This is a genomic window from Cupriavidus yeoncheonensis (assembly GCF_905397275.1).
Taxonomy (GTDB): domain Bacteria; phylum Pseudomonadota; class Gammaproteobacteria; order Burkholderiales; family Burkholderiaceae; genus Cupriavidus; species Cupriavidus yeoncheonensis.
This window is the reverse complement of sequence record NZ_CAJPUY010000020.1, coordinates 56,246-113,916: the sequence shown is the minus strand read 5'-3', so window position 1 is coordinate 113,916 and position 57,671 is coordinate 56,246. Positions and strand designations below refer to the sequence as shown.

Annotated in this window: 50 protein-coding genes (2 of these 50 running past the window's edge); 17 read left to right on the top strand and 33 right to left on the bottom strand. The window is 62.2% G+C overall.

The window, feature by feature from the left end; translation table 11 throughout:
* The 16 genes from KHO22_RS24590 to KHO22_RS32795 form a co-directional block, all read right to left on the bottom strand.
* A protein-coding gene (locus KHO22_RS24590; protein ID WP_211949789.1) for a GMC family oxidoreductase crosses the window boundary here: on the bottom strand, positions 1-571 show its 5' portion. Its footprint begins 1,106 nt before the window's first position; the window shows 571 of its 1,677 coding nt (coding positions 1-571); it begins with the start codon at positions 569-571; the stop codon falls past the left edge of the window.
* A 66-nt stretch (positions 572-637) separates the two neighbouring features.
* Complete coding sequence (locus KHO22_RS24585; protein WP_230427005.1) at positions 638-2,125, bottom strand: aldehyde dehydrogenase family protein; 1,488 nt, start codon at positions 2,123-2,125, stop codon at positions 638-640.
* A 227-nt stretch (positions 2,126-2,352) separates the two neighbouring features.
* The gene (locus KHO22_RS24580) at positions 2,353-3,300 is read right to left on the bottom strand and encodes a LysR substrate-binding domain-containing protein (protein WP_211949787.1); all 948 of its coding nucleotides are present in this window, start codon (positions 3,298-3,300) and stop codon (positions 2,353-2,355) included.
* A gap of 500 nt (positions 3,301-3,800) precedes the next feature.
* Positions 3,801-7,229 (bottom strand): adenylate/guanylate cyclase domain-containing protein, encoded by a 3,429-nt coding sequence (locus KHO22_RS24575; protein WP_211949786.1) that lies wholly within the window; start codon positions 7,227-7,229, stop codon positions 3,801-3,803.
* A gap of 252 nt (positions 7,230-7,481) precedes the next feature.
* The gene (locus KHO22_RS24570) at positions 7,482-8,570 is read right to left on the bottom strand and encodes a porin (protein ID WP_211949785.1); all 1,089 of its coding nucleotides are present in this window, start codon (positions 8,568-8,570) and stop codon (positions 7,482-7,484) included.
* A gap of 259 nt (positions 8,571-8,829) precedes the next feature.
* A complete protein-coding gene (locus tag KHO22_RS24565) occupies positions 8,830-9,666 on the bottom strand; it encodes an SDR family NAD(P)-dependent oxidoreductase (protein ID WP_211949784.1) in 837 nt (278 codons plus the stop codon).
* A gap of 39 nt (positions 9,667-9,705) precedes the next feature.
* Positions 9,706-10,689: a Bug family tripartite tricarboxylate transporter substrate binding protein gene (locus tag KHO22_RS24560; RefSeq protein ID WP_211949783.1), complete on the bottom strand. Its 984-nt coding sequence runs from the start codon at positions 10,687-10,689 to the stop codon at positions 9,706-9,708.
* An 81-nt stretch (positions 10,690-10,770) separates the two neighbouring features.
* Entirely contained in the window at positions 10,771-12,270 is a 1,500-nt protein-coding gene (locus KHO22_RS24555) for an aldehyde dehydrogenase family protein (RefSeq protein ID WP_211949782.1), read from the bottom strand.
* A 70-nt stretch (positions 12,271-12,340) separates the two neighbouring features.
* On the bottom strand, positions 12,341-13,315 hold the full coding sequence (locus KHO22_RS24550; RefSeq protein ID WP_211949781.1) for a Bug family tripartite tricarboxylate transporter substrate binding protein: 975 nt from the start codon (positions 13,313-13,315) through the stop codon (positions 12,341-12,343).
* Between the two features lie 62 nt (positions 13,316-13,377).
* Complete coding sequence (locus KHO22_RS24545) at positions 13,378-14,691, bottom strand: NAD-binding protein (RefSeq protein ID WP_230427004.1); 1,314 nt, start codon at positions 14,689-14,691, stop codon at positions 13,378-13,380.
* 68 nt (positions 14,692-14,759) lie between these two features.
* Positions 14,760-16,907 carry a 3-hydroxyacyl-CoA dehydrogenase NAD-binding domain-containing protein gene (locus KHO22_RS24540; RefSeq protein WP_230427003.1) on the bottom strand — a complete coding sequence of 716 codons (2,148 nt, stop codon included), beginning with the start codon at positions 16,905-16,907 and terminating at the stop codon, positions 14,760-14,762.
* A 230-nt stretch (positions 16,908-17,137) separates the two neighbouring features.
* The gene (locus KHO22_RS24535) at positions 17,138-18,760 is read right to left on the bottom strand and encodes a GMC family oxidoreductase (RefSeq protein ID WP_211949779.1); all 1,623 of its coding nucleotides are present in this window, start codon (positions 18,758-18,760) and stop codon (positions 17,138-17,140) included.
* Positions 18,761-18,948: 188 nt separating this feature from the next.
* Positions 18,949-20,154: a tricarballylate utilization 4Fe-4S protein TcuB gene (tcuB, locus tag KHO22_RS24530; protein ID WP_211949778.1), complete on the bottom strand. Its 1,206-nt coding sequence runs from the start codon at positions 20,152-20,154 to the stop codon at positions 18,949-18,951.
* The gene (gene tcuA / locus KHO22_RS24525; protein ID WP_211949777.1) at positions 20,141-21,550 is read right to left on the bottom strand and encodes an FAD-dependent tricarballylate dehydrogenase TcuA; all 1,410 of its coding nucleotides are present in this window, start codon (positions 21,548-21,550) and stop codon (positions 20,141-20,143) included. Before tcuA ends, tcuB begins: the two co-directional genes overlap by 14 nt.
* 46 nt (positions 21,551-21,596) lie before the next feature.
* Entirely contained in the window at positions 21,597-21,809 is a 213-nt protein-coding gene (locus KHO22_RS24520) for a hypothetical protein (RefSeq protein ID WP_211949776.1), read from the bottom strand.
* 66 nt (positions 21,810-21,875) lie between these two features.
* Entirely contained in the window at positions 21,876-22,097 is a 222-nt protein-coding gene (locus KHO22_RS32795; RefSeq protein WP_211949775.1) for a rubredoxin, read from the bottom strand.
* 233 nt (positions 22,098-22,330) lie between these two features.
* Here KHO22_RS32795 and KHO22_RS24510 point away from each other — a divergent pair, with 233 nt between their 5' ends.
* From KHO22_RS24510 to KHO22_RS24495, 4 genes are read left to right on the top strand one after another with little or no spacing between them, the layout of a single operon-like run.
* Positions 22,331-23,500 carry a thiolase domain-containing protein gene (locus KHO22_RS24510; RefSeq protein WP_211949774.1) on the top strand — a complete coding sequence of 390 codons (1,170 nt, stop codon included), beginning with the start codon at positions 22,331-22,333 and terminating at the stop codon, positions 23,498-23,500.
* Positions 23,501-23,505: 5 nt separating this feature from the next.
* A complete protein-coding gene (locus KHO22_RS24505) occupies positions 23,506-23,922 on the top strand; it encodes a Zn-ribbon domain-containing OB-fold protein (RefSeq protein ID WP_211949773.1) in 417 nt (138 codons plus the stop codon).
* 23 nt (positions 23,923-23,945) lie between these two features.
* Positions 23,946-25,115: a lactonase family protein gene (locus KHO22_RS24500; protein WP_211949772.1), complete on the top strand. Its 1,170-nt coding sequence runs from the start codon at positions 23,946-23,948 to the stop codon at positions 25,113-25,115.
* A 50-nt stretch (positions 25,116-25,165) separates the two neighbouring features.
* Entirely contained in the window at positions 25,166-25,942 is a 777-nt protein-coding gene (locus KHO22_RS24495) for an SDR family oxidoreductase (RefSeq protein ID WP_211949771.1), read from the top strand.
* A gap of 125 nt (positions 25,943-26,067) precedes the next feature.
* Here KHO22_RS24495 and KHO22_RS24490 read toward each other — a convergent pair whose 3' ends face one another.
* The 5 genes from KHO22_RS24490 to KHO22_RS24470 form a co-directional block, all read right to left on the bottom strand.
* Positions 26,068-26,802 (bottom strand): IclR family transcriptional regulator, encoded by a 735-nt coding sequence (locus KHO22_RS24490; protein WP_230427009.1) that lies wholly within the window; start codon positions 26,800-26,802, stop codon positions 26,068-26,070.
* A gap of 177 nt (positions 26,803-26,979) precedes the next feature.
* Positions 26,980-27,831 (bottom strand): enoyl-CoA hydratase/isomerase family protein, encoded by an 852-nt coding sequence (locus tag KHO22_RS24485; RefSeq protein WP_230427002.1) that lies wholly within the window; start codon positions 27,829-27,831, stop codon positions 26,980-26,982.
* Positions 27,782-28,525 (bottom strand): enoyl-CoA hydratase/isomerase family protein, encoded by a 744-nt coding sequence (locus KHO22_RS24480; RefSeq protein ID WP_211949769.1) that lies wholly within the window; start codon positions 28,523-28,525, stop codon positions 27,782-27,784. Before KHO22_RS24480 ends, KHO22_RS24485 begins: the two co-directional genes overlap by 50 nt.
* 26 nt (positions 28,526-28,551) lie before the next feature.
* Positions 28,552-29,604 carry a CDP-6-deoxy-delta-3,4-glucoseen reductase gene (locus KHO22_RS24475; RefSeq protein ID WP_211949768.1) on the bottom strand — a complete coding sequence of 351 codons (1,053 nt, stop codon included), beginning with the start codon at positions 29,602-29,604 and terminating at the stop codon, positions 28,552-28,554.
* Positions 29,601-31,799 carry an acetate--CoA ligase family protein gene (locus KHO22_RS24470; RefSeq protein WP_230427001.1) on the bottom strand — a complete coding sequence of 733 codons (2,199 nt, stop codon included), beginning with the start codon at positions 31,797-31,799 and terminating at the stop codon, positions 29,601-29,603. Before KHO22_RS24470 ends, KHO22_RS24475 begins: the two co-directional genes overlap by 4 nt.
* A gap of 283 nt (positions 31,800-32,082) precedes the next feature.
* Here KHO22_RS24470 and KHO22_RS24465 point away from each other — a divergent pair, with 283 nt between their 5' ends.
* The 6 genes from KHO22_RS24465 to KHO22_RS24440 all read left to right on the top strand — a co-directional run bounded on the left by KHO22_RS24465 (position 32,083) and on the right by KHO22_RS24440 (position 36,979).
* Entirely contained in the window at positions 32,083-32,850 is a 768-nt protein-coding gene (locus KHO22_RS24465; RefSeq protein WP_230427000.1) for a hypothetical protein, read from the top strand.
* A 264-nt stretch (positions 32,851-33,114) separates the two neighbouring features.
* On the top strand, positions 33,115-34,251 hold the full coding sequence (locus KHO22_RS24460) for an aldo/keto reductase (protein WP_211949820.1): 1,137 nt from the start codon (positions 33,115-33,117) through the stop codon (positions 34,249-34,251).
* 72 nt (positions 34,252-34,323) lie between these two features.
* Positions 34,324-35,091 (top strand): SDR family NAD(P)-dependent oxidoreductase, encoded by a 768-nt coding sequence (locus KHO22_RS24455; protein WP_211949767.1) that lies wholly within the window; start codon positions 34,324-34,326, stop codon positions 35,089-35,091.
* Between the two features lie 49 nt (positions 35,092-35,140).
* Positions 35,141-35,884, top strand: a complete 744-nt coding sequence (locus KHO22_RS24450) for an SDR family oxidoreductase (protein WP_211949766.1) — start codon at positions 35,141-35,143, stop codon at positions 35,882-35,884.
* A 10-nt stretch (positions 35,885-35,894) separates the two neighbouring features.
* On the top strand, positions 35,895-36,338 hold the full coding sequence (locus tag KHO22_RS24445; protein ID WP_211949765.1) for a hypothetical protein: 444 nt from the start codon (positions 35,895-35,897) through the stop codon (positions 36,336-36,338).
* 29 nt (positions 36,339-36,367) lie between these two features.
* Positions 36,368-36,979, top strand: coding sequence for an SMP-30/gluconolactonase/LRE family protein (locus KHO22_RS24440; protein ID WP_211949764.1), 612 nt, complete (start codon positions 36,368-36,370; stop codon positions 36,977-36,979).
* 149 nt (positions 36,980-37,128) lie between these two features.
* On the opposite strand, the gene KHO22_RS24435 is transcribed toward KHO22_RS24440, so the two are convergent.
* From KHO22_RS24435 to KHO22_RS24425, 3 genes are all read right to left on the bottom strand, one after another.
* Positions 37,129-38,244 carry a CapA family protein gene (locus KHO22_RS24435; protein WP_211949763.1) on the bottom strand — a complete coding sequence of 372 codons (1,116 nt, stop codon included), beginning with the start codon at positions 38,242-38,244 and terminating at the stop codon, positions 37,129-37,131.
* 140 nt (positions 38,245-38,384) lie between these two features.
* Positions 38,385-39,398, bottom strand: coding sequence for a Bug family tripartite tricarboxylate transporter substrate binding protein (locus KHO22_RS24430; RefSeq protein WP_230426999.1), 1,014 nt, complete (start codon positions 39,396-39,398; stop codon positions 38,385-38,387).
* Positions 39,399-39,507: 109 nt separating this feature from the next.
* Entirely contained in the window at positions 39,508-40,293 is a 786-nt protein-coding gene (locus KHO22_RS24425) for an SDR family NAD(P)-dependent oxidoreductase (RefSeq protein ID WP_230426998.1), read from the bottom strand.
* 198 nt (positions 40,294-40,491) lie between these two features.
* On the opposite strand from KHO22_RS24425, the gene KHO22_RS24420 reads away from it, so the two are divergent.
* Positions 40,492-40,794, top strand: a complete 303-nt coding sequence (locus KHO22_RS24420) for a YciI family protein (RefSeq protein ID WP_211949762.1) — start codon at positions 40,492-40,494, stop codon at positions 40,792-40,794.
* 105 nt (positions 40,795-40,899) lie between these two features.
* On the opposite strand, the gene KHO22_RS24415 is transcribed toward KHO22_RS24420, so the two are convergent.
* The 7 genes from KHO22_RS24415 to KHO22_RS24385 form a co-directional block, all read right to left on the bottom strand.
* Complete coding sequence (locus KHO22_RS24415; RefSeq protein WP_211949761.1) at positions 40,900-42,291, bottom strand: MmgE/PrpD family protein; 1,392 nt, start codon at positions 42,289-42,291, stop codon at positions 40,900-40,902.
* A gap of 51 nt (positions 42,292-42,342) precedes the next feature.
* Positions 42,343-43,329, bottom strand: coding sequence for a tripartite tricarboxylate transporter substrate binding protein (locus KHO22_RS24410; protein WP_211949760.1), 987 nt, complete (start codon positions 43,327-43,329; stop codon positions 42,343-42,345).
* Between the two features lie 19 nt (positions 43,330-43,348).
* On the bottom strand, positions 43,349-44,473 hold the full coding sequence (locus KHO22_RS24405; RefSeq protein WP_230426996.1) for an Ldh family oxidoreductase: 1,125 nt from the start codon (positions 44,471-44,473) through the stop codon (positions 43,349-43,351).
* Complete coding sequence (locus tag KHO22_RS24400; RefSeq protein WP_211949759.1) at positions 44,431-45,444, bottom strand: Bug family tripartite tricarboxylate transporter substrate binding protein; 1,014 nt, start codon at positions 45,442-45,444, stop codon at positions 44,431-44,433. Before KHO22_RS24400 ends, KHO22_RS24405 begins: the two co-directional genes overlap by 43 nt.
* A gap of 66 nt (positions 45,445-45,510) precedes the next feature.
* Complete coding sequence (locus tag KHO22_RS24395) at positions 45,511-45,756, bottom strand: hypothetical protein (protein ID WP_211949758.1); 246 nt, start codon at positions 45,754-45,756, stop codon at positions 45,511-45,513.
* An 87-nt stretch (positions 45,757-45,843) separates the two neighbouring features.
* Positions 45,844-47,265 (bottom strand): FAD-dependent oxidoreductase, encoded by a 1,422-nt coding sequence (locus KHO22_RS24390; protein WP_211949757.1) that lies wholly within the window; start codon positions 47,263-47,265, stop codon positions 45,844-45,846.
* Positions 47,266-47,563: 298 nt separating this feature from the next.
* Positions 47,564-48,475 (bottom strand): LysR family transcriptional regulator, encoded by a 912-nt coding sequence (locus tag KHO22_RS24385; protein ID WP_211949756.1) that lies wholly within the window; start codon positions 48,473-48,475, stop codon positions 47,564-47,566.
* Between the two features lie 207 nt (positions 48,476-48,682).
* On the opposite strand from KHO22_RS24385, the gene KHO22_RS24380 reads away from it, so the two are divergent.
* The 3 genes from KHO22_RS24380 to KHO22_RS24370 all read left to right on the top strand — a co-directional run bounded on the left by KHO22_RS24380 (position 48,683) and on the right by KHO22_RS24370 (position 53,262).
* Positions 48,683-50,266: an MFS transporter gene (locus tag KHO22_RS24380; protein ID WP_211949755.1), complete on the top strand. Its 1,584-nt coding sequence runs from the start codon at positions 48,683-48,685 to the stop codon at positions 50,264-50,266.
* 233 nt (positions 50,267-50,499) lie between these two features.
* Positions 50,500-50,970: a (2Fe-2S)-binding protein gene (locus tag KHO22_RS24375; RefSeq protein WP_211949754.1), complete on the top strand. Its 471-nt coding sequence runs from the start codon at positions 50,500-50,502 to the stop codon at positions 50,968-50,970.
* Complete coding sequence (locus KHO22_RS24370) at positions 50,971-53,262, top strand: xanthine dehydrogenase family protein molybdopterin-binding subunit (RefSeq protein ID WP_211949753.1); 2,292 nt, start codon at positions 50,971-50,973, stop codon at positions 53,260-53,262.
* A 35-nt stretch (positions 53,263-53,297) separates the two neighbouring features.
* On the opposite strand, the gene KHO22_RS24365 is transcribed toward KHO22_RS24370, so the two are convergent.
* Positions 53,298-54,251 (bottom strand): LysR family transcriptional regulator, encoded by a 954-nt coding sequence (locus tag KHO22_RS24365; protein WP_211949752.1) that lies wholly within the window; start codon positions 54,249-54,251, stop codon positions 53,298-53,300.
* Positions 54,252-54,392: 141 nt separating this feature from the next.
* Between KHO22_RS24365 and KHO22_RS24360 the strand changes: the two genes are divergently transcribed.
* The 3 genes from KHO22_RS24360 (at position 54,393) to KHO22_RS24350 (ending at position 57,573) form a co-directional block, all read left to right on the top strand.
* A complete protein-coding gene (locus tag KHO22_RS24360) occupies positions 54,393-54,962 on the top strand; it encodes a flavodoxin family protein (RefSeq protein WP_211949751.1) in 570 nt (189 codons plus the stop codon).
* Between the two features lie 93 nt (positions 54,963-55,055).
* A complete protein-coding gene (locus tag KHO22_RS24355) occupies positions 55,056-56,213 on the top strand; it encodes an iron-containing alcohol dehydrogenase (protein ID WP_211949750.1) in 1,158 nt (385 codons plus the stop codon).
* Between the two features lie 163 nt (positions 56,214-56,376).
* Entirely contained in the window at positions 56,377-57,573 is a 1,197-nt protein-coding gene (locus tag KHO22_RS24350; protein ID WP_211949749.1) for an arabinose transporter, read from the top strand.
* A 94-nt stretch (positions 57,574-57,667) separates the two neighbouring features.
* On the opposite strand, the gene KHO22_RS24345 is transcribed toward KHO22_RS24350, so the two are convergent.
* Positions 57,668-57,671: the final stretch of an aldehyde dehydrogenase family protein gene (locus KHO22_RS24345; protein WP_211949748.1), read on the bottom strand. The gene runs 1,418 nt beyond the window's last position; 4 of the gene's 1,422 nt are visible here — the last part of the coding sequence; its start codon lies off the right edge, out of view; its stop codon occupies positions 57,668-57,670.

The following is a 57,671-nucleotide window of genomic DNA, read 5'->3' as shown; positions in this document are numbered from 1 at the left end:
CGGTCAACTGTGCCATAGCGACGCCTTCCTGAGAGGCGCCACTGTAGTCGCTGTTGTAAGGAATGCCTACCGCCTGGGCCGATCGAATGAATAGGTCATAGAACGCGGACAGCTTTTTGCTCTGGCTGACTTTGACGGGCCCCGATCGCCCGCGGTATTCGTCTGAACCGATCTCGGTGCTCTCGATCTTCTTGAGGTAAGGCAGAACTTCCTTGAAGCTCCAGCCTTTGCAGCCGAGTTCGCTCCACGTATCGTAGTCGAGCCTCTGCCCCCGGTTATAAACCATGGCGTTGATCGAACTGCTACCGCCCAACATCTTTCCACGCGGGCAAGCGATGCGACGATTTCCATGCGTGGGATCCGCTTCCGACTCGTAACGCCAGTCGACCAGCGGGTTGTCAACCAGGAACACCACCCCAAGCGGCGGACGTGCCCATATGTACTTCCCTCCTTTGATGCCTGCCTCGAGACAGAGCACCGTGTATTTGCCATTCTCGCTGAGTCGGGTCGCCACTACGCCGCCGGACGAACCGGAGCCGACAACGATGAAGTCATAGGTGTTAGCCTGCATAGCGCTGCTGCTGTTCCATATCATGAATCAAAGACCGTGTATTTCCCCCTGGATCACGCAAACGCATTAGTCACCGTTGATGCAAACACTCTTCTCGTACAGAAATCCTTCCAGGTGTTGAGCGCCGCCTTTGATGCCATACCCGCTTTGCTTGACGCCACTGAAGCCAACGGCCGCATCGGCCAGTCCATAGCAATTGACCCACAGTTTCCCCGCCTTGATGCCATGGATCATCCTGGACATCGTGCTGACGTTGGTGGTCCACACAGCCCCGCCGAGGCCGTATTCGGTATCGTTGGCCAGTCGTAGCGCCTCTTCTGCCGTATCAAACGGGATCACCGATGCCACCGGCCCGAAGATCTCTTCGCGTGCGATGCGCATGTCATTGCGTACACTATCGAAGACGGTCGGGGTGACAAAGTAGCCTTCGGCAAGTTCGCCCGCGAGCCGATCGCCGCCAATCGCCAACCGCGCGCCGTCCTCCACTCCAATGGCCATATAGGTCATGACGCGGTCAAGTTGACGTTTGGAAACAAGCGGGCCAAGCTGAACGCCGGGCTCAAACGGATCACCGGTCTTGATCGATTTCGTGAAGTCGACAAGGCGCGAAACAAATTCCTCGTGAATGCTTCGTTGGACGAAGATCCTGGTTCCTGCAGAGCAGATCTGACCGGAATTATTGAAAACTCCCATCGCCGCTCCGGGGACCGCCTTGTCCAGATTGGCATCGGCAAACACGATATCGGGCGATTTCCCTCCCAATTCCAACTGGATTCTCTTCATGTTTCCAGCAGAAGCCTTGATGATCTCCCGACCTGTCACGGTGGAGCCGGTAAACGCTATCCGGTCGACCCCCGTATGCGCTGCCAAAGCGGCGCCTGCCTCGTGGCCATATCCCGTCACGACGTTGATCACCCCCGCCGGGACCCCTGCCTCGACCAGCAGTTCGGCCGTGCGCAGCGTGGTCAGTGAAGCGTCCTCGGCGGGCTTGATTATTGCAGTGCAGCCGGTTGCCAGTGCACCACCCATGATCCACCACATGCTGATCAAGGGTGCGTTCCATGGTGTAATGCCACCGATCACGCCGACGGGTGCCTTGAGCGTCAGCGTCGTGTAGTTGCCGGACAGAGAGTTCGGAATGGTCGAACCGGACCAACTCATGGCCTGGCTCGCGAAGTACATGATGGTCTTGATCAGGCCATCCTTCATTGCCTTCGTACGCGAAAGCGGTGCTCCCATGTCCAGCGTGTCGAGCAAGGCCAACTCATCGAAGTTCCTTTCGATGACATCGCAAACGCGCAGCATCAGTGCGTAGCGCTCATGCGGGGTAAACCGGCTCCATGGACCCTCAAATGCGCGACGCGCAGCGGCAACTGCCACATCGACGTCCTCCTGACGCCCCCGCGCAACGGTTGCCAGCACTCTGCCGGTTGCGGGGTTGAAGGTCTGAAGGCTCTCACCGGTCAACGATGGTCGCCACTGGCCGTCAATGTAATGCAGCTTCTCCGGGTTGGACAAGAAATCTGGGCGAATTGCGGATGATGTGGCGATCAAGAGTGTCTCCTTCATTTGGCTGGAAGTGGCATCGTGGCCCTGACACCTGCGGCGCGCTGATCGGCAAGGCCGGCACGGCAGCTTAGTGCGTGCAAGGATCTTAAGGACTGAGGCCGCCAAGGAGGAAATACTGTTTTGCTGCCGCCCTCATTGCGCCAGCTTATGGGGTGGGCGCCAGTGGCTCGCGAAGACGGCCGGCGAACGCGCCAAAAAGGGCCGACTCGGCCTCAGATAAGGGGTGACGGAAGGATTCTCGCCCCCTGCCAAATGCCGCTTCCGATTAACCGGTGCGCGACATGTGCGAGTTCGCTGTAAACGATCGAGGCACTCGCCGACAATTTCTGTGCGGGCAGCGAATATCCATAGTTCACGCGCGCGAGCGGCGCGTCGGAAATAGGGAGGCATCGCCACCCTTGCGGTGCACGGTGCACCTGCGTTGCGGCCATGGGCTGCACTGTGGCCCCGCCCCCTTCGGCCACATAACTCATCACGAGTTGGACGGAGTCAATTTCGGCAACGACGTCGACCGACAGATTCGCGCGCTCGATTTCGCTGGTAAAGCGGCGCCGGAGGTTGTGACTCGCTGACGACAGCACCATCGGCAGCGCTGCCGCTTCCGCAAGCGTCAGCGATGTCTGGTCCGGTGCAATCAGTTGGCTGTCCGCAGGCACCACCACGAACACGTCCTCTTCCAGGAGAGGCTCGAAAACCAGGTCACTGGCGGCCGTCTTGCTGAAGAGGACCGCGACATCCAGTTCATCGCGGCGCGCCCTCTCCTCGAGATGCTGAGGCAGTGCACCCACCACATTCAGGACGATGCCTGGATAGTTCTCCTTCATGTGCATCAGCAGCGGCAGGCCTAGCATGCAGGTGGTGGTTGGCGCGAGTCCGAGCGTAACGCGGCCTTTCACATTGGAGGTTTCCTGACGAGCGATCAGCACCGCCTCGTCCAGTTGACGCAACATTAGCTTGGCATGTCGATACAGGGCTGCGCCGTTCGGCGTCGGCACCACGCCCCGTGCAGACCGCACCAACAAAGGCTTGCCGACCTCGACTTCGAGCCGGGCGATCTGCTGGCTGAGGGCGGGCTGAGCTACGAAAAACTGGCGTGATGCCTTGGTCAGGCTACCACTCTCCACCACCTGGACGAAATACCGCAGTCCACGCACGTCCATCAACAACTCCGTAGGGCGACGTCAAGGGTCGCCGGAATCCTGGAATTTGACTTTCCGGGGCAATGCCTGCGCCACGATCCGATACTCCCGCGCGAGCCCCGGAACACGGTGAGTGTTCGCTTGGAGCGCACATGAAGGTACTCCATGGAATTCCGGAAACTATATATCAACTGTGATCGGCTGGACCACCCTCGAAATCCCTGCAACAGCACCAGTTGCTCGAACGCCTAGCAGAAACCTTTCATGTGCTAGCCGACTCCTCGGCAGATCACAAGCACCCTCCCCGTTCGTGCGCTGACTTCAGCATCGCTCTTCAAATCCGTCTTTTAGATCGATGCGATCTGGTGGTCAGCATACTTGCGCTGCAGAGCCTTCTGTTCCTTGGTTCGACGGTCATTAGGTACGGTGACAGGCAACGGTCGTCCACGCCGCTGCCTGGCTAGGGCAAGTCACAGACGGCCTAGCCGGATGTAAGCGCTCCCCTCTTGCACCCCGCGCATTCAGGACCATTCGCGCAATTGGGCCTCGGCGTCCAGCCAGTCACGAGTATCGAATCCCTCGGTAAAAGCACTGTGAACTCCGGCCAGCAAATAGCGGGCTTCGTCACGCTTGCCCTGGAGATCCCAAAGGCGCGCAAGGCTCAGCGCGCACCTCAACTCCGTCGAGCGCGCTCCTTGCTCGCGGGCGAGCGCCACCGCATTGCGCAGATCAGATTCCGCTTCACTGATCCTGATGGAGGGACAAGGGTCTTCTCTGCCTGCCATTTGCCATAACAGTTCCCCTCTCAGGCGAAGCAACGCGGGACTTTCGAACCGTTCTTCTGTTCTTTCCGCCAACGCCAACGCATGGCGCAGCACGCGAAGCGCGAATTCGAACTTCCCCACCTTGCCATAGGCGTCGGCAAGCAGCCCTAACAGCGACGGCCGCCCCAACGCGGATCTCGTCGCACGGTGAGCGCGGAGGCCGCGCCGCATTTGCGCAATGCCTTCTTCCTGCCTCCCAAGTCTCGCAAGCGCCCAGCCCCGCAGAGTCGTTCCCCAAGCTTCATAGAGCGGGAAACCGCGCTCGGCTGATATAGCGATCGCGGCGTCAGCGTACTCCAGCGACCTCTCGACTTCATCCCGGCGCCGATGGAGTTCGGCCGCGAAGATCAGGCTCAGCGCCAGGCCAAAGGGATCGGCCGCTGCCCGCGCCAGTTCCAGGGCCTCGTCGCAGCGATTCCGTGACTGATCCGGTAAGCCTAGATACCAAAGGATCCAACTCAAGGTGCTGCGTATATGGACAGCGGGATTCTTCACCAGGCGCAGCAAGTAGTCATAGGACTGCTGCCCAGGTTGGTGCAGTGTCAACGCCTGCTCCATGTGGTGACGTGCGGCGTCGATATCGCCCAGACGAAGCAGCGTAACGCCCAGAGCGCGATGCGCCTCAGCCAGTCGTTCCCCGTCGCCGGTGTCCTGCGCCAGGCCCAGCAGCCGTTCGGCAAGCGCGTGGGCCTGCTTTAGCTGCGCTCGCAGCAGGTAGTGAGACCACAGACCTGCGAGCGCGGAGAACAGCTCTGGCATTTCCTTCTCGCGTTCGCACAGGGTTAAGGCTTGGGTATAGGTTTCCTCGACCTCTGGCGATCCATGGCTGCGGGCGGCAATCCAGGCGGGACCCAAGGTCAGTAGCAGATGAATCATCTCGCTGGTTCGCGCGGGGGATTCCGGCAACGTCTTGAGTAGCTCAAGCGCTGCGCTGAGATGACGGATCCCTTCACGTTGAGCAGACCGCCGCAAGGCCTGCTCGCCCGCAAGCTGCAGATAGTGGATAGCCTTCGCGGTATTCCCGCTCTTGCTGTAGTGGTGGGCCAACTCGTTAAGGTAGTCCTCCAGCCGGCCTGGAAACAGCGACTCGATTGCCTCGGCGGCGCGTTCATGCAGCCTGCTTCGCTGACTATTCAGCAAAGAATTGGCGGCGACTTCCTGGATGAGCGCGTGCTTGAACGCATACTCGACTTCCGGATATGCAGGTCGCTCAAAGATGAACTCGCTACGCTGTAGATCGCCTAGAAGCAGCGGCAACTCCTGCTCTGACAACGCGGCAACATACCGGACCATGCTGAAAGAAAAGTCCTTGCCGATAATTGACAGAGTCTGCAACAGTGCCTTCTGCGCCTGCGACAGGCGGTCAATGCGCGCGGCAATGACGCCCTGGACGGTGGTCGGAATATGAAGTGACACGGCGGGCGTCGCAATCCGATAGCTGCCCGGCGCGCCAAGGATGGCACCTTCTTCTGCCAGTGTCCTGACCACTTCCTCCATAAAGAACGGATTGCCCTCAGTTTTGGCAAGGATGAGTTGCATCAAAGACCTCAGCTCGGAGTCAGCACCCAATAAGGTTGCAAGTAGTCCTTCTGCCTCCATTTGACCGAGCGGTTCCAGATGCAACTGGATATAGCGCTGGCACTTCCAGTCATGCGCGTATTCCTCCCGGTAATTGACCAGCAGCAGAATTCTTGAATCCGCTACATGCGCCGCCAGCTCATCAAGGAATGCTTCAGTTTCCCTGTCAAGCCATTGCAGGTCTTCGAACAGCAACACGACCGGCTGGCTCTGGCTCTCGCTTGCCAATAGACGAACGATCGCTTCAAAGGTGCGCTGGCGCCGGAGCCGGGGATCCATCGCGGACAACGTCGACCGCGGTTCACTGATACCGAGCAGATAGAGCAGATAGGGGAGTTGATCCTCCAGCTCGCGATCCAGTGTCAGCAATCTGCCCGTCACTTTTTCACGATACAAGCGCTCGTCGTCGGCGGCCGCGATCTGGAAGTAGTTCCTCAGCAGATCGATCAACGGGAGATAGGGAAATGCCTTGCCATGCGAAACCGAGAAAGTTTCCAACACCAGGCAACCCTGCCCCGCCCTGGCCTTGAACTCGTGGAATAAACGCGATTTTCCAACACCGGCCTCTCCTACCACCCCGACAATCCGTCCGCGCTTTGCGGCGGCCGAGGCCAGCGCAGACTGCAAACACTTCAGTTCACGCTCTCGTCCGACGAACCTCGTCAGACCGCGATACGCGGAAACCTGAAGTCGCGTGCGCAAAGTACCGGGCCCCAGCAGCTCATAGACTGGAAGCGGAGTCCGGATGCCCCTTACGTTGGTGGCGCCCAGGGCTTTGAAGTGGAAGTACCCCTCGGCAAGCCTATAAGTGGATTCACTGACGAGTACCGACGACGGCATCGCCATCCCTTCCATGCGAGACGCGATATGAATGGTATGGCCGACCGGGTCATAGTCGGTGTGCAGATCGTCCTTGGAAATGGAGCGCACCATGACCTCTCCGGTGTGGACGCCAACCCGGATCTGCAGCGGAACACCCTTCTCCAGACGAATCCTTCCACCATGGCTGCGCATCGCCTCCTGCATCCGCAATGCCGCATACAACGCCCGCAGCGGGTGGTCTTCGTGCGCGATCGGCGCACCGAACAGTGCCAGGATGCCATCACCGAGCGACTTGGCGACGTACCCCTCATAGTGGTGTACGGCTTCCATCATGATCGCCACGACCGGATCGATCAGTTCCCGGGCATCTTCCGGATCGAGGTCCTGAATCAGCGCGGTCGATCCAGCCATATCCGCGAACAGCGCGGTAATAGTCTTGCGCTCACCCGCATCGTGCGCGCGGGCCTCCATCGCGGCGCGCTCGGCCAGGATGCGCTCGGCCAGGTGCGCTGGCGTGTACAGCACCGGAGCGTTGACGCATGGAGCCGCACTGGATACGGGAAAACCGGCCGTAGTGGTTAAGGAAGCGCCACATGCACCACAAAACTTTGCGGTAGCTGCAGATTCGTAGCCGCAATTCGGACAGGTCTGGTCAAGAGTATGGCCACACTCTTCACAAAACCTTCCTCGCGCTGGGTTTTCAAACCCGCACTTTGTGCAGCGCATGGCACCCTCGGACAGCCGTCGGCTGCTAGCATTACAGGCGCAAAGCGCGTGCCTCGCAAGCCGATTATGAGCTGCATCCGCCGCCGTAAATCATGGCATCGGATCACGGCTTGTCCATGTGAGTCTGGCCATTCCCCGGCACCCACAGTCCTGGATCATCCGAAAAAGATGGCTGCGTCGAGATCGAACTCATCTGCGACGCAGCCGAAGCGCCGCGATGCGGCGGCACCATGGAGATTTAAAGCAGCCGGCTCAGAAGATGTGTCGCAAGGCGACCGAAGCGCCAAACTGGTTGTTGCCAGCCGAGACGGTCCCGAAGCCCGAGCCACCAGTGCCCAGGCCAAGGTTCGACCCGTTCCGGTTCTTGGTATAGCCCACTGCAAGATACGCACTGGTGCGCTTGGAGAACGCGTACGCCCCCGAGGCGACAAACATCCACGGGTCCGCGCTGGTGCCGGCGAAGTCCTGGTAGTATGCGGCGCCCGCGAGCGTCACGTTGCTGGTCGCCTGCCAGCGAGCACCTGCCCACCACAGGTTGGACCGCTGATTGGCAGTCGCCGGAGCTCCGGCCAGCAATGCCCCGTCTAACGCTTTGGCCCACCTGTAGCCGGCATAGAGCGTCGCATTGCCAATGGCGAAATTACCTCCGACGGTAGCGCGCCGCGTGGTCGCGTCGGGCCGTGCCGAAACCGTACCGGTGTTGATCTCGTCGTACGCCGCTGCAACGCTCCAGTTGGCGCCGTTGTATGCGGCGCTGCCGGAATACTCCCTTCCGATCTTGGCGCTTCCCGGTATCTCGCTGCCCCCGGTGACCGTGCTGTCTGCGCCGAAGCTATAGAAGAGCTGCGTTTCCGTCGGGCCGAATTTGCCGACGTACTTGATCGCATTGTCAGCGCGGCTAGCGAAAGCGGCATCCTGAGCCAGGATCGAGTACTTCGTTGCGATGAGCATGGGATCGATCGTCCCGGAGATCCAATAGAAGGGTGTAGTCTGCCGCCCAAGCGTCACCACGCCCCAGCGGCCATCAAGGCCGACATAGGCGGAACGGCCAAACAAGCGCCCGCCTTGCGTAGACTTGCCAGTATCGGACTCAAAGCCGCTTTCCAGCACGAATACTCCCTTGAGGCCATTGCCAAGGTCTTCGGTACCGCGCAAGCCCCAACGGGAGGCCGCCAGGTTGGCGGGTGTCATGCGCACGAGATCATGCCCGCCGCCCGGCTGGTTGTTGACATACTCGATGCCACTATCGATCACTCCATACAGAGTGACATTCGACTGCGCCTGGGCAGTACCTGCACAAGCCGCTGCAATACTGCACAACGCGATCATCTTCAATTTCATGTTGCCTCTTCCTCCTCTTCTTCTGCTTAATCAAAGCTCGATCTACCCGTTTCTCCCTCTGTCTGTGCAATCCGCTAATCGAATCCTCCTTTCCCGCCTAGTCTCCCACTAAACGAAACCGGTTCCATTTTTTAACAAAACAAATAAATACCCACAGTGCGAAAGCAAGCGTTCGGAGCAAAGCCGCCGAGGCTGTCGGGGGTATTGTGTTTCTGTGCAGCGGACCTCTACAGCGGCACAAGGTCCGCCGTGAGTGCTATCAAATACGATTCAGGATGCGGCCACCGTCGACCAGTACCGATATGCCCGTGATGAAGTTCGCTTCATCGGAGGCGAGGAACAGAGCCGCATTAGCGACGTCCCAGCCCGTGCCCTGCCGGCCGAGGGGAACCTTGGCATTGCGCTCGGCCGACACCTGTTCCCGGGACTGATTCCATTCACGCACACGTGTGTCCACGGCCATGGGAGTAGCGATCAGGCCCGGCAGCACACAGTTGGCGCGGATGCCATACTCGGCATTTTGCAACGCGAGTTGCTCGGTGAACGCCACGACGCCTGCCTTGGCCGCCTTATAGGCGACGTACGGATACTTGCCGACTGCCGCAGCGGAGGAAACGTTGACGATCGCGCCACCGCCTTGCTTGCGCATGATCGCCACGGCGTGCTTGCATGCGAATACGGTGCCGCGCAAGTTGATGCGGCAGACATTATCGAAATTTTCCTCGGTAATATCGAGCAGATCGGCATCCCCGCCGGCAATGCTTACACCCACGTTGTTATGCAGGACATCCAGCGAGCCCCATTTCTGGGTGGCCTCGGCCAGCGCGCGCGCCAGGTCCGCTTCACGGGTGACATCCGCGGCAAAGCTGACGCATTCAAAACCTTCACCGCGGATGATTTCGGCGGTCTCCTCGGCGGATTCGAGACGGCGATCCACCGCCAGTACGCGAGCGCCCTCGCGCGCAAAGCGAATCGCCGCTGCGCGTCCGTTGCCGACACCTTCTCCCGGGCTCTGACCTGCCCCAATGACCACCGCGACCTTCCCCTGCAGCCGTTTCGCGGGCGTCCAGCCCAGACCTTGTTCAGATGTATTCATCACTACTTCGCTCCTGTATTTGTATTGGCTGGTTCGATTTCAACCCGCGGCATTGACGTATTTGCTGAAGCGGGTCCATTTTTCGGTGTCTTCCTGAATGACTTTGCGCAGGTCGTCCGGACTGCCGGAGCGTGGATACGCGTAATACTTATCCTGTATCTGGGCTGCCGAGGTGGGTTCCCGCGATACGCGGTTTATCGCCGCATTGAGCTTCATAGCGACGCTGGCAGGCAATCCCCTCGGCCCCACCAGACCATAGTAGGTATAGGGATCAAGGCCTTCCAAGCCGCTGATACCGGCTTCCGCAAGGCTCGGGGCCTCCGGCAGTTCCTTCAGCCGATGCGAGCCAGTCACAGCGAGCGCCCGCAACTTGCCATTGCTGATCGCCGTCACCGCTCCCTGGGCCGGCGCAATGCCGACATGAACGGATCCGGTGTACATCGCCTGGACGATATCCGCATCCGCCTTGTAGGGAATGTGGGTCATGGTGATACCGGCAACCTTGCTCAGGTACTCACCCGCCAGGTGGCTGGCCGAGCCGATGCCCGACGAACCGAAATTCACCTTCGTCGGGTTCGCCTTGGAGTAGGCGGCAAGGTCGCGCAACGAGCGCACCGGCAGGTCGCGGTTGACCACGATTACACCGGGCGCGGTGGCCACCAACCCAACCATGCTGAAGTCCTTCAGCGGCTCGTAGGACAAGCCCCGCTGGACCCCCGGCGTCTGCGAAAGCGCGCTGCCCGTTCCCATATAGAGGGTGTATCCATCCGCCGACGCGGCTTTCAGCGCCTTGATCGCAACGATCTGGCCAGCGCCGGGCTTGTTCTCCACGATCACCGGAGTCTTGAGTTCCACAGCAAGCTTCTGCGCATAGAAGCGGGCAATTGCGTCCGTACTTCCACCCGCCGCAAAGCCGACCAGGATGCGGATCGGCCGAGCCGGATACTCTTCGGCGTGTGAAGCCGTGCCAAGCACCGCCATGACGCCGAGGGAAAGCAAGCGTGCAATAAAACTGATAGCCATGACTCGTCTCCTATGGAATGTAACGCGCCGAATCCGCCGCCTCTTCTGCCGGATGGCCGGTCCTCGCATATGACCTCTTGCTCATAGCCGCATCAGCACCGATTTGGTCTGGCTATAGGCGTCGATCGACTCCGCCCCCATCTCACGACCATAGCCGGACTGCTTGTATCCGCCAATGGCCATCACGGGGTCGGTCTCGGCATAGGTATTGATCCACACGCGTCCGGACTTCAGTGCCCGCGCAACCCGATGAGCCCGGCTGACGTCCCTGGTCCAGACCGCCGCTGCCAGGCCATATTCTGTGTCGTTGCCCATCCTGACAACATCCGCCTCGTCCTTGAACGGGATGATGGAAAGCACGGGCCCGAAGATCTCTTCCCTCGCGATCCGCATCGAGTTGGATGCGCCACAGAACACCGTCGGTGCCACGAAATATCCGGTATCACCCACGCGCGAGCCACCCAGCACCAGACTGGCGCCGTCTTCGCGTCCGGCGTCGACGTAGGACAGGACGCGACGCATCTGGCGCTCCGAGATCAAGGGGCCCATCTGGGTGTCCGGTAGCAGCGGCGAGCCGACCCGGTACGTAGCCGCGATCTCCGAAACGCGCCGCGCGATTTCTTCATGCAGGCTCTCATGAACGAACAGGCGCGTGCCCGCGGAGCAGATCTGTCCGGAGTTTCGGCAGAACGCCACCACCGCGGTCTCGACCGCACGCTCCAGATCGGCGTCCGGAAAGATAATGTTCGGCGACTTGCCTCCAAGCTCCAGCGTGACCTTCTTCAGGTTGCCCGCCGACGCCTGGAGAATCTGACGGCCAACGCCGGTCGAACCGGTGAAGGCGATCTTGTCGACATCGGGATGCGCCGCCATGGCCGCACCTGCTGTAGCACCATATCCCGGTACCACATTGACGACACCGGGCGGCAAATCGAGCTCCTGAATGAGTTCGGCCAGCCGGAGCGTCGTCAGCGGCGACTGCTCCGCCGGCTTCAGGACAGCGGTGTTGCCGCAGACCAGCGCCGGGGCAAGCTTGGTCGCCGCCATGACAAGTGGCACGTTCCAGGCATTGATCAGCGCGCACACCCCCATGGGCTCGCGCAGCGAATAGATGAAGCGGGAGGCATCCGTCGGGTTGGTCGCGCCATGGATCTTTGTTGCCCACCCCGCGTAGTACCGGAAGAGCTCAGCCGCCGAGGCAACGCGGCCGACCGTGAACGCCAATGGCGCGCCCATGTCGAGGGTCTCCAGCACGGCAAGCTCGTCGGCGTGCTGTTCAATCGCATCGGCGATCCGCAACAGGTAGCGCGCGCGGACATGCGGGGAAATCCCGGCCCACGAAGACGCTTCGAACGCCTGCCTGGCGGCGCGAACTGCCGCATTGATATCCTCGCGGTCAGCCTCGGCCACCTCCACCAGGGCCTGTTCGGTGGACGGATCGATGGTGGCAAAAGTCTTGCCCGAGACGGCATTGACCCATTTTCCGCCGATCAAGAGGCGCCGGGGGCCGCTGGCGAGCCAGTCCAATGCCTTCCGATGGCCCTCGTTGACGGGGCCAGCGCCTGATGAGAAAGATGACATCCTTTGATCTCCCTACTGCGTACGTGCCGGTAATTCGACGCCCAAGTCACTCCGGGGGGCGAGGCAATCCTTACTGTCTCTCAAGCCGGATTTCCTTGGACAAGCTGGTTATGTCGGCAACCTCCTTGGCCATGAAGGCATGGAAGTCATGGGGCGACATGAAAACGTCCTCAATGCCTTCGGCCTTGAATCGCTCCTTCAGGGCCTGGTTTGAGTACACGGCATGCAGGGCATCGGACAGTTTCTGTACCACCTCCTTCGGAGTGCCGGCCGGCGCAACCAGTCCCATCCACGTATAGAAGCTGTAGCCCGGCACGCCTTGTTCGGCGAGCGTGGGAATATCAGGCGACGTACTGACGCGGGTCGCCGACGAAACCCCCAGGGCTTTCAGCTTTCCGCCCGCCAGATAACCCTTGCCGCTGCCATAGGCTTCGAAAATCATGCTCACGCGTCCGCTCATCACGTCCGGCATTGCCGGGCCGTTGCCCTTGTATGGAACGTGCAGAAGTTGCAGACCGGCCCGCTGCAGGTACAACGCCGCGGCGATATGCGTACCGGTGCCAACGCCCGCGGACGCATACGTCAGCTTGTTCGGATTTGCCTTGGCATTCTTGATGAAATCCGCAGCATTCTTGTAGGAGCTCTCCGGCGACACGACGAGCAGAAGCGGTGACTTGCCGAGGAAACCGATACCGGTGAAGTCCTTGGTGATGTCATAGTTGGCGTCCTTCTTCAGCACTTGCTGGTACGCCATGGTTCCCGCCGAGGCAAGCAGCGTATAGCCATCCGCCGCCGCGGCCTTGACGACGTTGATGCCGATCATGCCGTCCCCACCTGCGCGGTTCTCGACAATGACCTGCTGCTTCAGTCGCAAACTCATTTCCTGTGCAACCAGCCGTGTTGTGAAATCCACCAGGCCGCCCGGGCCAGTGTTCACCACAATGCGAACAGGACGGCTCGGGTATGCGTCTGCTGCAAGCGCTGGGGCTGTGGCCGCCATGGCAACGGGTACGATCGCGAAAAGATTGCGGAAAAATTGCTTCATTTCTTGTCTCCCATACTATTTGTAATCGGGTTGTCGATCGCGATCAGCGCTTCTCTGTGCGCTCAGCTTCCATAGCGGACACCCACCATCGATTCATACACGCTGCGCATCTGCGAAATATCGGCGGAATCAGGCAACTGATTGGCCCCCTGCTCGAACAGGCTGCGTACAAGCTGCACCAGCATCACGGGTGCGCCTACTGCGATCGCGAGGGCGCACGTGGCGCCCAGTCCATCGATGACCGATCGTAGGCTGGAATTTTCCGTCCTTCCACCAGATACCATAGCGGGCAACAGAGTGCGCGAGGCCTCACTCCAGCCGGAGCTCCGGTTGATGACAGTCGCCATATCGGCCAGGCCAAGGCCATGGCGAAGTCCGACCGCGGTGCACTCGTAAGCCACAAGGCTGCAGAGCGCCAAAATGCCATCTTCAAGCAGAGTCAGGATCTGGCCGGCCTCTGGCGTTGCGTTACCGGCGGGTTGAACTGTGGGGGCAGGCGCCAATTGCGTCCCCGCAAGGGACGCGATCACCCCGACCATGTCCTCCAGCGTCGCGCTCGAACCCAAGGTATTGGCCCCGGCCTGCAGCAGTCCCAGGGTCGCGCTGGTGATCGGCATCGGAACCCGCGTCTGGGCACCCAGCGCGACCGCCTGCGCCACGTCCTTCACCATCAGCGCCAACGCAAAGTTCGTCGACGACTTGCCTTGCACCAGGGCCGGAAGCATCTTGTCGGTCGTCTGGTTTCTTGCCTTTCCCCGATTCAGATGCTCGCTCATCGCCGCCAGGGACAAACCTGCCTTGGCCCCAAGCGCCGCCATTTCCAGCGTACCCACGCGGGCGCATGCATTCATGGCGTTGTTGACGATCTTCATCGCCTGGCCGTCGCCGACATGCCGGCCGCAACGGATGATGGCTTCGCTGATCGCGCGCAGGATCGGCAAGGCTCGTTCATACACGTGATCCGGGCCCGACGCCATCAGTGTCGCGCCGCCTTCGGCGACAACATGCGGACTGGCAGATACCGCCGCATCCATCATCTCCACGCCCTGGCTGGCGAGCATTTCCGCGATCTGCCGCGTCTCGCCGGGCGCGCCGCTGGTCTGGTCGATCACCAGCTTGCCCTCCGACAAGCCTGAAGCGAGGCCGTCAGGTCCGAATGCAAGCCTGTGCACATCAGCGCTGCGGGGCAGGCACACCAGCACCACATCGCTTTGGCGCCCAAGGTCCGCCGCCGACGATGCCACCCTGGCGCCAAGCGACGACAAGTATTCGCATGCGGCAGGATTCAGGTCCCACACGCAAAGGTCATACGCCGGCAAGAAGCGCCGGGCGAGCTCCCGGCCCAGTGCGCCCAGGCCGATATATCCAATCTTCAAGATCCGTCTCCTCACCGTGGTCCCTGCTACGCGCAGCCGCATCGCGGGACCCTCAGGTCACTGCCTTATCAGAGTGATGCGCCCTTCGCCTCCCGCAATGCCCCGCCGGCCGCGGCGATTTCGCCGAGAAGCCTGCCGGGCTGCCAGCGTTTGCCATATCGCTCATGCCATTCGGTTACCTGCTGCCAGACTGCCTGGGCGCCGACGGTATCGGCCCAGTACATCAGCCCGCCCCGATGACGGGGGAAACCAAAGCCGTACAGCCACATGACGTCGATGTCGCTGACGCGGTAGGCTTTGCCCTCCTCCAGGATCTTGCACGCCTCGTTGACCGACGCGAACAGCAAGCGGTGCAGGATCTCCTCGTCGGTGAACGTGCGCTGCGGAATGCCGAACTCCGCCGCGACCTGCGCGATGACCTGTTTCACCACGTCGTCCGGATGCGGGGTGCGATCGCCATCGTGGTAGGCGTACCAGCCAGCGCCGGTCTTCTGGCCCTTGCGGCCCATTTCCACCAGCCGGTCCGGCACGTGCAGCTTGCGATACTCCGGATTGGCCGCGGCGCGGCGCTTGCGCCCTTCATAGCTCACGTCGAGGCCGGAAATGTCGTTAACGGCAAAGGGCCCCATCGGGTAGCCGAAGTCGACCATGACCTTGTCGATCTGCTCCGGCGTTGCGCCTTCTTCGAGCATCAGCATCATCTCGGTCATCATCGGGACACGGCTGCGGTTCGCGGCAAAGCCATCGCACGAACCGGCCACCGCACATACCTTGCCCATGTCGCGCGCCATCTTCATGGCATTCGCCACTGTCTCGGGCGCCGTCTTGCTGCCACGTACGACCTCGCAGAGCTTCATCACGTTTGCCGGCGCAAAGAAGTGCGCGCCGGCCACGTCTTGCGGGCGGCTGGTGGCGTTTGCCATGATGTCGATATCAATGGCTGACGAGTTGGTCAGAAGCAATGCCCCCGGCTTCATCACGGCGTCGAGGCGGCCAAAGATCTCCTGCTTGATATCGATGCGCTCGAATACGGCCTCGACGACGGCATCGCAGTCTGCAATGGCTTCATAGCTCTGCACACCTTCAATCAAGGCCAGTCGTGCGTCCATTTCACCTTGCGACAAGCTGCCTCGCTTGACACGGACTGCGTATGTGTCACGGATGCGCAGCATGCCTCGGTCGAGCGCCTCGCGCGTGACTTCGAGCACCTTGACGGGGATACCCGCATCCGCATAGGACATAGCGATGCCGCTGCCCATCGTGCCTGCACCGATCACGGCAGCAGACCGGATACGAGGCGCCTTGCCGGTGGACTCCGCCCCCGGGATCTTGGCGGCTTCGCGCTCGGCGAAGAACGCGTAGCGAAGCGCCTTCGACTCCTCAGAACTCTCAAGCTCCGCAAATCGGGCCTCTTCCAGCGCTACCCCCTCGTCAAACGGCCTGGTGAGCGCCGCCTCCACGCATTCGAGTGCATACGCCGGCGCCTTAAGATGGCGCGACTTCTTTGTGATGGACTTGCGCGCAGCGTCCAGTGCGGTCGCTTCCGCCTCAGTCAATTCGATGCCCTGCGCCGAGTCGCGCGCGCGCGGCAACGGGCGGCGTGAGGCGACGCCCCTGGCGAAACGGATCGCCGCCGTTCGCAGGTCAGTGCCGTCCACGATGGCATCGACGATGCCGAGTCGCTGTGCCTCCTCGGCGCCGACATGGCGACCACTGAGAATTACGTCCAGGGACGCGGCCGGTCCGGCGATGCGGGTCAGCCGCTGCGTTCCGCCGCCCGCCGGGATGATGCCGAGTTTCACTTCGGGCAGGCCAAGTCTCGCGTCCGGGCTCGCAATGCGGTAGTGGCACGCCAGGGCATGCTCGAGTCCTCCGCCCAGCGCGTAGCCATGCATGGCGGCTACCACCGGTTTGTCGCTCGCCTCAAGCGTCGCGGCACTCTTGCGAGTGGACACCGGCCGGACGCTACCCAACCGTCGGATATCGGCACCGGCGATGAAGTTCTTGCCTTCGCCCAGCAGAACGATGGCGTCCACCTCCGCATCGGCGTTGGCGCGCATGACGCATTCCATGATCCCTTCCCGCACGCCAGCGGCCAGTGCGTTGACGGGCGGATTGTTCACGGCGATCAACGCGACGCCGTCCTCAACGGCGTAAGTGACAGTCTGTGCTTGATTCATCAGTTTCCCTTCCAACCGCTGCTTGTGCAGGCGCATGTCTGACGTGGTTGCATCTTCGGATTCATAGTAGCACGAGTTTCATTGCAAGGCATAGGTTTCTATCAGTGGAACTCAAGGACGGTAGTACCGAGAACGCCTGGGAGCCCCGAAAGAGACTTTCGATCGAATCCACAGACAGCGCGGCATAGCGCTCAATTTCACTGGTAGAAATCCGTTTCATTTTCAAAACAGGCGGAATTGGGCCGGCGGAAGCATAACCGCCGGGGCTATGCCGCCCGACTTGCTGCGCGCTGGTCTGCGAGAATCATGTCCGCGCCCTTCTCCCCAATCATGATGGTCGGGGCATTCGTATTGCCGGATGTCACGACCGGCATGATCGAAGCATCGACGACACGCAGGCGTTCGACGCCCTGCACGCGCAGGCGTGCGTCAACGACCGCCATGCGGTCATTGCCCATCTTGCATGTCCCCGCGGGATGGAACGCGCATTGGCCTTCGCGCTCCATATAGTCGATCCATTGCGCGTCGGTACGCACCTCCTTCCCCGGCACCAGTTCTTCGAGGACGAACGAAGCCAGCGGCTCCATTGCAAGGATTTGGCGCAATCGCCGCAGGCCTGCGAGCATTGCGCCGATATCCTCGGGAGCGTGAAGGTAGTTAGGCACGAATGCTGGAGACTGCATCGGATCGGCGCTGCGAAGGATCACTTCACCGCGCGAGTCCGGACGCACGCGATAGACCGATGCGCTGATCGCAGGGAAATCGTCGACCACCGCTTCACTGGTTCCCGCATACGAGACGGTCATCGGACGAAAGCTGACTTCCATGTCCGCGTAGGCCACCTGCGGCCCGCTACGAAAGAACGCGGCGGCGATCGAAGAGCCCAGCGCAAGGTAGCCGCCTTTCGTGAGCAGATAGCGTGCACCCGCAGCGTACTTGCGCCAGCCGGCAAGATACTGATTGTAGGAACCCTCTCGCGTGGTCCTCGCCTGCACCCGCACGGCGAAATGGTCCTGCAGGTTCTTGCCCACGCCCGGCAGGTGCGCCACCGTTGCGATGCCGTGCCGCCGCAGTTGCTCTGCGTCGCCGATGCCGGACAGCATCAGGAGGTGCGGGGAGCTGAGCGCGCCCGCGCACAGCACCACTTCACGCGCCGCGTGAAAACGCTGAATCTGCCCATCGATCTCAGCCTCGATACCGGTCGCGGCAACTCCGGCGAACAAGAGCCTGTGTACGTGCGCGCCAGTCCGTATGTCGAGATTCGGCCGACGCGCGACGATCGGCGCCACGAACGCGTCATAAGTGGATTGCCGCACCCCGTTGCGGATCGTGGCGCGCAGCAGCCCCACGCCTTCCTGCTCACCTTCGTTGAAGTCGTCCAGGCGCGTCAGACCAGTGCGCTGCGCGGCCTCGACGAAGGCCAGCGCCGCGGGGTGGAGAACCGACGGATCACTTACCGTCAATAGCCCGTGCGACTCGCTGCCTTTTTCCGTGTCGCCGGGCCGGCACACTGAGCGCCTGAAATAGGGCAACACGTCATCCCAGCCCCAGCCGGGATTGCCGAGATCGCGCCAATGATCGAAATCGCGTCGGTGGCCGCGCACGTAAACCATGCCGTTGATGGCACTGCTTCCACCAAGCGTCTTGCCGCGGGGCCAGTAGATCCGGCGATTGCGCAAGGTAGGCACTGGCTCCGTTTCGAAGCACCAGTTGTAGTGCTCTGACCTGAACAACTTGCCCATGCCAGCGGGCGCGCGGATCCAGAAATCATCGGCGGGTGGTCCCGCCTCTACCAGCAGCACGCGCGTGCTGCGATCCTCGCTCAGCCGGCGGGCCAGGACACAGCCTGCCGAGCCAGCCCCAACAATGATGTAGTCGTAACAATTCACGTGGTCGTTCTCCTCATCCGAAGCAGCGCACGGCCTTCGGAATCGTTGCGCTGTGCTATCGCTGTCGGACTATGAGAAAGGAGGCTGGCTCAGCCGCGCTTGGCGCTTGGACGAGCCAGCAGAGAGAATCTCTCGAACGTAGCCGGCATCTCCAGGCTCACGCTCAGGGCGGGCAATGGAGTGCAGGCTCAGTCGTCGCCGAGACGCAGTTCGCTCGGCCTGCGCTTCTCGATGTTGGACTTCAACAGTGCGGCGGTACGGAACATGCCGTGCGCAAATTTTCCATACGGCAGTGTCGCGAACAAGGCGATCACCACACCCAGGTGTACTGCCAGCAGGAAAGGCATGGCAGCGGTTTCGCGCCCCGCCAGCAAACCCAGCCCGGTCCCGCCAGTCGACAGCAGCAAGGTGATGAATCCCCGATCCATCGGTCGCTGTTGCACATCCCCGTGTTCGGGATGGCGTTGAAGGTTCAGCCACAGCAATCCGGCCGGACCGATCAGCAGCCCGATGCCACCCGCGGTCCCCAACAGCACGGGAAGGCTGAAGACCGGATAGGGCGCGTGCCACCCCAACAGGTAATGGTAAGCGGTCGCCACCGCCGTCGACGCAAAGCACAGCATGAAGCCATAGAACGTGAAATGATGGAAGCGGCGCCGCGCCAGCGTAAAGCGATCATTCGCCTCATTGCAGCCATCTCCATGGCCACCATCCAGGTAGGTCAACGTCAGCACGTTCTTCGTCGCCTCCGCCACGGCAGGTGCCGAGGCCGTCCCGGCCGACACGTCGCGCCAGAAGCGCCGCACCCCGATGCCGAGCGCGATGACTGCAAAGCCGAACACCGCGCCAAACATGCTTGCCAGCGTGTTGTGCGGGAACACCGCATAGAAATTTCCGCCCTCGTGCGTAAGCCACAGCGCGCCACCTATCGTCACGGCCAGCACCAGGAACAATGCGAGTCCGATCGCCAGCGCTACCGACACCGTCAGGCCGTTGCACTTATACAGCTTGCCCAGCGGCGCCGGCCACGCATATTCGCTGTACGTCTCCAACCGTACCTTGGCCATCGCCTGAGGCACGTTGACGCCGAAGTCATGCGGAGGCGCGTACTGGCACGCGTGATAGCACGCACCGCAGTTGTGACACAGATTCGCCAGGTAGTTCACATCGGCCTTGCCAAATTCGAGCCGGCGCGTCATGGCCGGAAACACCGCGCAAAAACCCTCACAATAGCGGCAGGCATTACAGATCTGCATCTGCCGCGCGACTTCGGCTTCGTTCTCCGTGAGCGGCAGCACGCGGATCACGCGTCCGGTGTTGGGCATGGCAGTCGCGCCCGGCTCCTGGCCAGCCAGCTCCGTGGCCTCGCGCGCAAGCGCTTCAAGCCTCTGCATGGACCGCTCCCGTCTTGATGCCCGCCGCCTTAGCGGCTTGCGTGCCGGCGATACGCCCAAATGCGGTACCGATCGACATGCCGACGCCCGCCGTATATCCCTTGCCCAGCACGTTGCCCGCCATCATTTCTCCTGCCACGAACAGATTCCCGCTCGGCTTGCCGCCGAAATGCACCTGCGCCAGGTCGTTGACCTTCAGGCCCAGGTAAGTGAACGTGATGCCCGGCCGCAACGCGTAGCCGTAGAACGGCGCCTGGTCCAGCGGACGGGCCCAATGTGTCTTGGAGGGTGTCAGGCCTTCGGTATGGCAGTCGTCCAGCGCAGTATGGTCGAACGTGCCGACACGGCACGCGGCGTTGTAGTCCTGCACGGTGCGCACGAACTGCGCTTCCGGCAGCCCGAGCTTGCGCGCAAGTTCGGGCAGCGTGTCGGCCTTCTCGCCGGGAAACACCGGCGGCATGAAGCGGCCGATGGCCTGGCTGTCGATGATCGAGTAGCCGATCTGCCCCGGCTGTTGCGCTACCAGCCGGCCCCAGATCGCATAGCGCTTGGGCCAGAAGTCCTCGCCCTCGTCATAGAAGCGCTCAGCGTCGCGGTTGACGACAATGCCCAGCGACACGCAGTCGATGCGCGTGCAGATCCCTCCGTCGTACAGCGGCGCGCGCGCATCGATGGCCACGCAATGCGATTGCGACGGGTCACCGATGGCGTCCGCCCCCGATTCAATCATGTGCCGCAACAGCACACCTTGGTTGAAGCGCGTGCCGCGGATCAGGAAGTTGTCGGCCGGCCATTCGCCGCGCTCGTTCTGGCCCCACGCTTCGCGCAGCCATTCGCGGTTCGATTCGAAGCCACCCGCAGCCAGCACGCAGGTGCGCGCGGTGAAGCGCTCGTGGCCGCTGCGCGCGGCGACGAAGCGGTCGCCGTCCATCTCGATCGCGTCGACTGGCGTTTCATAGCGGATCTGCACGCCCATCGCTTCGGCGCTGCGGTAATAGGCGTTGACCAGCGCCTTGCCGCCGCCCATGAAGAAGGCGTTGGTGCGCGCCACATGCAACGCGCCCGAGAGCGGCGGCTGGAAGCGCACGCCATGCTTTCGCATCCAGGGCCGGCAGGTCGACGAGGCACGAATCACGAGTCGTGCCAGGTGTTCATCGGTGATGCCCCCTGTCACCTTCAGCAGATCCTGCCAGTATTCCTCTTCCGGATAGGCGTCCACCAGCACGTCCTGTCGTGCATCGTGCATGCAGCGTAGGTTGCGGGTGTGTTGCGAGTTGCCGCCGCGCCATGCACGAGGCGCCGACTCCAGCAGCAACACCGAAGCCCCGGCTTCGCGCGCCATCAGCGCGGCGCAGAGCGCGGCATTGCCGCCGCCTATCACTAGTACATCGATCATCCAATTCTCCGTCATGGCGCCGTGCCCGGCCACCAGGATCTGACTGTCACGTCTGTCGCCCGCCGCGGTCGCACGGCGGAAACACGCACCAGGAGCCATCGGCGTGGCGGAAGAACAGGAGCGACAGCGCCCCCGAAGCTCGTTCGACCTCGACCTGCACATAGCCGCGTTGGTTTGCGTCGTCGCGCATGCGGGTAATGCGCGCAATCGTCGGCGCCTCTGGCCCGAACCACTTTTCCATCAACCCGCGCAGGGACATTCCACCCATTCCCATTTGGCCTGCTCCATTGCGTTCCTGCCTCGAACCGCGCCGACTTCGCTTGTGCTACACCTCGACCATCTCGAAGTCGCTCTTGCCTACCGAACACTCCGGGCACATCCAGTCGTCGGGAATGTCAGCCCAGCGCGTGCCCGGGGCGATGCCCTCGTCGGGCATCCCCATCGCCTCGTCGTAGACAAAGCCGCACAGCGCGCATTGCCAGACCTTGAAGTCGGCAAAGACGGCGCCCGCGCCCGAATGGTCAACGCTCGCGCATTGGTTCTCCATGGTCCTGCTCCTTTCGTCATACCTGCCCACTGTGGGCTCAACTCAGAGTGGCACTGCGCCAGGACAGCGCCCCCTCCCATCACACAACGAGCCATACAGGCCCTGCCCTGGCATCTCCAGGTTCACCCACAACCTTGGAAGCGATGATATCATGGGTTCTACTGAATAGCATTGATTCCAGTGTATGAAACCGATTGGCAGTTGTCCAGTGACGGACTGCAAGGAGACTCGGCATGACAATCAAAGACAAGGCCTACATCATCGGGGCGTACGAACACCCCTTGCGCAAAGCGCCGGAGCACTCCGTGGCGCAGCTCCATGCGGAGGTCGCCAAAGGCGCGATCGAAGACGCGGGGCTGTCGCGGGATGACATCGACGGCTTTTTCTGTGCCGGTGACGCACCGGGTGCCAACGTGTGGTCGATGGCGAACTACCTGAACCTGAACCGGCTCAGGCATGTGGATTCGACGGATATGGGGGGATGCTCATACTTGGCACACGTGGCCCACGCGGCCGAGGCGATCGCGGCCGGCAAGTGCAACGTGGCGCTCATCACCCTTGCCGGTCGGCCGAATTCCGAGGGAATTTCCGGCACGCAGGTGCGAGTCCGCGGCGTCAACATGCCGGAGGCGCCCTATGAAATGCCCTACAGCCCGGTCACGCTGAACCTTTACGCCATGTGTGCCATGCGGCATATGTATGAATTCGGCACCACGAGCGAGCAGCTTGCCTGGGTCAAGGTCGCTGCGTCGCACCATGCGCAGTACAACCCGAACGCCATGCTGCGCAACGTTGTCACGGTCGATGACGTACTGGCCTCGCCGATGATCGCTGACCCGCTGCATCGTCTCGATTCATGCGTTGTCAGCGATGGGGGTGGCGCGGTGATCGTGGCGCGCCCGGAAATCGCCAGGGCCCTGGCACGTCCCCGCATCAAACTGCTGGGTGCAGGCGAATCGACCAAGCACCAGATGGCTGGCAAGGTGGACCTGACCTATACCGGCGCGGCATGGACGGGCCCGCGTGCCTTCGAAGAAGCAGGCGTCACCCCCGCCGATATCCAGTATGCGTCGATCTACGACAGCTTCACCATCACCGTAATCCTGCAACTGGAAGACCTAGGCTTCTGCAAGAAGGGAGAAGGCGGCCGGTTCGTCGCCGACGGCAAGCTGATCTCCGGAGTCGGCAAGCTGCCTTTCAATACCGACGGCGGCGGCCTGTGCAATAACCATCCGGCAAATCGCGGTGGCATGACCAAGATCATCGAAGCGGTGCGCCAACTGCGCGGCGAAGCGCATCCCAGCGTGCAGGTACCGGATTGCACACTAGCACTGGCCACAGGCATCGGTGGAGCGATCGGCCACCGGCACGGCGCGGCCACGCTCATCATGGAAAGGGAGTAAATGACATGCCGACGTTTTCCGAAGCCCGCAAGATCAGCGACCCGGCTATGAATCCGGGGGATGAACCCTATTTCGCCGCCGCTGCCGAGGGAAAGCTGCTGGTCAAGGTTTGCAGTAGTTGCGAGCAAACCCATCACTATCCGCGTGCCTTGTGTCCTTTTTGCTGGAGCAGTGAAGTGCAATGGGCCGACAGCCAGGGTACAGGGGTGATTTATACCTATAGCGTGACACGCCGCGGCACCGGCACGCCCTACTGCATCGCCTACGTGACGCTGGATGAAGGGCCAACCATCTTGACGAACATCGTCGACACAGACCTGGATACGGTCCGGATCGGGCAGCGCGTCAGGGTGGTCTTCAAAACGTCCGAAAGCGGCACATCGATTCCGATGTTCACGCCGGTTGCCGACAATACGCCCTGAGCCGATTACCCGCGGAGAATCCAATGGCAAGATCCGTTGCCTTATATAGTGCCGTTGATGACAGGCTCACCCATTACGCGGTGGATGTCGATTCGGCAACGCTCGTCAGGAAGGGAACCGTCCGGGCTCCCGCCAAGGTGCAATATGCCTGGCGCCACCCTTCCCAACCGTACCTGTATGTTTCCACCAGCAACGGCGGGCCGCGGGTCGAATCCGATTACAACCACGTCAGCGCCTTTGCCATCGGGGCGGATGGCGCGTTGCTGGCGCACGGGGAAAGCCGCCCCTTGCCGCGTCGCGCCGTGCATATGTGCGTGGATCCGTCCGGCCGCTATGTCCTGAATGGCCACAACTATCCGTCAAGCGGAATCACGGTGCATCGCGTGGAAGCTAATGGAAAGATCGGCGATTGCGTCGTACAGGCCACCGCCCTGGACTACGGCATCTACCCGCACCAGGTCATGGTCACACCGTCGGGCCGCACCGCCGTGATCGTCGACCGCGGCAACAAGGCGCTGGGCGACAAGCCGGAAGAGCCCGGAGCACTGCGGACCTTCGGCTTCGCGGATGGCCATCTGTCTGCCGGCGGGGTGGTAGCCCCACGGGGCGGATATGGCTTCGGTCCTCGCCACATCGCATTCCACCCGTCAAAGCCCTGGCTCTACGCTTCGGATGAACGCACCAACCAACTCTACATGTTCCGCTACAGCGATAGCGGCATCGAAGCGGCACCCGCCTTCACCTGTCCGACACTGCGCCAGCCCGAACTCGTGCGCCCCAGGCAATTGGGGGGGCCCATTCACGTCCATCCGGCCGGCCATTGCGTCTATGTCGCCAACCGGGCCGACCACACTGTCGCCGACCGCGATAGCAAGGTATTCGCCGGCGGCGAAAACAATATCGCGGTGTATCGGATCGACCCGGAAACAGGGGAACCGACGCTTCTCCAGCACGCTGACACCGAATCCTTCCACATCCGCACCTTTGCCTGCGATCCAGGCGGGCGCCTGCTGGTGACGGCGAGCATCAAGGCCCTGGCCAAGCGCGATGGCGACCATATCCGGCACGTGCCGGCGGCACTTTCGGTCCTTCGCATCACAGCAGACGGCCGCCTGGAACTCTCTCGGACGTACGATGTGGAAACCGCCGGCAACCAGCTCCAATATTGGATGGGGATGGTCGGCCTTGACTAAGGTCGGCAATCGTCGCCAAGGACTCGACCCTACTTAGTGAGCAAAAGAAAATGGATCTCGGAATTAAAGGAAAGACGGCGCTGATCACTGCTTCCAGCGGCGGCATGGGCAGGAACATTGCGCATGCACTGGCAGCGGAAGGCGTCAATGTGGTGCTGTTCGCCCGCTCCGCCGACAAGCTGCAAGCCGTTACGGAGGAAATCGAAGCGCAGCACGGCGTAGAGGCCATCGCGGTTCCCGGCAATATGCTGGTGCGCGACGATGTGGAACGGCTGGCCGCCACGCTGCGGCAGAATGGCGGTGGCCCCGACATTGTCGTCCTGAACACGGCACGTCCACCCAACCCCATCCGCGCCACACTTGAAGAAAACGACGAAGCGCGCTGGAAGGAGGCATACGAGAACCAGTTGTGGGGCACCATCCAGGTGGTGACCCATGTCATCCCGCTGATGCTCGACCGCGGATGGGGCCGAATCATCGCCATCACGTCCGCATCGGTCAAGCAGCCGATGCCGCATCACAGCCTGTCAACTGTGTTCCGGGCTGGCGTGACGGCCTATATGAAGCACCTGTCGAATGAGGTTGGGGCCAGCGGCATTACCGTAAACTGCGTTGCTCCCGCGCTGATCGACACTTCGCACCGCAGTGACGGTGCTGCCTATTCGGCAGAACAGACCGCAGCTCGCAAGAAGCTCACACCGCTGGGCCGGCTCGGCACCCAGCAGGAAACGACCGGCGTGGTGACGTTCCTGGCCTCGATGCAGGCGGGGTTCGTCAATGGCGCGACGATTCCGGTGGAAGGCGGGATGGTGGGATCGCTGCTCTGACGCACTAGCGATCGAGGAGCGAAGGATTCGGGGTAGACCATGTGCCCGCGCACCTACCCCTTTTCCAGTACGCGTTTGCCAGTACGCAGCAAACGCACTACCGCGGCAATGGATCGAAGCTGAGGTTATTCCAGCCGGCCGCCGAACTGCAGCGAGATATTGGCGGCGGCATTGACCACTTGCTTGACGAGTTCCTTTTCGCGAGTCTGCAAGCGCACGGTCGGTGCGCCAAGCGACAGGCAATAGTGCACTTCTTCGTGTACGTCCTTGATGGGCGCCGAAATCGCCGAGATGCCCAGCAGGCGTTCCCCATGCGAGACCGAATAACCTTGCTCGCGCACTTTCTCGAATTCGGCCAGCACGTCGGCCTTGGTTCGCTTGGTCGCCTTGGCAACAGCGGTGACGAAGGGGGCGGCTTCATCCTTCGGCATATACGCCATCAGCACCTTGGAGCCGGATCCCACGAGCAGCGGGATCTGCTCGCCCGACTGGACCACGGCGCGCAGCGGCGAGGCGTCTGTCGACACCGCGTCGATGCAGATGCGGTTCTGGCCGCTGACGGTATGCAGCGAGATCGTTTCCTTGGTCTTTTCCGCCAACTCGATCAGGATCGGACGGGCAATCTCGCGGATCCCGAGCGTGCTTTTCACCAGGCCGGCGAGCCGTGTGAAGCGGAACGACAGGCAGTACTGCTGGTCTTCAAGCCGGACCAGGTAGCCCGCCTGGTCCAGGCTCTGGACGATGCGGAACGTCGTGGACTTCGGCAGCTCGATGCGGTCAGCAATCTCCTGTAGCGTCAGGCTGCTCCGTTCGGCCGTGAAGCTTTCGAATACAGCAAGAATACGTTGCACCGAGCGCATCATTTGGAGGTATTCCATCCATATTTAGAAACCCTGTATGGTACATCACGGCAGTGGGGTCGCCATGCCCCACACGCGCCCCAATGCCACCGCCGTGATCCACTGCGGGGCGCAACGCTACACCCGCCTCAAAATGTTACCCTTAAAGCACTCAGCATAAGCGAAAGGCCATGGGGCTCAGCGGCCTTCGAATACGGGCTTGCGCTTCTCCTTGTAAGCCAGGATCGCCTCCTTGTAGTCCCGCGTCGATTGCACGACTGCCATGTGCGATGCCACCGTTTCCAGGCTCGTGCGCAGGTCGGTGCGCTGCGATTGATACATCAGCTTCTTGATATCGCGTGTCTGGATCGGCGGTCCGTCCGCCAGGCGCTGGGCAAAGGCGATCGTCTCCTGCATCAGGTCGTCCGCGCTGCAAACACGGTTGACCAGCCCGATACGCAGCGCCTCTTCCGCCGGCACGAAATCGCCGGTCCAAAGCAGCTCCAACGCCTTGGCCGGACCTACCAGGCGCGGCAGGAAATAGCAGCCGCCGTTGCCGGGCAGAAGGCCGACACGGATGTACGCCTCCGCAAACCGCGCGGTTCTCGCCGCAAAGCGCAGGTCGCACATGAGCGAAAGATCCATGCCCGCTCCCACGGCGGCCCCGTTCACGGCGGCGATGAGCGGCTTCTCGAATTCTTCCACCGCCAATGCAACCTGATGGGTGACATTCTGGAGCCTCCGCTTGCGCTCCAGCGGTGTCGGGTCGGCTTCCGATCCGCGTCGGCCAAGATCGCCGCCCGAGCAGAACGCGTCCCCACTGCCGGTAATGACAAAGCTGCCGATGCTCGGGTCTTCGTTCGCACTCTTCAGTGCCGCGCGCAGGAGTTCGAGCATTTCCTCACTCAACGCGTTCTTCTTCTCCGGTCGATTCAGGCGCGCGACCATCACGCGGCCAATCGTTTCAATCTCCAGGTCTGCCACTTTCCCCTCCTGATTGTTAGTGCGCCACAGCTTCGGCCGCCGCGACGGCCTTGCGGTGCCGGGCATGCTGCGCACGCGCTTCCAGCAGCGCCGCCTTCAGTTCCCGGTTGATCCATTGCTTGTTGTCGGCAAATACGCGTCGCTCCTTGGCGCCCAACGTTCCTGCCAGTCCTCTTGCCGCCTGCTTCAGTTCATCGGCTGGCACCACGGCCGCCACCAGCCCCCGCGTCAGCGCTTCGCGCGCCGGCATGCGCCTGCCCGTCTGGATCAGGTCCAGCGCCAGCGCACGTCCGCCGATGACCTCGAGGATATTCGCGCCGGAAAAGGTCGGAATGCCAAGATCGATTTCCGGCAAGGACAGCGAAGCCGTTTCCGCCGCGACACAGGCATCCGCCAGCAACGCCAACATGGCGCCACCACCGCTGGCGATGCCGTTCAGTACGGCAATGACCGGGACCGGGTTGTCCATCACGGCATCCTGCAATGCCGCCAGCGCTTGCGACCGGTGCTCGCGCTGACGCGCCATGTCGCCGTCTTCGGGCTGCTCCCGCACATCGGCGCCACCACTGAACACACGGCCTCCCGCCGCCGTCAGCAGCACGGCCTTGACCGTCTGATCTCCCGCGCCATCCCGGATCGCTGCGGTGATGCCCTCCATGATGGCGACGGTCATCGCGTTCGCTTTCTCGGCACGATTGATCGTGATCCACAGAAAGTCTTCTGCACGTTCAACGACGAGATTCTCTTGCGTGGTATTCATGAAAGCTGTCTCCTGATTTTCTTCTGCTAAGCAGCCGCGCGGACCTTGCTACCGCCAGACACGAAGATGTCGGCAAAGAACTCGGTCTCCGGCAGGCGGCATACATTGATGAAATCATCGCGGGCCGACTGCACGACGATCGGCGCGCCACACGCGTAGACCTGGTGGCCAGACAGATCAGGATGGTCTTCCATCACGGCGCGGTGGACAAAGCCAGTGCGCCCCTGCCAGGCGTCTTCGGCGCGGGCCTCGGACACCACCGGCACGTAGCGGACGCCATATTTCTCTTGCCAGGTCTTCGCCAGCGCATCCAGGTAGAGGTCAGCAGGACGGCGCCCCCCCCAGTACAGGTTCATCGGACGGCCACTACCTTTGCTGGCCTCATGCTCGATCATTGCCTTGATCGGCGCGAAGCCCGTGCCGCTGGCCACGAAGATGATCGGCTTGGCGCTCTGCTCGCGGACGAAAAACGCGCCTACCGGGCCTTCGATGCGCAGCAGGTCGTTTTCCTTCAGCACATTGAAGACGTGGGTGCTGAACGGCCCGCCGTAGTTGCGCAGGTGCAGTTCGACCAACTCCTCGTCCTGCGGCGAGTTGGCCATCGACAGGCTGCGGCGGATACCGCCCGGCATCACGATATTGATGTACTGCCCTGGCAGGAACTTCAGGCGTTGCCTGGCGGGCAGGCGCAAGCGGATGCGCATGACGTCGTGCGCCAGGCGCTCCAGTTGTTGCACCCGGCAAGGCAGGCGCACGATGGGGATGTCCATGTTTTCGCGCACCACGCTGCTGGCGATCGCCAGCGCGGAGCGCGGCTTGGCCTGGCAAAGCAGGGCATAGCCCTGAGCACGTTCGGCAGCCGACAGCACGCAGCCGTCGGAATCGCCGTGATCCACTTCACCTTCCAGCACCCGGGCCTTGCAGGTACCGCAGGTGCCGGTGCGGCAGCCATGCGGCAGCGGAAAATTGTGGCTTAGCGCGGCCGCAAGGATCGTATCCCCCTCACGCACCGGCAGCGTGTGACCGACCGGCTCGAACGTGACCGGGTGGGTCGGCAGCTCCATTACTGTTTCGGTCATGATTTTTCTCCCGAGACGGGCTGCACTGCCGGGCGAGCCTTAGGAATGATGACGGCGTCGGCGGCCACCACGCCATCAGCCAGGACGAACACGGGATTGATATCGACTTCTCCCACCTGGTCGCGTGCTTCCCACGCAAAGCGCGACAGCGCAGCGAGCGCGCGCGCCGCGGCATCGACATCCAGCGCCGGCTTGCCCCGGACGCCGTCGAGGATACGCCGGCACTTCAGCTCATCGAGCATCTCGCGTGCCGTCACTTCGTCAAACGGCGCCAGCCTGCAGGTGGTGTCGCCAAGCAGTTCGGCGTAGATGCCGCCCGCACCGACGGCCACGACTGGCCCAAAGACCTCGTCGTTGACCACGCCCGCAATCAGTTCGAAACCGCCCTGGATCATTTCCGTCACCAGCACGCCGGAAATACGGGCAGACGGCGCCTTCTGGCGCGCATTGTCCAGAACCTCGGCAATTGCTGCCTCCAGCTCGGCGCGCGTACGGATGCCCACCTTGACACCGCCCACATCCGTCTTGTGCGCGATATCCGGCGAGACGATCTTGACCACCAGCGGCGCGGTCATCTTGTCGAAGACGGCAGCCTCTTCGACACCGCTGACGATCACATCCCTGGACACGGGAATGCCAGCCGCCGCGAGAATCGCCTTGGCCTCGGCTTCGGACAGCGACGAGCCCTGGGCGTTGCGCGGGAACACTTCGCGCGGTGCCGTCACGTTTTGCGTAGCGGCAGCGGCGCGTTCGACACGCGCGCGGGCCTGCCGGTAGCTGGCCAGCATGGCCAGCGCGCCGGCCGCGCGTGACGGCGACCGCAGTACGGGAATGTTTGCCTTCGCGAACACCGCCAGCGCGTCGCCGACCTGGCTGGCCGGAGCCGATGAGAAGACGACGATGGGCTTTTCGGTCGAGCCGGCAATTTCCCCCAGCACCTCTGCCGCCACCAGGCTCCCCGCCTTGCCGGTCGTCGCGATGTTCACGCACACCGCATGTACATTGGGGTCGGCCAGCGTGGCACGTACCGCCGTTTCCAGATTGGCGCGATTGCTGGCGGAAAAGTAGCCTGCGGTCAGGTCGATGGGATTATGGACGGCCCCGATGTTGGGGATAACCGTCTGAAGGCTTGCCTGGGTCTTGTCGGTCAGCTCGCACAGGGACAGACCCGCCGGCTCGCCGGCGTCAGCAAAGACGATTGCCGAGCCGCCGGACACCCCCATCACCGCCACTCCGCCGCCCGCCGGATACTTGCCGCCTTCAAGCGCCTTCAGGTAGTCGACCGCCTGGTCAATCTCGCGGATCTCCACGATCCCGCTCTGCTTGAAAGCCGCAGAGTAATAGTCATAGCTGCTGGTCATGCTGGCGGTATGCGACGCCGCGGCGCGCGCGCCCTGCTCGGTCACCCCTGCCTTCCACAGCAGCAGCGGCTTGCCACGGGCCATCGCACGCTGCCCGACGTCGAGCAGTGCCCGACCGTCCCGGGTACCTTCGATATAGGCAAGGATGATCTTGGTCTCGTCATCATCGAGCAGGGCATCAATCAACTGGACGGTATCGATATCGCTTTCATTGCCAGTCGCGATCACGTGCCGGAAACCGATGCCGGCGGCCTCGCAAGCCAGTGCGATGCTATACCCGAAACCGCCGCTTTGCGTCACCAGCGAAACGGAACCGGGCATGAGCTTCGGCTCGCGCGTGATGCTGCCAAAGGCGGCATAGACATTGTCATGAAGGTTTGCAAAGCCCAGGCAGTTCGGTCCTACGATGCGCATGCCGGATCCTCGCGCGATCTCGAGCATCCGGCGTTCGCGCTCCACGCCTTCCGGGCCGCTTTCGCGGAAGCCGCCACTGAGGATCAGCGCAAACGGCACACCCTTCTCCGCTGCCGCCTCCACCACCGGCAGCACACCTTTGGCCGGGACACCGATGACGACCAGATCCACGTCATCCTCAATATCGGCAACGGACGCGTAGCACTTCAGGCCGTCGAACTGCTCGTACTTCGGATTAACCGGAAAGATCCTGCCTCGGTAGCCGTTCTTGAGCAGTGCCCGCACAACCTGCGAACCCGGGCGCGCGACATCGTCGGAGACGCCCACCACGGCAATAGCGCGAGGCTCGAATAGATGACTGAATTTGTTCATACCTAGTGTTGATCCCTTCCCGAGACACATCGGGACAAAACTGCGCACTGATGCGCGACAACGTCTGCGACGAGCAGCCCCTGCGGGCCAGGCGCTGTGCAGGCTCCGATAGCCCCGACTTTAGTCCCACCCGTCAGCACAGTCAACATTTTCGGAATCGGTTTCATTCTTCAGAACCACAAAGCCAGCGTCACTCTGGTTCCATACATCGAAACTGATGCTATTCATCAAAACTTCTGCTACGATGCAGACATGGGTTGCCGGCCTGCTCTGCGCAACCCGCAAACCAGCGCGGAGTTATTCCGCCACCTGCGGCAGACGCAAAGGAGAAATGACCATGATTTACACGCGAAGTGGCGCCGACGCCCTGGCAAAACGGGATGTTGTGGTTTCCCCGGGGACCGGTAACAGGCATTGGGGCACCGTGTTCTTCGGACCGCGTTCCTCAGCCGAGCGGCAGTCGGGGCCGCAAGCCACGATGTCGGAGTTGGATGCGAACGAAACCATCGTCCCCCACTTCCACGGCGTGACGATGTTTCAACTGTTCATCGCCGGATCGGGCACGATCGGCAACCGCGGCCAGGTGCTGCAGCCGCTTACCGTCCAGTTCAAGGATCACCACACCGCTTATGGCCCAATCGTGGCTGGCCCCCAAGGCCTCTCTTTCGTGGCGATGCGTATGTACACGGGAAATTCCGAGCCGATCTATCTGGACAAGCCGGGCTACCGCGAAAAGCTTGAGCAAAGCAAGCGGCGCCACCTGACGTCGGAGCCGGTGCGCTTCTCTACCGAACCGGTTCTGAAGTCCCGCAAGGAAGTGACGTGGGAAACCCTGTTCGCCGACGAATCGGATGGCATGGCTGCGCAAGTGGTACGGCTCGGCGAGGGCATGTCGGTGCAGGGTCCCGATCCCCGCGCTGCAGGCGGCTACTACCTCTTCGTCGGCAACGGCAGTCTTATCCACGGTGACGAAGAACTGCCGCAGTGGTCCATGGTGGTGGTGGAGCCGACTGAGGAGAAGTTCGAAATCCGTGCCGGCGCGAATGGCCTGGAGGCGATGGTGCTGCAGTATCCGCAGGAGGAGCGCGCGGGTTGGTGAGTGCGCAGGGGGAAGGCCCCTCTACCCATATGTGTCTCACCTTCGGTTCACGCCTGAACCGAAGGCCTGTCCCGCGCTCGCGGGACTTTTTTGTTTCACGATGACTGTTCCTCTAATTAGCACAACTAATATGCCTTTTAAGGTTTCATTAGCTAGTTAAGTTGACTTCCGTGACCCAACATACAGGGCATGAAGAAGCCAATCCTGGCGGGGAACATGAGCACGCAGAACCTCACTGATCGCGAAACCATAGAAAAGCCTGGCATGGCCGCCGATAGGCGCGGATTTTTGAAGACCGCAAGCATCGCAGCGGCTGGCGCAGCCCTGCCAATCGGTGCTTCGTCCTGGGCCACTCCCGCTGCGGCACAAACTGCGCAGCGTGTCGGCAATCGCGAAAAGGCTTACACCATAAGGACGCGCAGGCTAGGTGGCCTCACGGTATCGGAACTGGGCTTCGGCTGCATGAGCAACAGCCCCGGCCACTATGGCCCCGGCGTGGACCGCGCGACGAGCATCCGCGTGATTCGCGACGCCTATGAGCGCGGCATCACCTTCTTCGACACCGCAGAGGTCTATGGTCCCTACGTCAACGAGGCACTCGTCGCCGAGGCCCTTAAGCCGGTGCGCAACCATGTGGTGATCGCCACCAAGTTCGGCTTCAAGATCGACGGCACAAACGGCCTGGACAGCCGCCCCCAGCGCATCCGCCGCGTCGTCGAGGAATCGCTCAAGCGCCTGAAGACCGACCGAATCGACCTGTACTACCAGCACCGCGTCGACCTGACCGTGCCGATCGAAGAGGTGGCCGGCACCATCAAGTATCTGATCCAGCAGGGCAAGGTGCTGCACTTCGGCCTGTCGGAGCCCAGCGCACGCACCATCCGACGTGCCCACGCCGTGCATCCGGTGTCCGCGATCCAGACCGAATACTCGATCATGGAGCGCAGCGTGGAACACAACGGCGTGCTGCAGGCATGCGAGGAACTGGGCATCGGCTTTGTGCCATGGGGGCCGCTGGGCCAGGGCTTCCTGCCCGGCAAGCTGCCGCTGGATGCACAAGCCAACTTCGACGGCAAGACCGATCTGCGCAAGACCTTCCCGCGCTTCAGCGCTGAGGTCATGAAGGCCAACCAGCCGATCCTCGACTTTCTCAAGGCCTTCGGCGAGAAGAAGGGAGCCACGCGTGCCCAGATCGCCCTGGCCTGGCTGGCGGCGCAAAAGCCCTGGATCGTCTCCATCCCCGGGACGACCAATCTGGACCACTCACGTGAGAACCTCAGCTCCGTCAACGTCAACCTCACGCCTGAAGACCTGCGCGAGATCGAGGCGGGTATGGCCACAATCACCGTCCATGGCGGTCGCATGGATGCGAAGCAGATGGGCCAGATCGGCAAGGATTGAGCACGGCAGCGCCGTTCCAGCGCAATTCCGCAGGCTGCCTCATTGGCGGTCTGGACTCACCAGGAGACATGCATGAACGTTACCTATGACTTCAAGGGACAGGTTGCGCTGGTCACCGGCGCGGCATCCGGTATGGGCCTCAGTACGGCGCGTGCTTTCGCGAAGGCCGGAGCGGCCGTCACGCTGGCGGACGTGACAGAAGCGGCCCTGCGGCAAGCCGTGGACGAAATCACGGCAGCGGGCGGCAAGGTGATCGGCGTGGTGTGTGATGTAGCAGATGAGGCTCAGGTGGCAACCATGGTGGCGCGCACGGTTACCACCTTCGGCCGCCTGGATGCCGCGTTCAACAACGCCGGCATCCAGATCCCCGCCTCGGAGATCGCGGACCAATCCATCGAGGACTACGATCGCGTCAGCGCCATCAACCAGCGCGGCGTCTGGGCGTGCATGAAGCACGAACTGGCGCAGATGCGCAAGCAAGGCAGCGGTGCGATCGTCAACTGCTCGTCCATTGGCGGGCTCACCGGCCGGGCCATGATCGCCGCCTACCACGGGACCAAGCACGGCGTGATCGGACTGACCCGCAGCGCCGCGCTCGAATATGCCACGCGCGGCGTGCGCGTCAATGCCGTGTGCCCGGGCACGATCGACACGCCGATGGTGTCATCGATGCTGGAAAAGGGAATGCTGGCGATGGATGACCTGCTGCGCGACCTGCCGATGAAGCGCCTGGGGCGCGGCGAGGAAATCGCCGATGCCGTGCTCTGGCTGTGCAGTTCGGGCTCGAGCTTCGTGACCGGCCAGGCGTTGGCGGTCGACGGCGGATTCGCCGTGTACTGATGGTCGCGCCGGCAGGCATTTCCGGCACATCGCAAAGCAGAGGAACATCATGATCAAGGACAAAGTCGTTATCATCACGGGCGCATCGTCCGGAATCGGCGAGGCAACGGCCAAGCTGCTCGCCAGCAAGGGCGCCAAGGTCGTACTCGGCGCACGACGCGAAGAAAACCTGAAACGGATAGCGAATGAGATCCGGCAAACGGGTGGTTTAGCGGCCTATCAAGAACTGGACGTGACCAAGCACGAGGAAAACGACCGCATCGTCCATTTGGCCAAGGCCGAGTTCGGCCGCGTGGATGTCTTGTTCCTGAACGCCGGCCTGATGCCGAACTCGCCGCTGTCCGCGCTGAAGACGGATGACTGGCATCAGATGGTCGATGTCAACGTCAAGGGTGTCCTGAATGGCGTGGCTGCCGGCCTGCCCGCGTTCCTCGAACAAAAGTCCGGCCACGTTATCGCAACTTCATCGGTAGCGGGGCTCAAGGCCTATCCGGGCGGCGCCGTCTATGGTGGAACGAAGTGGTTCGTACGCGACTTCATGGAAGTCCTGCGCATGGAGTCCGCCATTGAAGGCACCCACATCCGCACCACGACAATCTATCCGGCAGCCATCAATACCGAGCTGCTAACAACGATCAAAGACCAGGCGTCGCTCGACCAGATGCAGGGCATCTACGACACCTATGGTATTTCCCCGGATCGGATCGCAAGCGTTGTCGCCTTTGCGATCGATCAGCCCGAGGACACGACCATCAACGAGTTCACGGTCGGCCCCGCGAATCAACCTTGGTAAGCGCCGCGCCATGATCCACGCTTTCGTTTGCGAACCGAGCCGCCAGCACGGCGGCCGGCCGCGCGCCAAAGCGAGAGCAGCCCTCATCGCTGCCTGCCCAATTCTTGCAATGGGCCTCAAGTCGGGGGCGTCGGCCCGGCTGGCCTACGACGCGCAGACGCGGAGCGCGGTGCCAATTCCCCCGTCCGAGCGCGCCTTGCAGACCACCGTGGCCGCGTCCTGGTTCAAGGTCTCCGACGAGGGCCGGATACTCGAAGGGGCGATCTTCGACCGCAGCGGCAATCTGCTCCTCTGCGACGTGAGCGGCCGCCGCGTGCTGCGCCTGACGCCGGACAAGCAATTGTCCACCATCGTCACCCTGGACGCGCTGGCGCCGGGGGGCTGGCCTTCCACCCGGACGGGCGCCTCTTCATCGCGGCGCTGGACATTCCGAATGGCCGCGGCGCGAACTTAGCGGTGAACGCGGACGGCTCGGACCTGCAGATGATCGTGCCGCCGGTGGCGGGGTTCATGCCCAATGACCTGGTGTTCGATGCGCGCGGCGGCTTCTACTTCATCGATTTCAAGGGCAACGCGACCGAACCCAAAGGCGGTGTGTACTATGCCGCGCCGGACCTGACCACGATCAAACCCGTGCTGCCGAATCTGGCAATGGCCAACGGCCTGGCGCTCAGTCCCGATGGCAAGACGCTGTGGGCGACGGAGTTCGGCCGCAACCTGCTGCACCGGATCGAGCTGGCCGACGCCACCACCATCGCCCCGATCGGTTCGGCCATTGCCTACCACTTTGTCGGGCCGGCCCCGGACTCGATGCGCGCCGATGCCCCGATGCCGACGGTAACGTGTACGTGGCGATCTACGGGCAAGGCCGCGTGCTGGCCTTCAATCGCTACGGCATCCCCATCGGCCAGTTGCTTTTGCCCGGACGCGATAGCGACCACAACCTGGCCTCCACCAGCCTGGCCATCCATCCCGGCCGGAACGATCTCTACGTGGTCACCAGCGACACCGACAAGGGGCAAGGCGCGACCGTATTCCATGCCAAGGCGTTCAGCACGGGGCTGCCGCCGCCTCCATTCCAATGATTCGCTTTGAAAGCGCCGCGCCGCCACAAGTCACCCGGCGCCAGGCGGCCTGAACGAGGAAACGGCTGGGCTAGACGGAACGGCACTTCCCTTCGACACCAGTTGCCGGCCACGCGTGCCACAGCGAGACTGGCCCTGACGTGTCACCTGAGGCGGGCTTCAGCCCGTGACGATCACCTCGTCCCCTTCTACGTGGAAGGTATGCGGCATATCCACGGATGCCCACTCCATATAGTTGAGAACCTCGTCGAACTTCGGATTTCCGCGGCGCAGCACTTCCGGCCGGTACCGCCGGTCCATCGCCATGGGCAGGAAGGCGATACGCAGCACTCCCTCCTTCGACACCACCGCCTTTGCAAGCAGGCTCAGGGTACAGGCTTTGCCGTATGGCATGAGCGGGAAATCGGGATCGAGATCGGTATGATTCCGCACAGCGCCATGTGACCATGCCGGCTCGGCCCAGGACGGCGCCGGGAAGCCCTTCGTCATGGCGAATACGCCCAGGCTGTAGAAGATGGCTTTGCCTTTATAAACTTCGACGGCTTTCGGAATGTGCGGCGCGTGCGCAACCACCAGGTCGGCACCGGCGTCGATGGCGGCGTGCGCAACGGTTACCTGGTAGTCAGAGATCACCCGTGGCAGACGAATCACGCCGGAGTGAAAAGCAAGAATGACAATGTCCGCTTGTTCCCGCAACGCGCGGATATCCTCCACCAGCATGGCGAGATCCTCAGGATCGGGCTCGGTCCGGATGCCAACCGGCTGGTGCGGTCCGCGGGTTTCGTAGGACGTCCTGACGCGGATCGAGGTTACGCCGGGCTTGTCGGGACCGGCCGCACTGCCAGCCGCAGCGACCGACGTATAGCCAAGGTAGGCCACTTTGACGCCATTCTTTTCGACGATCGCCGCGCGGCGAGCCTCCTTGAGGTCCCGGCCCGCCCCTGTTACCTGGATACCGCGCGAATTCAGCAGTTCGCGGGTATCGAGCATGGCGTCCGGCCCGGCGTCATAGGTGTGATTGTTCGACATGGTGACGGCGTCGAACAGGCCATTGGTGTAAATCTCTGCCATCTCGACGGGCTGTGCAACTTGCGGGGCGTGGTCGGCCCGAATGCCCCGACTCGAATAGGTACGCATGCAGTTCACAAACCGCATATCCGCTTGCTCCAGCACCGGACGTACCAGTTCCGTGTAGCTCTCTATTGGAAAACCATCCTTTGGTCCATGCGCAGGACCGCAATCACCACCGATCAACACCGTCACACTACCAGACATGACAACCTCCTCCAGACGTCCTTAGTTCCGCGTATCGGAATCAATACCATTAATAAGAACAAATGTTAGCACCCGACACGCTGCATGCCAAGCCGCGCCCGCCGGGCCTTGCCACGAACCGCACTTCACGCCCTTTCCTGCTATTGCGCTTCACCCTTGATGTTAGCGGCCTTGACCAGTTCGCCCCATCGACGAAAGTCCTGCGCAACGAACGCGGTCATTTCATCACTATTGGATCCAACCGGATCGGCGCCATTGAGCTTGAAACGCTCGCGCACCTCGCTGTCATTCATGATCTTGACGACAGCCTGACTGAGCCGCTCGACTATCTCCTTCGGCATCTTCGCCGGACCGACCAGGCCGTACCAACCCGAGCTTCCGCCCAAATTCTTCAAGCCCGCTTCCGACAACGTCGGGACGTCAGGCAGCAGGCTGGATCGGGCAGTTCCCGTGACGGCAATGGCTCGCACCTTGCCAGACCTGATCGCCGGCAATGCGGCGACGACAGTCGGCAGCGACATGTCCACATAACCGGCCATGACATCATTCAACGCGGGACCCGAACCCTTGTAAGGCACGAACGAAAATTTGACATTGGCCGCTCGCTGCAACAGTTCGGTGGCCATGTGACCCGGCGCTGCCTGCCCGGTTGTCGCCGAGGTCAGCGGCGCCTTGCTGGATCGGGCAAGGCCCAACAGTTCATCCAGGTTGCGCGCAGGCAGTTTCGGGTTGACCACAATGACGTTGGGAACATTGGCCAGCAGCGAGATCGACGTGAAATCCTTAAGCGGATGGCGCGATTTCGCATACAGGTATGGATTGGTCGTCATTCCCATTGAAGTCAGCAACAGCGTGTAGCCATCAGGCGTCGCCGCGGCAACGGCATTCGCCGCGACCATGCCATTGGCACCCCCTTGGTTCTCGATGACAACTGGCTGCCCCAATGCCCGATACAGCCTTTCCCCGACAAGGCGTCCGATCAGGTCAGTCGACCCGCCAGGGGGAAATCCAATCAGCAGCTTGATTGGTTTGTCAGGATAGGCTGCATCGGCCGCGCCCGGCTGCATCAGTATTACGCTGGCAGCCAGAAAGGGGAACGAGATCATCAGACGGCGAATATGCCTTGCCTTCAGTGAAACCTTTGTCTCCATCATCTTTTCCTTTTAGGTACGAAGAACTGGCACGCCTCCCTCTGCAGCCCCGGCTCAAACATGCCGCGTGCCGAAGGGCTTCGGCGCGATGTACGGATTCGGTCCTAATCGCTTACATCCGGTCAGTTCGCCCGCCGTCGACATGAAGCGTGTGGCCGGTAACAAAGCTTGAATCGTCGCTGGCAAAAAACAGCACGGCTGCGGCCAGCTCCTCAAGCCGCCCCGGCCGGTTCAGGACCGCCATGTTGGTGCGGACACTGATATGCTCTGCCACCTCGTCCGGGCTGCGCGTTGCGCCGGTCAGCGGTGTCAGGAAGAAGCCCGGTGCCACGCAGTTGACATTGACGCCACTCGGCCCAAGTTCTCGTGCCAGCGTCTTCGTCAGTTGAATCACGGCCGCTTTGGCCGAGGCATAAGGCGCACTGGCTCCTGCCGTCAGTTCGCCGACATGCGGCGTGGTTCCCGTACCCAGGCTCGACGAGATGTTGATGATCTTGCCGTACTGCTGTCGTTCCATGTATGGCGCCACGGCCTGGGTACAAAAGAACACCCCTTTCAGGTCCAGGTCGAGCACCGCATTCCAATCCGCATCCCCAATACCGCCGAATGCCCGGTAACGCGTAATGCCGGCGTTGTTGACCAGGATGTCTACCCGCCCCTCCGCGGCAACCACGTCTTCCATGAAATTTCGCAGGTCCTGCTGCTGCGTCACGTCAATCTTGTACGCGCGTGCCTTGCCGCCCAGCCCCTGAATCTGCTCCGCGGTCTCCGCCATCGCCGCTTCATTCACATCCACGATGATGACGATGGCCCCTTCGCTGGCAAAGCGCAACGCGACGGCCTTGCCGAGGCCGGAGGCTCCGCCCGTGACGATCGCCACTTTTTCTTTCAATCGCATCTTCACTCTCCTCGATAGTACTGAAGAAATTGTAGGTGTCGAAATAGCGGTAATGGGCCGTCGATCTTCAATGCTGCGTTGCAAGTCATTCAATGTCACGCTGCAACGGCGGTGCACATGCCGCCCTATGATGCTGCTCACGGGCTGGCTGACAAGGCCGGTACTCGGTTCCAAATACCATCACTGGGAGATGAAGACATGCTTTGGATGATCAACTGCCTTGACAAGCCGAATTCCTCAGCGCTGCGCGAGAAGTACCTCGCCACGCACCGCGCGTATCTGGATGGATGGAATGACAAGATCTTCTTCTCGGGCCCACAGCAAAACGACGATGGGTCTGCGTTTGTCGGCAGCTTCTTTATCATCGACGTTCCGAGCCGCGCCGAGGCGCAACGTTTCATCGAAGGCGAAACGTTTCACGCCGCCGGCGTGTTTGAATCGGTCAATATCCGCCGGCTGAAGAAGGGGCGTTTCCATCCGCAGGTGGCGGACGCCGTCTGACCCGTCAGGCGCAGGCCCGCTCCGACGCGGGTCGCCCGTCATCATGACGGGCAGGCGGCAGAAGCCCGGCGGCCTACTGCCGCCGATTCCTTACATTGTGCGTCGTTATGGACGAAGCAGTCTCGTCAAGGCTGTTACCGATTTCAGGGATTCAAGTCCCTGCACCGCACTGACCACTTCCTGCGTGGCCACCGGAAGGCCGGACAGACCCGCTAGCCGCGTGAACTTGGCAATCTGCTCCGCGGTGTCGCACGGATTCCCCGGCGTTCCGTGCGCGTCGCGCGTCTCGGCACTCCGCACTTCGCCATCTTTCAGATGCACTTCGACGCGACATGCAAACTGCTTTGGATAGACCTCGTCCGCGATGGGATCGACCACGAGCTCGACCCGCTTCATCAGGTCGACCCGAACCGGATCGCGAATCGCTTCCACACCGAATGCCTTCGGATCGCCCGGATCACCGGTAAGCGCCACCGACGCGCAGTACGGGATGCTGTACTGCGCATCCATGGTGTCGGCCACCTCCTTATTGCCGTTGTACTGTACAGCGAATGCGCTAGTCGCAACGACGATTCGGGCCACCTTGTGCGCTTCGAGGCCGCCTTGCTCCCGCATCGCCAGAAGCAACTGCACCACCCCCTGGATCCAGCCACAGATGGGATACACCTTTACCCAGACGTCATCGATCGCCCACCCGGCACCGAGGTCTGCATCCAGCAGCGCTGGTTGCGCAGTGTCGCCGCTGAATGCCTCGAGCAGGCCGAATTTTCCGTCAATGGCCGCCGGCGGCGCGGTGAAGCCGCGGCGCGCCAGCATCGCCATGCGCACCGCCGCTTCGGCGGCGCGCCCCGCGTGCATGCGTTTGACCATTCCTGCCGAACCGACTGCAAAATTCTTGACACCGGATGCACAGGAACACGCAAGGCCGACCGCGTTGCGCAGCGGCTCCGGCGATAGGCGCATGGCCACGCCGGCTGCAATCACCCCGGCGACGGGGCCCACCACGCTGGTCTTGTGAAAGCCGCGCTGCGAAGGGTCCATGCCCAACGCCATGCTGATGCGCGCGGTTGCTTCGTATCCCGCCACGATCGCCCGCAGCACTTGCACGCCAGAGGCCTCCACGGCTTCGGCTGCAGCGAGCACTGCCGGGACGATGACGGCCCCCGGGTGAATCAGGGCCTCGGATAACAGGTCGTCCAGCTCGAACCCGTGCATCGCCGTTCCATTGCACAGCGCGGCATGGCTGGGCGCAACGCTGCCAGTCATGCCGATGATGGTGCAGGAACCGCGACTGCCGTCCCCCACCGCCTCCGCCGTCATGATCTCGCTCCAGGGCTGGCGTGCGCCAAGCAGTGCGCAGCCCAGCGCATCGAGCAGGCACCAACGGGCCTTCTCCATGGGCGCCTCCGGTGTTTCGGTGCCCAGCTCGTGAAGGAAGTCGATAAGCCGGCGTGCGTGGCCCTGCGACTGGCGTGGCGTTGTTGTAATCGGTAGCATCTTGATGCGTTCCAGGTTGACGACGGAGTTTGCGGCGTGTACTGCCGCATCCTATTTGGTTTGAATATTCGCGGCCTTCACGACTGCGGTCCAACGCTCAACGTCCTTGACGAGGAATGCGTTCATCTCCGCCCCGTTTGAACCGATCGGTTCGGCACCCTCGGCGATGAAGCGCTCCCTGACATCGGGCATTTTCATGATCTTGGCGACCTCGTTGCTGAGCAGCATGGCAATCTCCTTTGGCATGCCGGCGGGACCTACCAGCCCGTACCAGCCGCCGGTGTCGTAACCCGGCACACCGGCCTCCGCGATCGTTGGGACATCGGGCATCAAAGGCGAGCGCTTGCCGCCTGTGACAGCGAGCGCCCGCAGCTTTCCGGCACGCACCAGCGGCAAGGCAGTCGGAACCGTGGGAAACGAGATATCGACATGACCGCCGATCAGGTCGTTAATGGCGGGCCCCGAGCCCTTGTAGGGAACGTGATCCAGCCGCACTCGGGCCATCACCTGCAGCAAGGCACCTGACAGGTGGCCCGGGGAGCCGTTACCCGCGGAGGCCTGTGTCAGGGGCGACGAACGCGTGCGTGCCAGGGCAAGCAGTTCACTAAGATTCTTTGCCGGAACGCCGGGATAGGTGACCAGGACGTTCGGAACGATCGCGAGGAGGGAGATCGGAGTGAAGCCGTTGACCGGATCGTAGTGCGCTCCCTTCGTCAGCAGCGGGTTGGTCGTGAGGCCGATTGACGAAAGTAACAGCGTATAGCCGTCCGGTGGCGCGTTCGCGATGGCGCCGCTGGCAATCAGGCCGTTCGCGCCGGGCCGGTTTTCGACCACTACGGGTTGCCCCAGTGCCACGGACAGTTTTTGCGCGACGATGCGTGCCGCGATATCGGTGAACCCTCCGGGTGCGAAGCCGACGAGAAGCTTGACTGGCCGGTCCGGATAAGGCCGCTGGGCCCAGACGCCCCCGGCTGCGGGCGCTAATGCAAGGGCCAATGCTGCACGCATCAGCCTTCTTCGAGTATGGAAGCTATTCATGCCTGTCTCCTGGCGGATGTCACTCGGTCAATTGCCGCAGGCGTTCTACGACGCGCTTGTTCACGAGGATGCCTTGCTTGCGCCGAAGCTCGCGTTCGCGAAAGCCGCGCTCCGACGGAACGCGGATCTCCGATACTCCGGCCTGTCGCGGCAGCCCCCTCACCTTCGCCAGGAGTTCCTCCATCTCCGATGTGAACTGTTCAGTCGGCATCAGCAGTTCCGGGTTGAACGCCACAAAGAGGTAGCCGAAGTCGCTCACGTCGCCATTTCGCATCCGGGCACCCGCCATCAGTCCGAGCGCCTGGATGGCGAGGGACAGGCCATACCCCTTGTGCCCCCCGAAGGGCAGCACACCGCCCTCCAGCAGTTCGCTGGCTACGCGCGTCGGCTCGCCATGCTTGTCGATGCCCACGACCTCGTGAAACGACTCCCCGAGAAATGCCTTCATGAGGAGCTCGCCCGACATGACCGAGGCCGTACCCATGTCAAAGATGAACGGGTCGGCCTTGCCCGGCAGCGCAATGGCGATCGGGTTGGTACCGAGGGCCTTGCGCATGGCCCCGGGTGGCACCACAGTGGGACTGCTACTGCCGAAGTACAGCGTGGCGAACCCTTCCCTGGCGATCTTCTCAAGGTAATAGGCATTGCGCCCGGCAAACCAGCTATTGCGCAGGCCGACGATGGCAATGCCGGACTGGCGCACCTTCTCGATGACTACCTCGACCGCGTGGTTTAGCGAGATGTAGCCCACATTGTTTCCGCCATCGAGCAATGCCGACACCGGCGTCTCACGCACGATGGATACCGGAGCACGCGGCTTCTTCAGTTCCGGCCTTTCGGCAATCACGAGAATGCGTGGCAACCCCGCGAATTCATATCCCCACGTGGCGGCGTCTACCAGGTGAGCCGCGATCACCGCCGCCTCTTCCGGCCTGTACCCAAGGCCGGCCAGGGCGTCCGTGCCTAGCGCTTTCGCCTCGTTCACACTCATTCGGATGGTGTCTTCGTTGTCGGTGTCCAGTAGCTTTTCAGTCATGGTGTCGAATCGAGTATCGATGTTGATGGATCGCGCGCCGCCGTCAGCCGGTCGCGCAGCTTGCTTCATTCCACGTGGAGATTTACCTTCTTGACCACCGGCCGCCATTTCGCCAGTTCGCTCGCGATAAAGCGGGACAGCTTCCCGGGCTCGCCCCCGACGATCTCGTAGCCGGCTTCGGCAAGTTGGGCCCGCACCTTGGGATCCGCCAGCGTCTTGTTGAATGCCTCGTTGAGCCTGGCGATTACTTCTGGCGGCGTTCCGGCAGGAACCAGCACGCCATTCCATGAACTCACGTCGAAGTTCGGCACACCCGATTCCGCTATGGTCGGTATGCCGGGCAGAACATTGGTCCGCTTCGGCGTCGTGATACCGATCGCACGCAGCTTTCCGGCCTTGATATGTGGCCCGAGCACGACGGGGACACCGACCAGGGCGTCGATCTCGCCTGACAGCACCGCCGTCAGGGCGGGACCACCGCCTCGATAAGGAACGTGCATCATGTTGGCGCCCGTCATCAAGGCAAACAGCTCGCCGCCCAGATGGCCAAGCGATCCCGGTGCCGAAGAGGCATAGGTCACCTGCCGCTTCTTCGACAGCGCCACGAGTTCCTGCACGTTGTGAACCGGCAGGTTGGCGTTGACCACGAGCACCTGCGGCACCAGGGTCAGGAAGATCACCGGCGCGAAGTCCTCTTCGGCGAACGGCATCTTTGGAAACACGAGCGGGTTGATCGAATGCGTTGCCGAGTATGCAAAGGTCAGCGTGTACCCGTCTGGCGCTGCTTTGGCACCCGCTGCCGCACCAATGTTTCCCGCTGCGCCACCGCGGTTGTCGATCACAACCGGCTGACCAAGGACCTCGCCCAGGCGCGCATGCAGTATCCGCGCGAGCAGGTCGGCACCCCCGCCCGGCGGCCACGGGACGATCCATCGGATGGGCCGGTCCGGGTAAGGCCGGGCCGCCCCGGCAGTCCCCGTCAACGCTAGGGCGCCGGCGATGGCGACCATCATCAGCCGCCGAACCACTACACGAAGCAGCGCACCGCTGGCGCTGGCAGCAGACAAGAATCCCATCATTCGCGACCACCTCATCAAAAGTCCCACATGCCAGGCAACCTGGCGCCATGCGTTGCACAACAACAGTTACTTTGGCAGCAGCATGTCAACGATGATCCTGACCAGGTCGACATAGCTGCGCATGATCAGGTAAAGGAACGTGCCGCCTAATGCGCCGACAACAAGGAGGACTGGCGAGCCGCCCGTGGCCCAGAGCAGCAAACTGCCAAAGGGTGGGCAAAGGGCAAGCAGCAGCGCAAGGACGTTGCCATGCTTGACGAGGATGTGCAGCGCCGGAAAAGTCGGGACTGCCTGGGTAGTATGAGCCTGCATACGAGTACTCCTCTATCGAGAGGGAAACTGGGTGCCGTGACGCAAAGCCGTCACAGCCTTCGGTGACATCGGACGATGGTTGACGATTCACGCCGCGACCAACGCCGATGCGATCGCATTTGCCGCGCGCAAGCCAAATACCGTGGACCGGCTGAGCCCGCCGATGTACGCCACTTGCTCGCGGTCACCGCCACCTTCGATGCCGCCCGTCGCACAGCCGGCCGCATACAGGTTCGCGATTGGCCGGTTGGCGGTGTCCAGCACTCGCCCGTCGGCGTCGATGGCGATCCCGCCCATCGTGTAAGTGATGCCGGCGCAAAGTTTGACCGCGTAGAATGGCGCCTTGCGGATCGGCCATGCCTGGTAGCTGGCGGTGCTGCGCGTCGGTGCCAGATTGTCCGTCGAGCCACTGTCTACAGCGGCGTTGTACTGCGCGACCGTCTGCTGCAGGACCTCAGCAGGCAGGCCGACCTGGCTCGCCAAAACGCCGAGGTCACTGGCGGAGTAGAGGGTGCCTCCGTTCGACACCAGTGTCGGATTGGCGGAGATCAGATACTCGCGCCCCGGTCCGTTCCAGATGTCCGCATCGAAGATCACGGTTGCGCCCAACGGATCGGCCTGCGCCGCAATGGCGTTGGCCATTGTCACGCCACCCAGGCCCTCGTTTGCGAATCTGCGGCCGGACTGGTCGACGACGACTCCCGCGGCGCAGACGAAATCCATCATCGGGAAGGGCCACAAGTCATCGTTGTGCATGGCATCCTGCGCCAGCACGTGGCCGTAGAACCGGTTGAGCCCCACCAGCCGCGCGCCTGCATCGCGGGCCATGCGCAGCCCGTCGCCCTGGCCGGTCCGCGCGTTGCGCTGCTTGAGTTTCTCCGGAGCGGGGCTGATGAATTCTCGCAGTAGATCCATGTTGGAATGAAATCCGCCGTCGCAGATCACAACTGCTCTTGCTTCAATTTCGACCGGCCCGGTCGTGCACTCTGCGTGTATGCCGACACAGGCACCGTCGCGCATGGCCAAGCCTGTTGCGCGAGCCCCATGCAGAATCCTTCCGCCCTGCTTCTCCAGGCTGCTGGTCAGCGTGCGCAGCAGGACATCGCCACCGCGGCCTACCCAGTACTCGCGTCCGCGCGTCGCGATCGGCGGGGCCAGGGTGTGCTTCCGGTATGACTCGTGCCCCACCTTGATGAACCGAATTCCGTGCCGCTTCAGCCATTGCGTGGCTTCGCCAACGTCGTTGGCCAGCGCCTCGACCAGTTCGGTGGGCGCAGAATCTCCGGTGCGGTTGGTGATGGCACGCAGAATGAGCTGCGAATCATCTTCCACGTCCTGATGTGCGACGTGAAACGCGCCCCCGGCCATGCGTGTATTGCATAGGTAATTGCCTGCCTCACCTCTTTCCAGGACCAGCGCGTTGACGCCTTGTTCGGTCAAGCGCAGCGCCGTTGTCAGGCCCGCAATCCCCGCGCCGACAACAACGACATCGGTATGGATTGAACTCATGCAAACTCCCGTTTTTGTTTCAGGTGAGATTCCCGCGCTGGCTGATCTATCGTTGCGAAGCCGGCGGTTGACGAACCCATTCTAGGGTCGGGATCCCGACGAAATCGCGAGCGGGTCTTTAAGTACTTTCAACTGCAGATTGATAGTCGACACATGATTCTTCCGATGCCGTAGGAGCAAGGTGTCACCGCGCGCAAGCCCCTGTCGGGTTGCTGCGAGGTCTAGGAGGAGCGCAGCCGAATGAGCAAAGAGACACCACGCCGTTGCAGCACGGCGAACTGCAGCCCGGCTGGGTGCGTCACTCCTGGCGCAGATCGGGGTGGAGGCTGAGAACGTGATATAGGAAGTCCGCCATGACCCGGACCTTTCTTGGTATCTGGTTACGTTGCTGCATGTAGATCGAGTAACAAAGTTCGCCCTCTACCTGCCCATCCAGCACTGTCTCGAGACGGCCGGAGCGCAGGTAAGGCATGACGCGATAGCGGGTAAGCAGGCCGATGCCGGCGCCGCTGAGCATTGCCTCGATGAGGCTGTCCCCGTCATTGGTCACCAGGCACGCGCGGACCTGGCTGGTCACGACCTCTTCTCCGCAACGCAGGCGCCATGGCCGTACCGCGTTCGTGACCCAGCTTCGGAGGTCAATCCGACGATGGTTGTCCAGATCGTCAATGGTCACTGGTCTGCCGTGGCGTTGCAGGTAGGCCGGTGATGCACAGAGGACGAACGGCGAGGCCACCACGCGTCGCGCTATCAACGTGGAATCCGGCAGTGGATGCGGAAGCACGCCGACGTCGATGCCCTCAGCAACAACGTCTGGAATCCTGTTCTGGACAATGAGGTCAACGGATACCCGCGGATACTTCTCCAGGAACCGTCCCAGTGCGGGAGCAATGAAGCGAGAAGCCATGCCGACCGGTGCAGCAAGCTTTACGGTGCCAAATACTTCCTCTGAAGCATCGCGCATGCGCTCGACCTCATCGTCGATCGAGCGGAAGGCCTCAACGCAGGTGCGGTAGAAGCTGGCGCCCTCTTCCGTAAGGCTGATCTTTCTGGTGCTGCGATTGAGCAGCCGGACACCAACCCAGTCCTCGATCAACTTGACGTGAATGCTCGCGGCCTGGGGCGTGATGCCCAACTCCCGGGCGGCACGGCTGAAGTTCCCTGTCTGCACAATGCGGATGAAGGTATTGATACCGCGCACACTCTCCATGATGTACAGATCACAATAGTGACCTCTCCGACGTAGAAGTTCTTCGCGCACTGCCGCCCTTGGGCAGGTCTCCAGTCTTAGACCTTGAGTTCCTAACAGTGGAACTGGATCTATTAATTGGAACCATGCTACCATGAACCGCGCCGCACGGTTATAGGGTATTCGCCCATCCCCTCCCGGCTGAATCACCAAGCCAAGGCAAGACTGATGAGACTACCCGCCGCATTGATGCCCCTTGAAGGCCCCGTGTTCCGGAGCCTCTGGCTCGCCTGGCTGGGGGCGAACATGACAATGTGGATGAACGACGTTGCCGCCGCCTGGTTGATGACCACGCTGACCGACAGTGCAGTCATGGTCGCACTGGTCCAGAGCGCGAGCACCCTTCCAATGTTCCTGCTGGGCCTTCCCAGCGGGGCACTGGCCGATATCACTGACCGCCGGCTCTACCTTGCCTCCACCCAGTTGTGGGTCGCCGCCGTTTCCCTGCTTACCGCTTCGCTGGCATTTGCCGATGCACTATCGGCGAAGCTGCTTCTTGCCCTGACCTTCCTGAACGGCATCGGACTGGCCATGCGCTGGCCCGTGTTCGCCGCCATCGTGCCCGAGGTGGTCACCAAGGCACAGTTACCTGCCGCTCTTGCCCTGAACGGCATCTCAATGAACCTTTCCCGCATCCTGGGGCCGACCGTGGCCGGCGCACTGCTCGCTGGGGCCGGCGCCGCCTGGGTGTTCATCCTGAACGCGGTCGTTGCCGTGGGAGCGCTGGTGGTGATCCTGCGCTGGCGCTCGGTCAAGCGCCCGACAACGCTGCCCGGGGAGAGGTTTCTCGGTGCCATCCGCATCGGCCTGCAGCATGTGCGCGAGTCCCCGCGGATGCGGGCAGTCACCTTGAGAGTTTTTCTCTTCTCTTTACAGATGAGCGCGCTCGTGGCCTTGATGCCCCTGGTTGCACGCCGACTGAGCGGGGCAGGCCCCGGTATGTTCACTGTGCTGCTGGCCACAATGGGGTCAGGCGCCATCGCCGCAGCGTTACTGTTGCCTCGATGGCGGGCAAGGCTCGACCGGGACCAGATGGTCTTTTGGGGCTCTCTCACGCACGCGGCGGCAAGCGCGACCGTAGCCCTTGCCCCGGCGCCGTGGATTGCCCTTCCGTCGATCTTCTTGGTTGGCATGGCGTGGATCTCGACGGCAAACACCCTTTCCACATCCGCACAACTGGCCCTGCCCGACTGGGTCCGCGCGCGCGGCATGGCGGTCTATCAGATGGCGTTGATGGGCGGTACCGCCCTTGGTGCAATGCTGTTCGGCAATGTTGCTGCGCGTTTTGGCGTACAGGCCGCCATCGTTTCCGCGGCGGCTGCCGGCGCGGTTCTGCTTCCGATCGTTCGCAACTGGTCAGTGGGAGGCAAGGATGTCAACCTGGATCGTGTACCCACGCACGACTTGCTGGAGCCGGTGACGGCGATTCACCTGGACGAGGGTCCCGTCATGGTGACGGTCGAATACCAAATCGATCCAGCGCAGGCCGCAGAGTTCATTGAGGTGATGCAGCTCACGCGCGCGGCCCGCTTGCGTCGTGGTGCGCTGTCCTGGGGGCTCTTCCGGGACACTGCGATCCGCGGGTGTTATCTCGAGTACTTTCTGCACGAAAACTGGCTGGAGCACCAACGACGACTGGAGCGATTTACAGCCGCGGACGCCGAACTGCGCGAGCGTCGCCTTGCCTTTCACATTGGCGAGCAGCCACCGCTGCGCAAGCGCTACGTCGGAAGCCAGCGGCTCCACCTCTGAGTTGCAGTTATCCCAAGCATCCTCCGTGTAGCATGCGCCCGCGCACTTCGGTCTTTGGTTGTGGCCATTCTGCATCCCCTTGCAAGGGGATGCACTCGCTCGTGCTTAGCCAGGGCTTAATAGGCCTATAAGAGGCACTAATGAATCTTTCAGTAAATAATCAGGCGCTACCGCCTCGCACGCTCGCGCCCTGAGCGTTCTGGCTCTTCCGTTCGCAAAACCAGAGATTCACCATGAAACAACTTCACCTCAACGGCCAGGCCAAGGACATCAACGTGCCCGACGACATGCCCCTGCTGTGGGTGCTGCGCGATGAACTGGGAATGACCGGCACCAAGTTCGGCTGCGGCATGGCGCTTTGCGGTGCCTGTACAGTGCACGTGGACAACACGCCGGTGCGGGCGTGCGTTACACCTGTTTCCGCCGCCTACGGGCACGCGATTTCGACCATTGAAGGCATGGAAGGCGACCGTGTGGGCCGGTTGGTGCAGCAAGCCTGGGTGGAGCAAAACGTCGCTCAGTGTGGCTATTGCCAGGCTGGGCAGATCATGACTGCCGTGACTCTGCTCAAAGCCACGCCCGCCCCCACCGAAAAACAGATCGACGAGGCCATGAGCGGCAATATCTGTCGCTGCGGCACCTATCCGCGCATTCGCGCCGCCATCAAGCTGGCGTCCAGCCGGCTGTCGGGAGGAGCCAGGTAAATGATGAGCAGCCCTCAACTCTCGCGGCGCGGCTTTCTGAAAGGCAGCCTGGGCGCGCTGACACTGGCCGTCACCACGCGCGGCGTGGTCAGCGCTGCGTGGGCTTCCGACACGGCGCCCAAGAAATATGGTTCGGACACCATGCCCGGCGGCGCGGTTGACGACCCGTTAATCTTTGTCTCGATCGGTGGCGACGGCACGGTCACCATCGTGGCCCATCGCGCGGAGATGGGCACCGGTGTGCGCACCAGCTTGCCGATGGTCGTGGCGGACGAAATGGAAGCCCGGTGGGAGCGCGTGAAGGTCGTCCAGGCCGAAGCCAACGAAGCCCGCTACGGCAATCAGAACGTCGATGGTTCGCGCAGCGTGCGCCATTTCCTTATGCCGATGCGCCACGTGGGCGCGGCGGCCCGCCACATGCTAGAAGCTGCCGCAGCGGCACGCTGGTCGGTGCCCGTGGCCGAAGTGCGGGCCGTGCGGCACGAAGTGATCCACCAGCCTACCGGCCGCCGCCTTGGTTTCGGCGAACTGGCCGCCGATGCGGCCAAAATACCGGTTCCCAAAGCCAATGCGCTCAGGCTCAAGACCCCGGCCGAATTCCGCTACATCGGCAAGGAACAGGTGCGCCTGGTTGACCTGGAGGCAATCGGAAAAGGCCGCGCGAGCTATGGCATGGACATGCGCCTGCCCGGCATGGTCTACGCCGTCGTGGCGCGTCCGCCGGTGGTCGGCGGGACGCTGCGCCGCGTCGACGCCGCCAAGGCGCTGGCGGTACCGGGCGTACTGAAGGTGGTCGAGATAGCGGCTTTCAAGGGTGCGCCCGGCTTCCAGCCGCTGGGTGGCGTGGCCGTCGTTGCGCGCAACACCTGGTCGGCCATGCAGGGCCGCGCCGCGCTGGCAATCGAATGGGACGATGGCCCCAACGGCAGCTATGATTCCGCGGCCTACCGCAAGACCCTCGAAACCGCCGCCCGTACGCCCGGCAAGGCGGTGCGCAATGCGGGCGATGCGCTGCAGGCCTGGAGCAAGGCATCTGAGGCGGAGCGCTTTGCGGCCGAGTATCACGTGCCGCATCTGGCCCATGCGTCGATGGAGCCGCCGGTGGCGACCGTCCAGATCCACGGCGATCGCGCCGAAGTCTGGACGTCCGTCCAGAATCCCGTCGCGGCACAACGGGCCGTGGCCACGCGGCTAAAGCTCAAGCCCGAGAACGTCAAGGTGAACATCCTGTTGCTTGGCGGCGGCTTTGGCCGCAAGTCCAAGCCCGACTTCGTCGATGAGGCCGCAATCGTGGCGCAGGCCATGCCAGCGGGGACACCGGTCAAGCTTGTTTGGACGCGCGAGGATGACATCCATCACGATTACCTGCACACGGTCTCAGTAGAACGCCTGGAGGCAGTCGTCGGCAAGGCCGGGCAGGTGCAATCCTGGCTGCATCGGAGCGCCGCGCCAACGATCGCGTCGCTTTTTACCGAAGGGGCCAAGGGACAGCAGTTGTTCGAGTCCGCCATGTCGGCCATCAACATGCCGTACCGCATTCCGAACGTGCGCGTTGAAACTGCCGAAGTACCCGCTCACGCGCGCATCGGCTGGTTTCGCTCGGTCGCCAATATTCCCCACGCCTTCGCGGCGCAATGCTTTATCGCCGAACTGGCGCATCGCGCCGGCAAGGAGCACAAGCAGTTTGCGCTTGATCTGATCGGCCCGGAGCGCAAGGTCGATCCGGGCACCCTGGCCGACACCTGGAACTACAGTGAATCACCCGAGCTCTATCCCTACGACACGGGGCGACTGCGCGGCGTGATCGAGGCCGCTGCGCGCGGCGCGCGCTGGGGCCGGAAGCTGCCCAAGGGCCACGGGCTCGGCTTGGCCTTCTGCTACAGCTTCTTGAGCTATACCGCTACCGTGGTCGAGGTGGCAGTCGATGCCAAAGGCGAGGTACGCGTATTGGCAGTGGATATGGCAATGGACTGCGGGCCGCAGATCAACCCGGAGCGTATTCGCGCACAGATGGAAGGCGGCGCCATCATGGGCCTGAGCCTGGCGCTGTCCGGCGAGATCACGTTCGAGAAGGGTCGCGTGCAGCAGAGTAACTTCCACGACTACGAGGTGCTGCGCCACTACGCCGCGCCGCGCGTGATCCGTACCCATCTGGTCAACGACAACCATGCACTACCCCCGGGCGGCGTGGGCGAGCCGCCGGTACCGCCGGTGGCGCCGGCTCTGTGCAATGCGATCTTTTCTGCCACGGGCAAGCGTGTACGCAGCCTGCCCGTGCGCACGATGGCCTGAGGCTCTCCATTCTGGTTGAAGCTTCGTTGAAGCGCTCAAGCCTTGTAGCGCTTCAACGCTGGCAGCGGCACATGGAGTTCCTCAAGCTTCGCGAAGGCTTCCAGCAGGTAATCCACCGTGACCCGGACCCGCGGTGCAATGAGAGCCCGATGCGGGTACTGCAGAGTCATTTCGAAGCTTCCGGGGTGGTGGGCGGAAAGAAGCACGACTTTCAGCTCTCCGGCGAGGAGGTGCCTCCACGCGTGATGCACACCCACTTCAGCGATACCAGCACCAGCCACCGCAGCCTGCACAAGCGCTTCCGGCGAAGACAGTGTCATAACTGCTGCCTCGGTATTGAGCGTGGTGATGCTCCCGTCGTCCCCCTTGAAGCTCCACGGCGACACCCGGCCACCCAGGAACCTCCTGGTAAGAAGGCGATGCCGGTCAAGATCCGCGGGCTTGCGCGGCACGCCATAACGCGAGAGGTAAGCGGGCGATGCGACCAGTGCCATGTTGAACTGGCAGATCGTTCGCGAAACCAGGGAAGAATCACCAATGCGACCGCCGCGCAACGCGAGGTCGTAGCGATCCTGCACGAGGTCGACTACGCGGTCGTCGAAATCGACCTCGAACGAAAGGCCCGGGTACTTCTGCATCAGCCCTGGCAGCAAGGGCATCAGTTGCTCGCGACCGAAACCGACGCTTGTCGAGACCCGCACCCGCCCTGACGGCCCGGCGCGATGTGCGCTTACGGTCTCGGCGGCGAGATCCAGCGCTTCTATCGCAATCCGTGCCTGACGCAGGAACGCTTCTCCCTCTTCAGTCAGGTTCAGGGTGCGGGTGGTACGGTTCATGAGCCGCACACCCAACGCCTTTTCCAGTCCGCCGATGTTCTTGCTCACCGCGGCCGACGAGATGCCGAGCGCGCGTCCCGCGGCCGCAAAGCTGCCGGCATCCGCAGCCTGCACGAAAGAAAGGATGGCGCGAACACGTTGCGAAGAATCCATGCTTCGGAGCCGTTCTGGGAAGTGGGAAACCGCACTTCGATTGTCAACTTGAGGTTATTGAATCATCAACCTCATGAGTCATTCTCGTCACGAATCATAGCAGCGAGAATGCACCCATCGCACCAACCAACGGAGTGCAGAATGCAAATCTCAATTGTCTACGACAGCGGGTATGGCCATACCGAACGGTTGGCCGAAGCGGTCGCCGAAGGTGCGCGCCGGCATCCGGGCGCTCGGGTGAACCTCATCTCGGTTCGCGACGCCGGCTCGCCATGGGAGCTACTGGAAGCCAGCGACGCCATCATCTTTGGCTCGCCGACCTACAACGGCATGTTCAGCGCGAAGTTGAAGCAGTTCTTCGAAGACGCGACCAAGCCGGTCTGGCACGACCTCAAGTGGCGCAACAAGATCGCGGCCGGCTTTACGAACTCGGGTGCGCATAGTGGCGACAAGCTTAACGCGCTGGTTTCGATGGCGCTGATCGCCGCGCAGCACGGCATGCTCTGGGTGGGGCTTGACCTCAAGCCTGGCAATAGTTCCAGCACGGCCAGCAGCGCTGACCTCAACCGCCTCGGAAGCTGGTTGGGCGCCATGGCCCAGGCGAACGTCGACGAAGGGCCTGACGTCGCCCCACCGAGCAGCGATCTCCAGACCGCCGCTTATCTCGGCGAGCGCGTAGCCAAGATCACCGCCCGTCTCCATGCGGCGTAAGCCTGCCTCTCGCCCTCAGACACTTCAGACACTTCAGACACCTCGGACACGATTGTCCGACCGCTTCACAACACAACGCACAAGGAATCACTCATGCTGAATTTCGAGTTTCACAATCCCACGCGCATCGTGTTCGGACAGGACACTACGTCCTCGCTCCATGAACTCGTTCCCCGGAACGCACGCGTCCTGATCCTCTACGGCGGCCAGAGTGCCGAACGCAACGGCACCCTGGCTGAAGTGCGCAAGGCGCTAGGCGACCGTACGCATTACGAGTTCGGTGGAATCGAGCCCAATCCCACTTTCGAGACACTGACCAAGGCAGTCGGGCAGGTTCACGCCAGGGACATCGATTTTCTGCTGGCAATCGGCGGCGGCTCGGTCATTGACGGGACGAAGTTTGTCGCGGCAGCGGCAAAGTACGCTGGCGATCCGTGGCACATCCTGGAAACCGTGGGAAGCGTGGTTCAGGAGGCCCTGCCTTTCGGAGCCGTGCTGACCTTGTCCGCGACCGGCTCCGAAATGAACTTCAACGCGGTGGTGACGCGCAAAGCAACGCAGACCAAGGCCTTCTTTGCGTCGCCCCATGTCTTCCCGCAGTTCTCCATTCTGGACCCGACCAAGACCTATACGCTGCCCCCCCGGCAGCTTGCCAACGGTGTGATCGATGCCTTCACCCATGTGGTCGAGCAGTACCTGACCTATCCCGTCGAAGCCCGGGTCCAGGACCGCTTCGCCGAGGGGCTGCTGCAGACCCTGATCGAGATCGGCCCGAAAGTGGTCCATGATCCCGCAGACTACGATTCCCGCGCCAACATGATGTGGGCCGCCGCCATGACGTTGAACGGACTGATTGGTGCCGGCGTGCCGCAAGACTGGGCCACGCACCTGGTTGGCCACGAACTTACAGCGCTCTATGGCTTGGACCACGCCCGCACACTAGCCATCGTGCTTCCCTCGATGCTTCGGGTTCGTCGGGAAGGCAAGCGCGCCAAGCTTCTGCAGTACGCGGAGCGCGTATGGCATATCACTACCGGAAGCGAGGATGCGCGCATCGATCTCGCCATAGAAAAGACCCGAGATTTCTTTGAAAGCCTCGATGTCGGAACCCATCTTTCTGACTATGGCATTGCCGCCGACGCCATCGAGGGACTGGTTCAGCAACTGCAGGCGCATGGCATGACCCAGCTTGGCGAGCACAGCGACGTGACACTGGAAACCAGCCGCGAGGTCTTCGAAGCCAGTCTCTGAGGATGTCGTATCGTGGGCATCTTTCTGCCACGAGTGCGGGGCCGGTGGACATGGCCCGTTCCCCCGCTCTTGTTTAAACTTGTACTCGCCCTCCGTCCGCCATTCCGATGGTTCCGCCCGGAACGTTGACAGCAGCCTCGACGCATCAGACACCACAACGACGATGAACCTGTATCAGCCTTCGGCTGCGCCCACCGAACACACCGTGCTGTCCTTGATGGCATGTGTGTTCGCCGTGTTTCTGGTCACAGGCGCAGCATTGCCAGCACTGCCGCTGTACATCCATGATAGCCTGGGTTTCAGCACTTTCACTGTCGGCCTTGTCTCCGGGGCCCAGTTCACCGCGTCGCTGCTTTGCCGGCTGTGGTCCGGAACGATCTCCGACCGGCGAGGTCCGAAGTTTGCGGTAACGGCTGGGCTGATGATGGCCATGCTCGCCGGGCTGCTGTATCTGGGCTCCCTGATGGCCATCGGCCGCGCCGGACTTGCCATTGCGATCTTGCTGGTCGGCCGCGTCCTGCTCGGAGGCGCCGAGAGTTTTATCATGATCGGCGCGCAAAGTTGGTGCCTTTCGCTGTCAGGCCCCAGCAAGGTCGGCAGAATGATCGCGTGGATCGGCACCGCAATGTTCGTGGCCCTCGCCCTTGGCGCGCCGCTTGGGAGTGTCCTTTTCAAAAATTTCGGTTTTGCATCGATCGGCCTGGCGACCCTATTGGGTTCAGCAGCAACGCTGCTCCTCGTGAGCCCTATTCCGGCCACCAACCCGGCGCCTCAAAGCCGCAAGGCCACTGGACAGGTCTTGAAGGCTGTCTGGATTCCCGGTGTGGCAATGGCTTTCTCCAGTTTGGGCTACGGAATCATGACCGCATTTGCCGTGCTGCTGTTTGTTCAGCGGGGCTGGCAACCGGCATGGTTGTCCTTTACTGCATTTGCGGTCTCACTGATGGCGGCACGCGTGCTCTTCGGCCCATTGCCAGACCGCCTTGGCGGCGCGCGAACTGCGGCGATTTTCATCGCGATTCATAGCGCCGGGCTGGCGCTCATCTGGCTTTCGCCCGAGGCATGGCTAGCGTTCGTCGGATCCGCGATGGCGGGATTTGGCTATGCGCTCGTATATCCCGGGTTCGGCATGGAGGCCATGGCACGGGCGCCAGCACAAGCGCGTGGCCTCGCCATGGGCGTCTATACCGCCTTCATCGACCTGGCGCTTGGCATATTCACTCCCCTGCTCGGCCTCGTTGCCAATGTACTCGGACTGGATATGATTTTTCTTATCGCGGCGCTTCTCGCGCTTTGTGCCGTACCGATCGCGATGTGGCTACGCACCCACCCCACGCAAGTGCCGGAGATCGTCGGATGATCGGCCCAGCGCCGCCAAGCGCAAAGCGCCCCGCTATCTGCGGAGCGATCTCGTAAGAAATTGCGCAGCAGGAAATGATAAGAATGGCGGCAAATCAG

Excerpts from the sequence above, each read along its gene's own strand:
- KHO22_RS24580 (WP_211949787.1), bottom strand. The coding sequence starts at position 3,300 with ATGGACGTGCGTGGACTGCGGTATTTCGTCCAGGTGGTGGAGAGTGGT.
- KHO22_RS24575 (WP_211949786.1), bottom strand. The coding sequence starts at position 7,229 with ATGCGCTGCACAAAGTGCGGGTTTGAAAACCCAGCGCGAGGAAGGTTT.
- KHO22_RS24570 (WP_211949785.1), bottom strand. The coding sequence starts at position 8,570 with ATGAAATTGAAGATGATCGCGTTGTGCAGTATTGCAGCGGCTTGTGCA.
- KHO22_RS24565 (WP_211949784.1), bottom strand. The coding sequence starts at position 9,666 with ATGAATACATCTGAACAAGGTCTGGGCTGGACGCCCGCGAAACGGCTG.
- KHO22_RS24560 (WP_211949783.1), bottom strand. The coding sequence starts at position 10,689 with ATGGCTATCAGTTTTATTGCACGCTTGCTTTCCCTCGGCGTCATGGCG.
- KHO22_RS24555 (WP_211949782.1), bottom strand. The coding sequence starts at position 12,270 with ATGTCATCTTTCTCATCAGGCGCTGGCCCCGTCAACGAGGGCCATCGG.
- KHO22_RS24550 (WP_211949781.1), bottom strand. The coding sequence starts at position 13,315 with ATGAAGCAATTTTTCCGCAATCTTTTCGCGATCGTACCCGTTGCCATG.
- KHO22_RS24540 (WP_230427003.1), bottom strand. The coding sequence starts at position 16,907 with ATGCGCCTGCACAAGCAGCGGTTGGAAGGGAAACTGATGAATCAAGCA.
- tcuB (WP_211949778.1), bottom strand. The coding sequence starts at position 20,154 with ATGCAGAGGCTTGAAGCGCTTGCGCGCGAGGCCACGGAGCTGGCTGGC.
- tcuA (WP_211949777.1), bottom strand. The coding sequence starts at position 21,550 with ATGATCGATGTACTAGTGATAGGCGGCGGCAATGCCGCGCTCTGCGCC.
- KHO22_RS24520 (WP_211949776.1), bottom strand. The coding sequence starts at position 21,809 with ATGTCCCTGCGCGGGTTGATGGAAAAGTGGTTCGGGCCAGAGGCGCCG.
- KHO22_RS32795 (WP_211949775.1), bottom strand. The coding sequence starts at position 22,097 with ATGGAGAACCAATGCGCGAGCGTTGACCATTCGGGCGCGGGCGCCGTC.
- KHO22_RS24510 (WP_211949774.1), top strand. The coding sequence starts at position 22,331 with ATGACAATCAAAGACAAGGCCTACATCATCGGGGCGTACGAACACCCC.
- KHO22_RS24505 (WP_211949773.1), top strand. The coding sequence starts at position 23,506 with ATGCCGACGTTTTCCGAAGCCCGCAAGATCAGCGACCCGGCTATGAAT.
- KHO22_RS24500 (WP_211949772.1), top strand. The coding sequence starts at position 23,946 with ATGGCAAGATCCGTTGCCTTATATAGTGCCGTTGATGACAGGCTCACC.
- KHO22_RS24495 (WP_211949771.1), top strand. The coding sequence starts at position 25,166 with ATGGATCTCGGAATTAAAGGAAAGACGGCGCTGATCACTGCTTCCAGC.
- KHO22_RS24490 (WP_230427009.1), bottom strand. The coding sequence starts at position 26,802 with ATGCGCTCGGTGCAACGTATTCTTGCTGTATTCGAAAGCTTCACGGCC.
- KHO22_RS24485 (WP_230427002.1), bottom strand. The coding sequence starts at position 27,831 with ATGCCCGGCACCGCAAGGCCGTCGCGGCGGCCGAAGCTGTGGCGCACT.
- KHO22_RS24480 (WP_211949769.1), bottom strand. The coding sequence starts at position 28,525 with ATGAATACCACGCAAGAGAATCTCGTCGTTGAACGTGCAGAAGACTTT.
- KHO22_RS24475 (WP_211949768.1), bottom strand. The coding sequence starts at position 29,604 with ATGACCGAAACAGTAATGGAGCTGCCGACCCACCCGGTCACGTTCGAG.
- KHO22_RS24465 (WP_230427000.1), top strand. The coding sequence starts at position 32,083 with ATGACCATGATTTACACGCGAAGTGGCGCCGACGCCCTGGCAAAACGG.
- KHO22_RS24460 (WP_211949820.1), top strand. The coding sequence starts at position 33,115 with ATGGCCGCCGATAGGCGCGGATTTTTGAAGACCGCAAGCATCGCAGCG.
- KHO22_RS24455 (WP_211949767.1), top strand. The coding sequence starts at position 34,324 with ATGAACGTTACCTATGACTTCAAGGGACAGGTTGCGCTGGTCACCGGC.
- KHO22_RS24450 (WP_211949766.1), top strand. The coding sequence starts at position 35,141 with ATGATCAAGGACAAAGTCGTTATCATCACGGGCGCATCGTCCGGAATC.
- KHO22_RS24445 (WP_211949765.1), top strand. The coding sequence starts at position 35,895 with ATGATCCACGCTTTCGTTTGCGAACCGAGCCGCCAGCACGGCGGCCGG.
- KHO22_RS24440 (WP_211949764.1), top strand. The coding sequence starts at position 36,368 with ATGATCGTGCCGCCGGTGGCGGGGTTCATGCCCAATGACCTGGTGTTC.
- KHO22_RS24435 (WP_211949763.1), bottom strand. The coding sequence starts at position 38,244 with ATGTCTGGTAGTGTGACGGTGTTGATCGGTGGTGATTGCGGTCCTGCG.
- KHO22_RS24430 (WP_230426999.1), bottom strand. The coding sequence starts at position 39,398 with ATGATGGAGACAAAGGTTTCACTGAAGGCAAGGCATATTCGCCGTCTG.
- KHO22_RS24425 (WP_230426998.1), bottom strand. The coding sequence starts at position 40,293 with ATGCGATTGAAAGAAAAAGTGGCGATCGTCACGGGCGGAGCCTCCGGC.
- KHO22_RS24420 (WP_211949762.1), top strand. The coding sequence starts at position 40,492 with ATGCTTTGGATGATCAACTGCCTTGACAAGCCGAATTCCTCAGCGCTG.
- KHO22_RS24415 (WP_211949761.1), bottom strand. The coding sequence starts at position 42,291 with ATGCTACCGATTACAACAACGCCACGCCAGTCGCAGGGCCACGCACGC.
- KHO22_RS24410 (WP_211949760.1), bottom strand. The coding sequence starts at position 43,329 with ATGAATAGCTTCCATACTCGAAGAAGGCTGATGCGTGCAGCATTGGCC.
- KHO22_RS24405 (WP_230426996.1), bottom strand. The coding sequence starts at position 44,473 with ATGGCGGCCGGTGGTCAAGAAGGTAAATCTCCACGTGGAATGAAGCAA.
- KHO22_RS24400 (WP_211949759.1), bottom strand. The coding sequence starts at position 45,444 with ATGATGGGATTCTTGTCTGCTGCCAGCGCCAGCGGTGCGCTGCTTCGT.
- KHO22_RS24395 (WP_211949758.1), bottom strand. The coding sequence starts at position 45,756 with ATGCAGGCTCATACTACCCAGGCAGTCCCGACTTTTCCGGCGCTGCAC.
- KHO22_RS24390 (WP_211949757.1), bottom strand. The coding sequence starts at position 47,265 with ATGAGTTCAATCCATACCGATGTCGTTGTTGTCGGCGCGGGGATTGCG.
- KHO22_RS24385 (WP_211949756.1), bottom strand. The coding sequence starts at position 48,475 with ATGGAGAGTGTGCGCGGTATCAATACCTTCATCCGCATTGTGCAGACA.
- KHO22_RS24380 (WP_211949755.1), top strand. The coding sequence starts at position 48,683 with ATGAGACTACCCGCCGCATTGATGCCCCTTGAAGGCCCCGTGTTCCGG.
- KHO22_RS24375 (WP_211949754.1), top strand. The coding sequence starts at position 50,500 with ATGAAACAACTTCACCTCAACGGCCAGGCCAAGGACATCAACGTGCCC.
- KHO22_RS24370 (WP_211949753.1), top strand. The coding sequence starts at position 50,971 with ATGATGAGCAGCCCTCAACTCTCGCGGCGCGGCTTTCTGAAAGGCAGC.
- KHO22_RS24365 (WP_211949752.1), bottom strand. The coding sequence starts at position 54,251 with ATGGATTCTTCGCAACGTGTTCGCGCCATCCTTTCTTTCGTGCAGGCT.
- KHO22_RS24360 (WP_211949751.1), top strand. The coding sequence starts at position 54,393 with ATGCAAATCTCAATTGTCTACGACAGCGGGTATGGCCATACCGAACGG.
- KHO22_RS24355 (WP_211949750.1), top strand. The coding sequence starts at position 55,056 with ATGCTGAATTTCGAGTTTCACAATCCCACGCGCATCGTGTTCGGACAG.
- KHO22_RS24350 (WP_211949749.1), top strand. The coding sequence starts at position 56,377 with ATGAACCTGTATCAGCCTTCGGCTGCGCCCACCGAACACACCGTGCTG.